The organism is Pedobacter sp. MC2016-14 (genome assembly GCF_020991475.1).
Classification (GTDB): domain Bacteria; phylum Bacteroidota; class Bacteroidia; order Sphingobacteriales; family Sphingobacteriaceae; genus Pedobacter.
In genome coordinates this window covers 865,070-922,740 of sequence record NZ_JAJMPA010000001.1, presented here as the reverse complement: position 1 = coordinate 922,740, position 57,671 = coordinate 865,070, and the positions used below count along the sequence as shown (strand labels likewise).

Genomic DNA, 57,671 nt, shown 5'->3' with positions numbered 1-57,671 from the left:
GGTGATATTTTGCAGATGATCTGTTTTGAGAATCCGCTGACCAGATTCATCATACGTAAATGAAACACGCAGTTGCGTTTTGTTTACATCAGAATATATTCCAGTTATTTTACCATTTATGTTATAATTTAAATAATAGCCAGCACCATTTACTCTGGATTGACCGGTCATTTGACCTAAATCATCATATATATAATCTGCATAGTTATCTACAGACGTCAACTTATTTGTTCCTGTTTGATAATGATAGTTATCCCCTGTAAACTGACTTTTTATGTTCCCGGCTTGGTCTGTGCGGCTCAAACTCTTAATATTTCCGTTGGCATCGTAAGTCAAATTAAACTCCCGGTTTGCATTTGCTGTTTCAGTAAAACTGTTATTTGTATAGTTAGGCGACCCAAATTTGTTATTATTAAACTGATATTCGTTGTCGTACTCGTAAGTGAACATTTTGGGATTACTTACCGTTGTGCCATAAGTATTAATGATACTTTGAGGTTTTTTGCTTCGCCAGCTTTGCGCACTAATGTTGCCGTTATAATATGATTTTGTAGTGCCCGTTATCAAACTATTTATTCCTGTGTTATCTCTAATATAATCTCCGTTAAAGTATTCCAATGTCATTCCAAACGCATCAGGAGCAAATCCATTCGAAAGTCCATCATTTCCTGGATCCTTTCCTGTATCCGGGTGATTAATTGCTTTTAACCATCCTTGTGGTGTATAGGTATAGTCAATCCCCTGTAGATTTCCCGCAAGTTCAATTCTTTTTAAAGGCCCATGTAAATAATAAAAATATTTGGCCTGCTCTGTCCGCGTTAAGGCAGGATTAGTCGAAGTATATGCAACATGAAGACGGCCATCTGCATCATATTCATATTCGTAAATAAAACGTTCTGAAGCATCATTTTTCTGATAATCTACTTTAATCGTATTTCCACGCGCATCATAACTGTAGTTAATAGTTTTTACACCTAAACCAACTATAGATTTAAGTAACCAGACTATACGGCCCTGACCATCGTAATTATACCAGGTCTTGCTATTCTCATTTTCTGTCCAACTTACCTCGGCTTTTAAAAAGGCCTCGTCTTGATTGTAATTCCCCAATCCATGCGAATTATCTGGATAATCATAATGAGTTTTTACAAAGTTATACCTTGTCCCTCCGGTTAATCCTCCCGACAAACTTGTATCTTCCAGAAGTACCTCATTCGTTTTTGCAGATGAGAAGCTAATATCCCCAGGTAGATATTCTCCGGATTCAAATGATCTCCCCCAGCGATCATAATTAGTGTAAGAAAATCTACCAGTTTTGGCCTGCTCTGCATTTTGAGAAAATCGAACATTTCCGTCGTTCCGGTAGACAAATTCTGTGCGCCCCGCATCAGCACTTCTTTTGGCAATAAGCCTGCCCTGAAGATCATATTCATTTGTACTTAGAAAAGGAACATCGGCAAGATTATTATAAGCATCTAATCCATTTGAAAGTAATTGCTTTACTCCTTCAGGAGCAATAGTCGCTATAATTTGCCCCAATTGATTGTAGAAATTATAACTAATATTTGAGTATGAATTTGTATACGTTAAAGTGGTAGCCGCATCTGTAGTAACCAATTTATAATATCCCGCAGGTAATATCCCTGTTGCAGAGATTTGTTGCTCCGTAAGCATGTCATACAATTGATAATTTGTACCCGTTATTGTAACAGCAGAAGGTTGCAAAAGACTAAAATAATGAAAAGGCTTTTTAGGTTCTGCAATTCTGGATGGACAGTTCTCGCACTGGTAACCGTCAGATATGGTAAATGGAAAGTTCGACTCTACAACATAGACATTAGAGTGAAGACTAACTACATTGGCGGAAAAATCTTTACCGATGCCATTATATACTTGCTCCCCATTCAAATATATGCTAACTATTTCTTTTGAATCTACCGAAAATCCCTGGGAATACATTACAATGCCCCCAGCATTAGGATTATCTCCTCCACCCATAATTAAATCTGCGCCAACCAAAACAGAATACGAGTATTTCCTGGGAGGATTATCCAACTGAACACTATTACTTACAGTAAGCCATCCCGGATTTGTACTACTACTCATTAAAGTCTCTTTGCCGCTTAGGTCAGATATTGTCACTTGGCCCACACCGTTCTGATCAACATAAAAATTTTGTGTAGCTTTATTACTCAAACTTGCCGAGGAACCCACCACAGCTTCACTAAAAAACTTATCTCTTACTTGTTTATAATGACTTAGCTCATTCACTACAGAAAAACTATTTGCTGTAGCAGTGTGGCCGGAATTAACCATTAGTTGTTCGCCAATATCTCCCGTTCGTTTTATAGAATTTGTTCCATCTTCATTGTATTGACTGCGACTGTATGGATAGGCAGTTGTGGCTACTCTTGATTCCAGAGTATTATTATTGCTATAATACCACCCTAGCGTTCCTGGTTTAGTATTACCAATAGGATCTGGATTATTTGTTTTATTAATTGACTGACTTAACTTGTCGAAATTTTTGTATGAATAAGGAACGTTAGAAGTAGTAGCTATAAAATTAGACTTGTAATTGAACTCCGAATTTGAAATAGGAGCGACTAATGTATTTAAGACGGGTCGCTGTTGAACATCATAAATTACCTGCGATGCTAAAACTTGGGCTTCAGTCCGGTTTTTCACCTGCATTTGCGTAGCATGTCCATTATTATCAAAAAAGGCCTTAGCTTCTGCAATAAGGTTACCATCCTCATCATAAGACTTACTCATAACCCAGTTCTTATCCCAATTATCCGATCCAATATTTGGTTGTTGAGTTGTTTCAACTGTAATATTTAATACAGTTGTCCCTGTACCGCTACTGTTGCCAGCGGAGATGGTATAATCTATTGGGGGAGAATCTTCAGATGGCGTACCACTAATCTCACCTGTATTTTCATTAAATACTAATCCAGCCGGCAAAGCAGGTGTAATCGTATAAGGTTTTACAATCACTATTTTACGGATCAGATTTGGTGCATTCTCTATTACATACATAACCCCATCCGCACCCCTTGCTATACCAAAAGGCGAATTCATCCGTACCACTGATCCCGTTCCGTTTACTGTACCAGCAACCGTATTGCCTGCAAAAGCACTCACCTCTCCTCCAGGAGTGATTTTACGGATAATGTTATTGGACTGGTCTGCAACGTAAAAATTACCTTCATTGTCCCTTACCAGATTATTGGGCGGGGCAAACATTGCTGTTGGTCCAGGGCCATTCGCATAACCCCTGGTTCCACTCCCAGCCAGAGTAGTCACATTGCCAGAAGTACTGATCTTGCGGATCATATTGTTTGACCGATCTGCCACAAATAAATTGCCTTCCGGATCAAAAACAAGCCCCATTGGCTGGCTAAAACTGGAGGTCAGCAAGGTCGAATTCGTAGCGCCCGCAACACCTGTTCCAGCAAAGGTTGTCACCACACCCGAAGGCGTGATTTTTCTGAGCTTATTGTTCCAGCCATCAGATACAATTAAGTTTCCCGAAGCATCGAAGGCCAAACCCATCGGGTAATAAAAACTAGCGCCAGTGCCCGTGCCATTCGCCGAGCCTGCCGTACCGCTACCTGCAAAGGTACTTACCACTCCAGCAGGGGTAATTTTCCTGATCCTGTTGTTGTGCTGGTCCGCCACAAACAAATTTCCCGAAGCATCTAAAGCTAAAGCAGAAGGATGTTGAAAACGGGCAGAGGTACCTGCGCCATCCATATACCCACCATATCCGGCACCAGCAAAAGTAGTGACCACACCAGCAGGTGTAATTTTCCGGATCGAATGGTTACCCGCATCCGCGACATAAACATTTCCCGAAGGATCCACGGCTGCGTTCAGCGGATTGTAAAAACTAGCCCCCACACCAGTGCCGTTGGTAAAACCACCAGCAGCATTTCCTGCAAAAGTTGAAGTCGTCTGACCGCCCAAACTGACCGCTCCACCAGTATTGGTAGGGCTCATCGCAGTAATTGCGGTTCCTGTAATAAAGCTCAAAGGTCCTGTGGCAGCATAAGTAATTACCGGTGGCGGAGCGGCCATCACCACATTTATAGAAGAAGTGATGTTACCCGTACCAGCACCATATCCTTCCGACACCATATAATAGGTACCGGCAGTTAAAGTAATGCTTATGTAAGCTTGTAGCCCCGGACAGGGAGAAACATTGCTATCATCATTAGGAATAATTAAATTACCCGAAGCATCCAGCAGGTGCATATAGGTATCAAATCCACTACCGCAATGCGATAAGGCCACATCGGCCGTTCCATTAAGCACAAACTTATAATAAATATCATTGCTGCTTTGCCCGTAGTCATTACCCAGGCAAGGGTCTGCATTGCTTTTAGTATCCGTAAAACTACCCGATGCACTAAAAGTCCCGGCGTTGATCGCCGTAGCCATATTTGTACCAGACGTAGGTGTAGAACTGCTCACATGAATGTTGGTTACAATATTCCCCATGTTGTAACCCGAACCTTCTGAAACTACATAATACGTACCCGCCGGGAGCGACATCTGGATAAAAGCTTCCGCACCAAGACAAGGAGAAAGTAACGAACCTTCATCATTGGAAGCAATTAGATTCCCCGAGGCATCTAGCAGGTGCATATACGTATCAAAACCACTCCCGCAATGAGAAAGCGTCACTGTTGAAGCACTGCTTAGCGTAAACTGATAATAAATGTCATTGTTGGGCTGCCCATATTCATCACCCATGCCCGTTACCCCGTTGCTCCTGGAATCAGAAAAACTACCCCCGCAAGAACCCATAGTTCCTGCAACAATCGGATTGGCCATCGTGGCCCCGTCCGGTGGCGCAACCGGCGAAACCGAATTGATTAGAAACTGCACATAACCCGTATTGGAACCGTAGTAATTCCCCTCTACTACCACATAATAGTTTCCAGGCGCAAAGCTTTGTATGATTTCACCCTGAGCACCACACATTGGAGAATAATCACCATATGCGATTTCATTCATATACTCATCATACACATGGATCACAGTATTAAAATAACTTCCGCAGGTGGTCAACTGCAGGTCTGAATAAGCGGCAACATTAAAGCTGTACCACATATCCGGCCCATAGTTACCTACAGAATTGTAATAGTAATAATTGTCCAAATAGCGGGAATCATAAAAATTTGAACCACCATAGATCCCCATAGTACCTGCAGGAATGGCATCGTAAAGATAGGTGCCCATCTGCGCTTTAACAGGGTTTAGCCCCGTACAAAAAAGCAAAAAAGAAAGTAGAAACCCTGTACAGCTAAATTTCAAAGCAACAGGTAAGCGGGATAATTTAAACATGACCGAGCTTTAGATGAATGCGTTGATTAATTGGTTTTTGCAGGAACGGCCTGCTCGCGTTCCGTTGTCGGAATCATCTTAGCCTGCTGCGCGGGACTCAGCAGCAAACGCAGCTGCTGATTTTTGGCATCCATCAGGGCTTTAATCCGGGCACGTTTTGCAGCATCATTTAAACTGGTATCAGCTATCGCCTGGTTCATCCCAGCTTTGTAGCTGGCCTGAATTTGGCCTACTTTATCTGCCTTTGCAGAATCCACTTGTAGGGAGCTTCGATAAAACTCAGATTGTTTAATTTTCAAACTTTTACTCAATTTATCTTGAGAATAGCCATAGCTATACGACAAGATTAAAAAGACAATACATTTAATTTGTTTTTTCATGTTACAATTACCCATTTCAAAATAATTTAAAGACACCAACAGACTAAAACTCTATAGTTATTTTTTATTAAAAATCACATCACAAAGGACTATGGTATAATTCTATAGCCAAATCCAGGCATTAGAAAAACTTCCTGAATTGTCCAATAAAAACTATCTCCTTCCCGATAGGTCCAGGTACCTAAACTGCCATCGAGTGTAGAAACGAACATATTATAATAAAATTCATTTGCAGCAGATATGCCGTTGTTAGTGTAATTCGTTGATGTTAATTTGTAATTAACCTTTACTGTGTAACCTGCGGGCTTTTCAACATTATTATAAGGATCATCAAAGATCTTTACGTGATAGGCTCTATCAGCTTGTGTATCATCAGTTATTAATTTCACAAAAACCGTAGCAGCACATTCTGATGAAGTGGAAGTAATTTCCCATTTTTGTTGATTATAAGTCGGACTACTAACGTTGAAATCCTTTTTTTCCACTTCTAATTTTCCGGAAGTTACCATTTCTCCACCATATTCAAACTGGTGACATCTTGTTTTGCCAGTCGGAAACCAATAGGCGTCTACAGATTCTGAAACACATGTGGCTACTCCAGGCACAACGACCCATCTAACCTGATTAAACGTTGTACTGACATTACTCCTATCCATTTGTTGAGCTTCAATTAAACCCGTAAAAATCGTAATACCATTATTCATTTTACTCTGACAACGAGTTTGCCCAGTGTTAACCCATTTTGGCCCTTTACCGTAATTATAGATTGTTTCTTTAACAAGGGGTACCTGAGATTTTCCAAGTATTTCTTTAAATGTTTTAATTAATCTTCCTCCTTGGTCGTATTGATAATGAATATACAAATTATTATTATCAAGCATATATGTGAGTTCTCCTGAATGCGAATCGTAAACATAAGCAACTGTAGATGAATTTAGTGGCTGAAACCTGAAATCGTCAAAATATAAAACACCGCTTCCTACATTTTTGCAGCCAACAAGTAAATTACCGCCATTCAAAGCCGCAGCAGGAACTTTCATTTGAATTAGATACCATCCCGCGGCGGTCTTTGTATATGCCGGGGTAATGTCAATCTCCGCACCATCAATAGAGTAATATAATTTAGCATCAGAAATATTATTTGAAGTGGGCTTAACCCAAACAGCCACCAAATAATCCCTTCTGATAGGGTCAAGGCTATTTAATGAGACAGAATACCTAAATCCATTATTTATCCCTGCTACCTTAAGGGATTTTTCGCCTGTGTGAGCTATCTCCTTTGTAATAACTCCAGAGCCTGAAGAAACTGTTCCCAATTTATCAGAGGATAGAACCCCATCTTCAGTGCCAGAATATGCGATCTCATAGTATCTCGCATTTCCACTCATTATTACTTTGCTATTCGCATAGCCCATTTTACTTGCTGCATAATTGCCATTTATATCCGTAGCCTCTAAAGGAGCAGAAAAAACATTGTACTTAATAACCTCGCTAGATTTCTTCCATGCAGGATTATTTTGTGCAGCAGCAAAAAAATCAACAAAACTATTTGCCGAGGTTAGTCCATTTAATGAAATACCGGTAGGCGACCACACATACTTTGCTTTCTCTCTCCAGATATTGTTTTGATTGTAGCTTGTTGGGTTCCCTTCTGGATCAAGAACAGGGATATCGTTACCCCAAGTTTGTACCCTTGCAGAAACAATACCTAAAGGTGCATTAAAACCATCTACCGCATATATGTAAGTTGAGGCTGTCTGTGTAAGCATGTGTTTAGGCCCATTTGAAGGATTAAACACATAATCCAATTTTAGACCGAGTGCTGGATATTGCCTGTAAGCAGGAGTGATTTCCGTAATAAACCGGTTCCCATAAGAATCAAAATTTAGTGACTTTGTTACTGCCCCACTATAAAAATCAAAGGATAGATTTTTTTGTTCTACACGAATACCATTTTTATAATCAATCGATGTTGAACCCGTAAGAATAGCCGGATAGACATCGCGTCCTGACATTACGCGTTTATCAATTGGGTTATTATCTACCTTTACCATTCTAGCATCAGAGTACCTTTCCTGTATCGTACCCTGATAATTAAAAAGACTCAGGAGATTAGCATAATGCTGACTTTGATAATCAAAAGACTTATCAGACATCTGGTCATGTAGATAATGATTTATCTGTTCGGTTAGTTTATTCCCTTTGTCATCATAAGTAATCATTCTTTTTACATTCCCTATTCTAGAAGTGAAATCTTTAATAGACAAATTCTTTCTTTCCCGATTTGCAGATTTTGCATATTGATACTGTTTAATGCCCAACATATTTTTATTAAAAACTTCATATTGATATTGTATACTACCAGTATTTTTAATAGGCTCTGATACCTCAGGTAATATATCAAAGTCTTGAATCGAAACATATTCATACATAACTCCTGGTGATGGCGCCTCCCGAGCTATCGAGAGAAGATAATCCATATCTTTGTACAATGCTCTATTGTAAGCTTTTTTTGCTTCATCATCTAAAGTCGGAAGACTCTCTTCTAATGAAATCGGCTCGTATGAAGTCACTCCCGATGAGCCACCATCATCATTGGCAGAGAGCCCAGGCCTTGAATAATTATATCTTGTTTGCTTCTTTACACCATTAAGATTATCAACGGTAATACTAGCAACTCTAATCCCTCCTCCATAGAATCTGCTGACCCCGGATACCTTTAAATTTCCAGTAATAATGTCTGCTGTCGCGCTCACAATTGAATGAACGTGTGTCTTAGTACGAGTTTCTGTAACAGCAGCTTTCATCTCATCGCTCAAACTAAATTTCATCTCATCGCCTACAATCTCCAAAATTCTCGAAGGCTTTAAATGCTTTGAAGATTCTATTACGTTGTACTCATTATCAATTTTAGGAAAGGGAGGCTGGTGATAGTCAAACTTCGCCAACGCAACTAGATCAATTTTATCTCCTACCTTGAAGATTTTGTTTAGCGGCTGCTCATTTCCAGAAATATTGACCCTTGCCTGATAACCGCTAGAAGCTGTACCTCCCAGATAATTGAAATTATTCACTGTCAGCGATCTATTTTTATTTAAAACCGATTGACTGTAAGTATCTCCCTCATAATCAATATTTATTTCGTTCCCTATGCTTGACTTAATCCGTCTCAATGACCAAACATCAGTAGATCTGTTTGAAATATCTGTGGTAATTCTTGTAATGTTATCGTTATTGGAAGTGCCTTGGTAATCGGATTTATATAAATGCCATATATCGTAAAAATCTTTGTTATAAGGAGGGTTCTTTGTCTTAACCGCAGGAATGAATACCGTTATAGTTGGGGGTTTATCCTTTAAATACAATACTTCAAAAATCTTATCCCCTTTATCTAAAATGAGCGTGCAGTAATATAACGTACCGTTAATGGTAAACTTTATTATATCTCCAACAATTAGTTTATTACTTGACTGTACTTCAATATCTCCTTTTCTATTGGATGTAGATGTTGAAATAACCTTTACATTCTCTTGGTTAGAAATGTCATCAGGGTGCAAATCGTACTCAAATTCGATTGGGGGTGTTACTGGAATCCCTGATTTACCCTGAAAATCTACGCTTAATAATGTTAGCTTACCGGTTTTTTCGTTAGTTTGAGCCCCATAACTCTCTAGAAATGAACCCACATAACTATTGGGCACACCCGAAGATAGCGAATAATCGTAGTTAAACTGAATTTTTCGAATACATTTAGAAACCACATCCTCTTCTATACTTTTAAAATCGTCTACATCAATTACGTTAAACCCGTGATTATTTATTTTCATTAACGCTTGATATGGGTAGTTTAGCTTTGAACTAGCCTTACGGATATCATCAACTTCGGTTGTTAAATCATGATTCTGTACCAAAAGAATATGATCTAGTTTTAAAGCAGCGCAAACTCCATAGGAAGCATCTGATTTCCCATCGTTTCTAAGGTCTTTGACAAAAAATGCGGTATGCGTTCGTGTCTTAACATAATCTAAATAATAAACTTCCTTTTTTCCTCTTGAGTAACTGTTGAATGTATTATCAATATCCTTGTGGAAGCCTTCAGCTGGATTTCTCCAGGCATAGTCGTCATTCCATTTCCCATAATTAAATTCAACCCAATAACCCCAATCAGCTTCGTCAACCTGATTATTTTCATTTCTATCGACATAATCCGGTCCGGTTATAGCCGTTAAATACCAAGTGTAAGCATATGGAGTTGGTTTCGATAAAGAATTATAACTCGTTACACCGCCAATTTTTCTCGTTTCAGTGTATTCATCAAAGCTATATGCCGGTAAAGCATAGTGATAGGTTACACCACTTGCATTAGTAATAACGAAACTACCTATTTGGCTTTGCAGATCAGAACGCCGAACAAACCCTTTACTATTTGTTTCAATTGCCCCTGATATAGAATTTGACATCTGTCCATTGTAATAATAGTTTATGTGCTTTGAACCTGCCAATCGATTATATGATGGGTTATAACCATAGTTATCATCATCATTTCCATAGATCGAAGTATCATAAACAAAATCTTCTGAAAAATTTGAAGGATTTTGGGTGTAGCGATTGGAGAAATCATTTATAAATCTATACTGCAATTTACGCCCACTACTTCTGTTTGAATTTATGCTGATTGCAGTAATGTCATTGCTATGATCTTGATTATTTATTCTATTTTGTGTATAAAGGGTATTCTGAAAGTCATAGGGCCTTATGCTGCCACTTAATCCCTGGGCAGTAACTGAGTAGTCGTCATAATTTGGATAAGTGCCGCCTACTAATTTATCTGGATCAGGATTATCTATAATATTTTCATTTATTGGGTCTAAAAGACGGTATGTATCATTGGCACTATAGTTTAACGTAATAGGATAAGCAGGGCTTAAGACTCCGTATGTACTCGTATTCGATGATTCGTCCGACCAATACCGCCTGTAATTATAACTAATCCCGAGACTTATAATTGGCATAGGTATCGAAATTGACCAACCTGATGATTCAGAACTAATCCTACCGGCATTTGCATTATTTACAGACATCCCACCCCCGCCGGCAGTTAAAGATACTTTTCCTTCTGTTGAACTGATGGAAGCTCCTAGTAAAGATACGTTAGATCCCCTTGCTCCCCCCGTAGCATAGCTAACACCTGCATTTGCACCAACATTTACATCTTGAAAGTTTGTCATCACCGAAACACCAGTACTTCCTGTGAACCCTCCTCCAACTGCTTTCGCCGTTGAAATACCAATGTTAGCTCCTACATATGGATCACCATATGGACTTACACCCAAAGTAACACCTCCGGTAACACCTTGTTGATTCCATAGCCCAAAATTGACACCCATTGAACCACCAACACCAAAACCTTTATAAGTATCCTGCGAGAAATCTAGTCCGAAACTCACAGAAGCAGCCTGGAGTCCCAGGCTGACATTTACACCAATTGATTTTGTTGATCCACCTCCCCAGTATGAACGAGCAGTACTCTGGACACCTACAAAATCATCTGGATAGCCATTTACATTTCTACTGATTGCACCTGGATTTATTCCCCATCCCAAACCTGCCCAACTCGCTTCCTCATTTGGCTGAATCCCTGCATGGTAAGATAAAGACAGTGGATAGCCACCTTCAGGGCCTGGAATTTCAAGTAAAGGCAGATTATAAGTGAAGTCTCCGGTTAGTGGATTTATCATTTCTGTTGTATCAATAGGCTCAAAGCTAGTAGCCTCAGGAACTGTGGGTCCTGACGTAAGGGCCAAGGCAATAGTTGGTAGCATTACTTGGTTAAAAAGATTAATCAACAGAAATATTGCAATTCCCTTTTTAATGATTGATCTATATTTTTTTAAAATCATATCTATAAAAGTTGAGCATAGTTTAAAGTGGAATAATAATCTAGATCATTGAAGTTAAAATCAAAATTTTGATTACCTATATTTAACCCAAATTCACTAATAGTGATCTTTAACCTTTTACATTCTGCAAAAGATTTCTTATCAAATACGAGCAAAATGTTGTTACTATTTGCCATCCCATAGGTAGGCTGAAACAAACATTCTAATGGTTCAACAGGTTTAAGGTTGTCTGGTTGTGCAGATATATATTTAGACATACGAAAGGACATTACCTGTACAATTTCACTATATGAATTAAAGCTTAGATTTCTAAGCGCTTCCCTGCCTTGATTTGAAAGGCTCAAAATGAAGAAATATTTACTAGAAAAATCTTTCAATGAAACCGGATTTCCTGTACTAGTTTTTTTTTTCAGTCTATTTCTCGCAATTAACTGCCATGGCTGGTTCGTTACACCGATTTGCATAGAATGTAAGCTGACAGACTTCGTAAACCCATTTTCCGGATTATTGATATATCGAACCAAATCTGCTTTTGTTATAGACTTTTCTCTACATGAGAAAATTCCGAGACAGATTAAGAAAAAGAGCAACGCATAATTTACCGATATTTTAAGCATATTATTTGCCTTTTAGATATTCCTCATTTAATTGTTTTATAACCTCTTGCGTTATATCTAAACCATCTTGAGCATATGCAATCGTTCCACTTTGGTTAGCAATTAGTATTAGTTTGTAACTGTGAGCTTTCCCGTAATTGAGCAAAAAAGAGTTCACTTGAGCTACTACAGTCTGGGTGAGTTTTGAATTTTCTTCTTGCGCATTCTGCTGTATACCGCGTTGATAGTCTGCTAATTGTTTTTGTTGATTAGCAATCATTTGTTTAGTCAGATTTTGTTCCCTAACTGAAAGAGTCGCCAATTCTTGTTCATACTTCTTTATTGAATTTTGTATTCCAGCAGTCAGAGTATCAATGTTATTTTGCCAAATGGTTGCTTTCGACTCAAATGCCTTTTTTGCTTTCTCTGAACCCTTAAACTCAGCAAGGATTTTTGTAGAGTCTACATATGCCAGCCTATCATTTTTTAAATAAAAAATATTGATAAATAAAAACAGTATACCTGTTAGCATAATTAAATTAAAGATCTGTTGATATCTGTTCTTTGTGAATGGCACTGCGGCTTTCATGTTTAATTAAATTTGCGTTATTATAATTTATAAATTCCCACGGAGTAATGTAAGGCTTGCGAAATTTGACCTAGTTCATATAAATAAACATAACCCGAACTTCCAAAAACACTTCTAAAACATTCAAACTAAGATCTAAATAATTTCATTTTCATCAAGGATTATATGACAAGAACGAAACAAAAATGACAAATAATGAAATTATCAATGAAAAATGTCCGTTTATCATTTTTAACGATGACGAACAGCATAAATTCTTTTAACTTGAAAGTCAAAAGCAGCAGAAAGAAAAAACCGTGAGATCAATACATTCAGACCAAAACTTAGTTTTTTCTTATTTTTCCAATATCTTCTTTAGAAAAAAAAGATCTTCTATAAAATTTCCCGATTAAAATTTTAGTCTGTTCCTTATTTTTAAGATAGACATAATCGTCCTTTAATGAAAGGATTCTAAAATGGCTGATTATTCTGGATTTATGAACGCGGCTAAAAAATTCCGAAGGCAACATGTGTTCGGACGCTTTCATCGTAGCGGCAACAACTTTAAATTTCCCACTTATAGGATGAATCTTAATATAATTACCATAAGCTTCAATGAACAGTATATCTGTAAATTTGATTTTAAAATCCTGACCTCCTTTGCCCCCACCCTTGACTATAAAATATTCATCCAATGATACCTCCTGGGATGTGGCAACAACAATTCGACACAGATAAGCAAGGCAATCCAATAAACTTCGCTTAAATTCTTCAAAAGAAGCAGATTTCGAAAGGCAATCGTCAACAAGCCATCGAAATTCCACATAATCTGTGATATCTTCAGAAATTAAAATTAATCGGCTATTAGCTTTGATCTCCTTAATTTCAGCATAATGTTCCCGAACAAAACATATATCAACATAGACCAGAGATGGCTTCTGCGTATTCAAAAGCCTTAAACCTTCCCCAAATTCAGATGTACTTTCAGAAGCTGCTAAAGAAAAGTTTTTAAGAAAATCTGACAGCTTAACAACTGTAATGCTTTCAGCAATAATAAGAGACGTTACCATATTAAGAGCGCAAAAAATAAAAGAGTGCAAACCAATATTCAATCCTGATTGCCCAATAAGAATTGGACACTGCAATATAACTCTAAAAAATAAAGAAACAAGCTAAAAACAGGTTGCAATACCCAATAATATAAAGCCATAACAATCCCACTCCGTTGTGTATAGTTATCAATAGGAAAAGTGCCAAGAAGTATCCATGAAACATCTGTTTAACTGCTCATGCTATTTCCTAGCTGTTATAAATAAAATACAAGCCTACGCCATGCCTCAATACCAAAAGAAAACACGAATTGCATAAAAAATATAGTGCCCAATCCAATCCTTTTATATTTATAGTCAAAAGTCCAGAACAATATTACGGTAAATATAGCTCCAAAAGCTCCAACCAATGCTAAATACATCAAGGCAGAAAATTCTGGATGAATATCATAAAACAGTGGCTTCTGCGCTGTCGGATTTTCATCATAGTTTGGAGTACCGGATAAAAAAATCAAATTGGAGACAACAAACACAAATAGGTTGTTCAGAATTAATAAACCGATAAAGATAATTTTTTTCATGTGCTGAATTAGTCTATAAATGCTGAAATACCCAATTATAGGCCTGCCCCATTTTAGTATCTTCAGCCAAAATAGCAAGCGAATGTAGTATGGCAGCTTTCAGGAGAATTATCTTCGGTACAAATAACCAGTATCTATAGCATTTATCTTTATTAGCTCCTCTATACCCTTTTCTTCTGCAACATGCCCGCTACCTCCAACAAAAAAAGACAAGTATTCATAAGAATAAATATCTTCTGCCGTGGTAGCTAGAGCGCCTTTGCCATATTCTTTAACTTGTTTTGTTATATCTCGGTCTCCTCTGATAATCTTCGGATAAAAGCCTCCATCAAATGTTTTCCTGTCGATATATCCAATACCATATTTATTAATGACAAAATTACTCCCTTGACCCCTGGAAACAAGTAATCGAACTTCTCCAGAATATTCCCCCGGAATTACAACTTCATAAGTTGGCTTATATTCGCTGATATAAAAAACGGAGCAGAATAAAATAATAAATATAGACGCCCATGTCAGCGTTTGCCATTTCGAGTTTAGTATGTTCCTTGCTACATAACCCAGCATAAAAGAAATACAAATCATACATGGTAAAGACAACAAAAGCAAGAACCAAGACGGAAGTATCATTGTTGGCGTCTGCAAGAATTGTCTGATGCAAATGACCAACAAAATGACAGCAAGGACTATAATTATGGGCTGGATTCTAGATTTCATCTTTATCACTCATACAACTTCGAAGATAGCTGGTCAAACAGATCCCGCATTTGCAATTTGAAAAAATTTAACATTTGCATAATTATAAATGAGAAATGTTAAAACTACCGTTAGCACCATCAAAATGCCTTTTATTCGTTTGTTTGATTTGGAATCAGCTCTGCAAAACTCATCAAATTCTTTATAGCGCCCCCTGTACTTAAAGTAATTAACAACACATAATATGAAAACCAGGAACACGATTAATGAAGGAATGTATCGCTTAAACTCGACCAGCGAGTTACGCGCAAATATTATAAAATAGAATTCTATAATCGCCAAAATAAGGAATGTTTGAATTAAACTTATAAATACAAGCGCTCTACTGCCTCCATCAGATTTATAATTGATAAACAATTTATAAACCCTATAATAAAAATAATCAAAATAAAATCTCATGCTACTCCCTAAGTAAATATTTGAACACATTGAAAACCAATAACACAAAGCCTAAAAGAATAAGATAATTTGAATATTTTCGTGATGAGCTCCATCCGTCATTAACAGAAAATTTAGTCATAAAACCAAGAAATAAAATCAACATTGGAATAAGAAAATCTATTAGCAATTTAGAATTCATATATAAAAAATTAAATATTTAAAAATCTCAATAAATACACAATGCACATTATGCGTCTACCTGCCCTTTCCAATTTATTCAGTTTAAAGTTGTCATCATCGTAACGAAAATTCTTTCTGGAACCAAACCATTCATATCGGTTATTCCTGAGCGGCATATTGTAACAAATGAATCCTCTCTTCTTATTTTCTATAAACCACTTTCTATAAATTTCAAAAACCTCATTTAGCTTCCTCTGATCATTATTTATTTCCAGTCCTGTCTCTTTATCAAACAAAACCGGAAATGGACCATATGTTGGAGAATATGATGAAACGGTAAGAATAGTAAAGAGATACAAAGCATCCACTTGTATTGGGTATATACAGCAATAAAAGCAGTATACCGCTTAAAAAACCACACTGCCAACATACGTACTATTGGCAATGCTTTTACCATCAGCCGCACGGAAAGAAATATAAGTTTCGATCACCTTGCCCTTCCAGGAGATCGGAATGGCCAAATCTTCAGTTCCTTTTACCCGTTTGGCTCCACTCAGATCATACCTTGCGCTTTTTAATTCCGGAACATACGCCGCCACCATCACCATATCGGTCCAATCGGGCCAGGTACTTAAAATATCCCAGGTAAAAGTTAAATGCCCCTCATTCACTGTTACAGCTGGGTTATCTGCAGGTTTTGCAGTACCGCTGGTTAACCTTACTTTGCTGTAGTCGATCTCCACATTAGGATATTCGCCTTTAAGGGCGTTCTTCATTTGATAAGATTTAGCCAGGTTATTAGCCGTTTTAGTGGTTGGTGCCGCTTCCAGGTCAAATCCAAATCGTACAAATTCCGTTAATTGGCCTATAAAAACATTTACTACCGTTAAGTTCATCTGCCCCGCCAGCTGCAGTTCTGATCGTTTTTTATTACTCTTGTCCTTCCTACTTCTAATTATTCCAACACCTTTTCTGATATAGGTCTCCAAAGGTCCAATTGTACCTTCGGTTGGCCCTAAAATTCCTTTTTTAGCTCTAGCCATAATTTTTTAATTTTAAATTTCTTAAATATAGTTATTATAATGAATTAAACAAAATAGGTCTGAATATTAAAAATTAAATACATATCTTCGTTTCACAGAAAGCCAGTCCATCCAAAAAGATAATTAAGGCTTCCATCTAAGTCAATACGGCTCCGTATTCATAAATTAATTAACAAAGAGTTCAAGGAAAGTAAAGGTTGCGTTCGGGATGCGTTCGTATCTTCTCCGGCTATTCTCCGGGTATTGTCCGGCTATTGTCCGGCTATTCTTCGGATGCACCCGAATAATACGCGATCAATATCCAGCTAACATTTGTAAAATCTGCGGTATAAATCCGAACGCAGTCCGAACACACCCCGGGCACCCTATAGCGCCAACCTAAACTTTTGTAAGAAATAAATGTAAAAACCTACCATATGTGGTAAGGAATGCCAGAACTGGCTTTTAGAAAGCACTAAGTTAACTAAAATTTCTTGACAACCAAATCTATATCCTCATAGGGACTGACGATTGTCAACAAATAGTCAACAAAGCAAAGATTTAATACTTTTCTAATAATTAATCAATCGATTGATTAATTTTGCGTCATCAAATGAATAAGGAAAAGACAGATAAGCGAACTTCGATCCTTATAGCCGCAGAAAAATTATTTTCTGAACTGGGTTATGAAGGAACCTCAACAAGGCAAATTGCAAGGGAATCCAGTGCAAACATGGCCATGATCAATTACTATTTCGGATCAAAAGATGGTGTATTTCAAGAAATTATCAGCCAGCGTATGGTTGATTTCAATGCACAGCTTGTTACCATCAGCGAAGACAAAATAACCAGCTTTGAAAAATTGAAGCGTGTAGTAGAAGGATATGCCAACAGGATCCTCTCCAACATCTCCTTTCACAAAATGATGCAACGGGAATTGTCATTGGCACAGCGTCCCGAAGTATTTTGCAAAGTTAAAGATGTCATGTTCAGCAACCTGCAGCTGATTGAAAACATCGTAAACGAAGGCATTGCCAGTGGATCTTTCAGGAAAGTGGATGTTAGGATGCTGATTGCAACCATTATGGGCACCATCAGTAGTGTGGCCATCTCCCCTTCTAAAATTACTTCCGGCTCTAAACTGGACATTAATATTCCTGAAGACCGCGAAATTCTGACAACACGCTTGCTCCTTCATTTAGACGACCTTATAAAAACGTATTTAACACCCCAAAAATGATACACAAAACAATTAAATTAAGCTTGCTGGCTTTCCTGCTTCCAGCTCTGCTTTATGCCCAAACAACTAAAAAACTCAGCTTGCAAGAAGCCATCCAGCTAGGTATCGAGAACAGCAAGAACTTAAAGCTTTCTCAAAATAAAATTGACGAGTCTATTGCCAGGCTGGAAGTGGTAAAAAACAATGCCCTGCCTTCTGCAACCGCATCATTTTTATACAATCACGCAGAAATTCCTACCAACAAGCTGGTTATCGGTGGTGCAGATCCTATTAACCTGCCAAAAAGAGCAGATGCTTTTATCGGCACTGCAGCAGTAGAGCAACTGATTTACGGAGGTGGTAAATTGAGGTATGCAGAAGAATCAACCAAACTTTTAAGCGAAGTTGCCCGTCTGGATGCCGATAAAAACAAAGACGAAATTAGCTATGCCATCATCAACACCTACTATGCCTTGTATAAAGTGCTGCAAAGCGCAAAAGTAGTGAACCAGAACCTGGAATCCATTGCAAGTCAGCTAAAGCAGGCCCAGCGCTTTTTTGAACAAGGCATCGTTACTAAAAACGATGTGCTGAGGTTCCAGCTGCAACAGGCAAATGTAACCCTTACCCAAATGGAAATCGAGAACAACCGCAAAATCATCAATTACAACTTTGATGTTTTGCTCGGCCTTGATGAAAACACCAATCTTGACATTACCGATCCCGGAGCAGATACCAAACAAATTGAGCCTTTAAACAACTACCTGGACATGGCCCTAACCAGCCGTCAGGAATTGAGACAACTCGATTTACAAAACCAGGTGGCAGAAGTAAACGTAAAATCCATAAAAGCAAATACCTTACCTTCAGTTGGTGTAGGGGCTAATTTATATTACATTAATCCAAGCGGAAAGTTTATTCCACCATCAGAGCAGTACATTATGCCCGTTACAGTTGCCGCATCCGTATCCTGGAACATTGGTAACTTATGGACCAATAAAAATAAAATCAGCGAAGCCCGCGTGCAGCAAAAAAGTGTAGGTATTCAAAAAGATATATTCTCAGATAACATAAAAACCGAAATCAACAGGAATTACCAATCTTATCTGCTGGCTACCAATAAAATTCAAATCCTTGAAACCTCTATCGCCCAGGCCACAGAAAATGACAAACTATTTGAATCCAAATACAAGAACAATGTAGCTTCTGCCATTGACAGAATTGATGCAGAAACGCTTTTATACCAGGCAAAAATAAACCTTGAAATTGCCCGTGCAGACGCAGGTTTAGCCTACTATACCCTATTAAAATCAACAGGAAAAATTTCTCTATAAATCCCTAACAAACACAATAATGACAACGGAAACAAAAAAGAAAAGCAAAATTATACCTATTATATTAGGTGTATTGATCATCATAGGTGCAATATTTGGTACCAAAGCCTACATTTATTACAGCAAGCACGTAGATACAGACGATGCCCAGATTGATGGAGACATCAGCCCTGTAGTATCCCGCGTTGGTGGCTACGTAAACGAAATCCTTTTTGAAGAAAACACCAAAGTTCAGGAAGGACAGGTATTGGTGAAATTAGATAACCGCGACTACCTTGTAAAATTAGAGCAGGCAGAAGCCGGACAAAAAGGCGCAAGTGCCGGCGTTGGTGTTTCGCAGGCACAAATCATTGCTTCATCTGCCAATACCGGTAGTGCAAAAGCCAATGTAGATGCAGCAAGGATTAAATTGAACTTAGCGCAAAAAGATTTTGCCCGCTACCAGAACCTGGTAAAAGACGGATCAATTACCCAACAGCAATTTGACCAGTACAAAGCCCAAAAAGAAACCGCAGAAGCCGCATATACCGCAGCAAAAGATCAGTATAACGCAGTAGTTAAACAAGTGGGTGCAACACAATCACAACTTGCAGTAAGCAATAATGGCGTATCACAACGCCAAAGTGATGTAGATTTTGCAAAACTTCAATTGAGCTATACCGACATCAAATCTCCGGCTACAGGTATTGTTTCTAAAAAGAATGTACAAAAAGGACAACTGGTACAGGCCGGACAGTCTTTGTTTTCTGTAGTGAATGCCAACAGCTTATACATTACCGCAAACTTCAAAGAAACCCAGCTGGAAAACATGACACCGGGGCTTAAAGTTAAAATTGAGGTAGATGCCTATCCAAATGAAGACATTGAAGGCGAAGTGTACAATTTTTCGCCGATAACCGGTGCAAAAGGCTCTTTATTGCCTCCAGATAACGCCACTGGTAACTTTGTTAAAGTGGTACAACGTATCCCGGTAAAAATTAAAATTACCAAAGTATCTAACACCCTGCTTGAAAAATTACGTCCAGGTATGAGTGTTAAAGTTTCCGTTTCTATAAAAGACTAAAAAAAATGGCCGAAGTAGGTTTAAAAAAGTGGATCATTACATTTACGGTCATCACAGCTTCTCTATTAGAGCTGATTGATACCACCATTGTAAATGTTGCGATACCACAAATACAAGGTAACCTGGGCGCAACTCTTGAAGATGTGGCCTGGTTATCTACCGGGTATGCCGTTGCCAACGTGATTATTTTACCTATGTCTGGCTGGTTGGGCAGCCGTTTTGGAAGAAAGAACTATTTCCTTTTTTCCATTATCCTGTTTACCATCGCCTCCTTTTTGTGCGGAAATGCCACAAACCTGGAAGAGCTTATTGCTTTCAGGATTTTACAGGGGCTGGCAGGTGGAGGGTTGATTTCGACAGCACAAGCCATATTAATTGAGACCTGGCCGCGGGAAGATGTAGGTATTGCCACGGCCTTATTTGGCCTGGGTGCCGTAGTTGGGCCAACTGTTGGCCCTACCATTGGTGGTTACCTGCTGGAAATCAGCTCATGGCCGATGATCTTTTACGTAAACATTCCCGTCGGGATTATAGCTGCCTACTGTACCTATATGTTTGTGCGGGAAACCCCTAAAGACGGAAAAGGTATGCCGGTAGACTGGTGGGGAATTGCGTTATTGGCCATTGCCGTTGGAAGTTTACAGACCGTTCTTGAAAAAGGAGAAAGTGAAGACTGGTTTGCCACACCATACATTACTGCCCTGGCTATTGCCTCTGTAGTAGGCTTACTGCTCTTCATCTGGCGCGAGACCACTACCGATCACCCGATTGTGAATTTTAAGATCATGCGCCACCGGAGTTTTTCTGTAGGGATGTTTACCTCTTTTATCCTTGGTTTTGGTTTGTATGGTTCCGTCTTCGTATTCCCTATATTTTGTCAGAATTTGTTGGGCTTCTCACCTTTACAAACCGGAGAATTATTATTTCCCGGAGGGATGTGTACCATCCTGATGATGCCTTTTATCGGGATCATGCTTAAAAAAGCAGTACCTGCACAATTTATGGCTACCATAGGTATGTTCCTGTTCTTCGTTTTCTGTAATATGCTCAGCAAATCTACCCTGGCTTCGGGCGAAAATGATTTCTTTTTGCCTTTGATGATCAGGGGAGCAGGTATGGCTTTACTATTTGTACCGCTAACCACACTGGCCATACAGGATTTAAAAGGGGCTGAAATTGGACAAGGCTCGGGGTTAAACAACATGATGCGTCAGCTGGGCGGTTCATTCGGTATTGCCGCTTTAACCACCCTGATCCATGTGCGCCAGGGTTACCACCGCAGCAATCTGCTGGTAAACGTGAATGAAAACAATCCTGCATTTACAGAAAGGTTTACCGCCATGATCCATAACTTTATGGCTAAAGGCGCTTCTTATCTGGATGCAAAGATGATGGTCATTAAGGCGATGGAAGGCACGGTAATTAAACAAACCATGTTGCTAACGTATAATGACGCTTATTGGGTTGCGGGCATGATTATGCTTTGCTCTATCCCACTATTGTACCTGCAAAAATTTAAAAAGAACGTCAACATCCCAACAGACGTTCATTAATATAAAAAAAGAGAGCTCCTGTCGCCTCCTCAAAACTTAGGCCCTGAAAAAGGGCGAAGTTTTACATGTCGGCTCGTAGGAACTCTCTTTTTTTTTAGCGCTCAGTAAACAGCGAGCCGTTTAGCCAGCCTGCCTCCATGCCTGCATTGTATTTGCTATAAAAGTTTAAAGCAGGCGCATTCCAGTCCAGCACCTGCCAGGTCATGCCATTAAAGCCAAGTTCTTTTGTTTTTTCGATAACTTTTTCAAAGAGGATTTTACCAATTCCTTTACCGCGGTAACTTTCTGTTACGTAGAAATCTTCGAGGTAAATCCTGCGGCCTTTCCAGGTAGAATAGCGGGTATAAAAAAGAGCGAAGCCTACGATGTATTCATCATCTGTTGCCACAAAAGCTTCCCAAACAGGCTTGGTTCCAAATCCTGCATCTATAAATTCATCGAGTGTAACGGTCACCTCCTCGGGGGCGCGTTCATACACCGCCAGTTCATTGACCAGTTCTAAAACCCTGGCACAATCTTGCGCATGCGCAGTTCTAATTGTTAAGTTCATTCCTATAATTTTTTCCGGGCAGCCGGGCAATTGAAGCTGCAAATATCTTGCAAAAAACGCAAGATTTAGGCTAGATTATTAAAAATACGACTACAATTGTGGTTTTTTCCTTAATTATTGGTAGCTTGACCGCAAAATTACAACCCTAATCATGACGCAAAAACAGCGAGCCACAGGTCAGAGAGAATCTATTTTTAACAATGAAGTCGTATCCCGGTTTGAGTTATATAACAGTTTGTTTTTAACCCTTCCGTTTTATAGAATCAAAGACACCGGGACTTTACTCCCGCTCTTTATTAAACATTGTGAAGATGGTGTAAAGCAACATCAAACCCCTGCTGAAATTGTCAATTCATTTTTTAAAAAATATACCCAAACCAATACCAATAAGGATATTATTGACCTCCTGTTTAGGTTTATTCAATATATTGAGCGGCAGGTGGTGTTGTTTGATGCCGTAGAAGATGCGTCTTTCAACAAATTAAATACCCATGATGAGCAAAGTTCCTTACATTCTTACCTTTCCAAAGGGATTGACAACAAAGAACTGGGCGCTAAAATTGAAAAGCTGGTAGACGAATTTTCACTAAGGCTGGTGCTCACCGCACACCCTACCCAATTTTATCCGGGCAGTGTATTGTCTATCATTACAGATTTAACATCTGCCATTAAGATCAATGACATCTCTACCATCAACGAGTTGTTGCAGCAACTGGGAAAAACCCCTTTCTTTAATAAGAAGTCGCCAACGCCCGTAGATGAGGCACTAAGCCTTGCCTGGTACCTGGAGAATGTCTTTTATTTTGCCGCAGCCAATATCCAGTCAGAAATTGACCATAGCCTGGAAGAATTTAACCTGGCTTCTAAAAAAGTTATTGAACTCGGTTTCTGGCCGGGTGGCGACAGGGACGGCAATCCTAACGTACATGCCGATTCTACCATACAAGTTGCTAAAATGCTAAGGCAAATCTTGTTCCGCTGTTATTACAGGGATTTCAGGTACCTGAAACGACGCATTACCTTTAGGGGTGTAGAAGACACCATTGTTGTAGTACACGATGAGTTGTATAAAAATGCTTTTGATCCTAACATTGAAACAGAGAACATATCGGCAGTACTGATTGAGAACCTTTATAAGATTAAAACAACTTTACTAAACGACCACGATGGCCTCTTTGTAGAGCAGGTAGATAACCTGATCCGTAAGGTAAACCTATTTGGTAATCATTTTGCCTCACTGGATATTCGTCAGGATAGCCGGGTATTGCGGGACGTTCATGCCTACTGCAGGGAGAGCAAACCCATTGTTTCCTTGTTTCCCGCCAATTATGATGAACTGAGCGAAGCCGAAAAAATAGCGCAGCTTTCTTTTAAAAGCGCAAAGTTGAACTATCCAGGCACAGATGACGGCCTGATTCAGGATACGCTACAAACCATTGCGGAGATTAAAATAATCCAGCAAAGTAATGGCGAACTGGCCTGCCACCGTTTCATTATCAGTAACTGTCAGCAGGCAAGTGATATCTTGCAACTGATAGAACTGTTTTTATGGAACGGATGGGAAGAACATGAACTCAATATCGATTTTGTTCCCTTGTTTGAAACGGTAAACGACCTTGCTGTGGCAGCCGAAGTGATGGAAACTCTATATTCACATCCTTTTTATAAGAAACACCTGGAGCAGCGCGGAAACAAGCAGGACATTATGCTTGGGTTTTCTGACAGCACCAAAGATGGTGGTTATTTAATGGCCAACTGGTCTATCTTTAATGCCAAAGTAACTTTAACAGATGTTTCTAACAAACACAACATTAAACTGGCATTTTTTGACGGGCGTGGCGGGCCTCCTGCACGTGGCGGAGGTAAAACACATCGTTTTTACGCCTCTATGGGTAAAGAGATTGCCAATAAAAATATTCAGCTTACCATTCAGGGGCAAACCATCAGCTCTCAGTATGGATCAATAGACAGCGCTGGTTTTCAAATAGAACAGCTCATTAACGCGGGTATTTCGGCAGGCATCAGGGAAAAACACAATGTGCTACTTGATCCGGTAAACAAAGAGATCCTGGATGTAATGGCAAAAGACAGTTACGATGCTTATGTGGCCTTAAGGAAGCACCCCTTGTTTTTAACTTACCTGGAAAGATTTTCACCATTATCACTGCTGTCTAAAATTACCATCAGCAGCAGGCCTGTAAAAAGAAGTTCCGGAGCGGCATTAAAGCTGGAAGATTTAAGGGCAATTGGCTTTGTAACGGCCTGGAGCCAGCTTAAGCAAAATATTCCTGGATTTTACGGCATCGGTACTGCATTGAAAAAACAACTGGATGCAGGAAACTGGGAAATTATCTCTAAAGCCTACGAAGATTCCGGCTACTTTAAAACCATCATAGATAACTGTATGATGAGCATGAGCAAAGCTGATTTCTCCATCACGGCGCATTTTGCCAATGATAAAGAGTACGGCGCTTTCTGGAAACAATTACATGAAGAATTTGAACTGTCTAAAACGTTATTGTTAAGACTAGCCGGACACGAAACCTTAATGGAAAACTATCCTGTAGAAAAACGTTCTATTGCCGTAAGGGAAAAGATTGTGTTGCCTTTGGTACTGATCCAACATTACGCCCTGGAGCAACTACAACTTGAGCCAACAGAACAGGAGCGGCAGTCTTATGAAAAACTGGCCATAAGAACCGTATACGGCATTGTAAACGCAGGAAGAAACCTGGCATAAGGTACTTTGTTACGCAGCATCAGAATGCAAATTTTATGCTGTCCATAAATAGTTTTTGGTTAAATCTACTATATTTACCAAGTAGATTTAACCAATATTAACCTGATGTACAAATTAAGGGTAGCAGATCGCATCCCATCATATGATGAGAAATTGCTTTTAAGCAAAATCTCAAAAGGTGATGAAGTTGCCTTTCGTATGGTATTTGATTACCATAGAAAGCGGGTCTACAGCTACGCTTTAAAAGTTGTAAAATCAGAAAGCCAGGCAGAGGAAATACTGCATGATGTATTTATGAAAATCTGGCAGCACGAAAGTGCCGAGGAGATAGAAAGCCTTGAGTTTTATTTACGGACCCTTACCAAACACATTACCTTTAAACTGCTTCGGCGGATGAAACTTGAGGTAAGGGTAAATGAAGAGCTCTCCCATTCCTGGACAGAGAACCACAATGAAACGGAAGACAGAATTATCTCTAACGATACCGAACGTATCCTTACCGAAGCCATAAACCTATTGCCACCACAGCAAAAAATGGTGTATACCCTCTGTAAGGACGAAGGTTTGCAATATGCCCAGGTGGCAGAAAAGCTCTCCATTTCTCCGCTTACCGTAAAAACACACATGCAACATGCGCTCAGGTTTTTACGCAACTATGTCATCAACAATACCGATGTTTCCATGTTCATCATCTTGATGCAAATCATCAGCGAAAAAAAATAATTACATTTTTTTTCATCCCGACTACTCCGAACCTTTTTCCCGGGGGTCTATATTAAAAAAGGGGAACAGCATTTTAGCCGCAGCCTTTATTTAACCAGTATAAACCATGAAAACGTCAAGACTGATCTTCTTATATCAGCAATACATTGATAACCTCAGTTCTGAAGAAGAATTAAGGGAGTTAGAAGTATTATTGAGTGATCCCGAAAATGAAGCTATTTTTATCAGCTTACTGGACGGCACATGGAAAGCACAGCCGCTACAACACCTCAAAGACCTTTCTGAAAATAAAGCAGATCAAATTTACAACCGCATCATCAGCCAATACATCCGCCGCAAGCCCAAGTTAAAAAACTGGCTTCGTGCTGCTGCAGCAATTTTCATTACGCTAGCTGCCGGACTGGCAATTTACCAGGCAAACCGACCAAAACCAGTTCAGCCAGGCACCACTTCTGCTGTACATCAAACAAAAACCAGCGACATATTACCTGGCAGCAATAAAGCCATCTTAACCCTGGCAGATGGAAAAAGTGTAGTTTTAGACGATGCAAAAAGTGGCGAAATATCAAACCAGCAAGGCGTTGTCATCAGCAAGCTGAAAAACGGTCAGCTTATTTATGCTGGTACCGCAACAACAAAGCAGGCAGCAAAGAACCAAGTAAATACCATTGCTATTCCTAAAGGCGGTCAATACCACCTCACCTTGCCAGACGGCACCCATATTTACCTCAATTCTGCTTCTTCATTAAGCTACCCTACTGCCTTTACAGGGAACGAAAGAAAGGTGTTTTTGGAAGGTGAAGCGTATTTTGAGGTTGCTAAGGTTCAAATAAAAGACGGTAAAGAAAAAGGAAAACGCTTACCATTCATTGTAGTGACCAAAAAAGAACAGGTTGAAGTATTGGGTACACACTTTAACATCAATTCTTATGCAGATGAGGCAGAAAGTAAAACCACTTTACTGGAAGGATCAGTTCGTATTGCAGCCCTTGCAATGCAAGGAAAAGGTAAAAAGACAGAGACTGCACCATTGGTTAAACAAACTTTAATACCCGGTCAGCAGGCGGTATTAAAATCAAATACCGTAAAAGTAAATCCGGTAGACCTGGATGAAGTAATGGCCTGGAAAAACGGTTTGTTTGTGTTTAACAACGAAAACATTACGGCTGTAATGAGAAAAATTTCCAGATGGTACGATGTAGAGGTCATCTTTAAAGGAAACATGGAAGGCATTAACTTTCTGGGGAACTACTCCAGATCAAAAAGCCTGGACAACTTACTTAAAAATATAGAATTGATGGAAAAAGTAGATTTCCAGGTTGAAGGAAGGAGGATCACTGTAAGCAGAAAGTAGCACACAGGAGATCCAAAAAAAACCGGGAGTGCTTGAGACCACCCCCGGCAATAAAGGCCTGTAGGCCTTATGGATCAAAAAACCAATTGACACAATTAATAATTTTTAATCTAACCAAATGTATAAAATTTTTACTGCACTTAAGTGCGGAATTCCTGGAACATCCCGTGGTACCGCACCAAAATTCATTCTCATAATGAAACTCACTATGCTGCTATTGATGCTTAACCTTTTACAGGTACATGCTTCCAGTTATGGGCAGCAGGTAAGCATTAATGTTAAAAACGCACCTGTTAAAGAAGTACTCAACCAGATTACCAAACAAACGGGCTACAACTTTATCTGCGATGCAGACGTCATTAAAACAAACAGCACCATTACCTTAAAAGTTAATAAGATGGCTTTAGGTAAAGTATTGGAGCAATGTTTTACCAACCAGCCTATAGAAATATTGTTTGGCAGCGACAATACCGTACTCATTAAGCAAAAAACACGCCTGGTAACTGTTGCGCCCGCGCCACAGGCCATTAACATTACAGGAAAGGTATTGGATGCCAAAGGTCAGCCCATTCCAGGAGTAAGCGTTAAGGTAAAGGGCAGTACTGCAGGTGCAATGTCTGATACTAATGGTGCTTTTACGCTGAGGGTTCCGGATGAAAGCGCTGTACTGGTATTTACCTTTGTGGGCTACGTAACACAGGAAGTTACCGTGGGCAGCAAAACCAACATTACCGTTACACTTGCAGAACAAAGTCAAACTTTGAGCGATTTGGTGGTAGTTGGTTACGGCCGCCAATCAAGGGCTACGGTTACCGCAGCCATTACCCGTGTAGAAGGAAAAAACATTGCCAACCAGCCCGTAAGTACTGCGGGCGAAGCCCTTGCGGGTTTAGCTGCCGGTGTGCAGGTACAATCTGATCAGGGTGCAAAACCAGGTGCTGCGCCTACCATCAGGGTCCGCGGGGTTAGCTCATTGAGCTCTTCCAATGATCCGTTATATGTAGTAGATGGTTATCCACTTCAAGCAGCCGCTAACTTTACCTTAATTAACCCGAATGATATAGAGTCCATCGAAGTACTAAAAGATGCCGCATCTGCCGCCATTTATGGCTCCAGGGCAGCCAATGGGGTTGTATTGGTAACCACAAAGAGAGGCAAGTCCGGGAAAACCGGTTTTTCTGTGTCTGCCTATACAGGGATCCAGGAAGTGAACCGTTTTTATGATGTCCTCAAAAAAGACGATTTTATTACGCTGGTAAAAGACATCAGCCGCATCCGGAACCTGGTTTATCCTTCTATATTGGATGGGAACACTTCTGCATTACCTGATGTAAACTGGCAGCAGGAAATTTTTAGAACTGCGCCATTGCATAACTTTGAAATCAATGCTTCTGGTGGTAGCGAAAAAATAAGGTTCAATACCTCTGCAGGCATATTCAAACAACAAGGTGTGGTCATTGGTACAGATTACAGCCGTTATACTGCAAGAGTAAACCTTGATGCAGACCTGGCCAAGAACCTGAAATTAGGTTTCTCTATTTCGCCTTCCTTTTCAGAACAACACAGACAACCTTCATCTGGACAGGCAAGTGGTGCAGGAGCCAATGCAGCAGATTTAATTACAGGTGTACCCGGTTTAATTGCAGATCTTTCTTTACCAAGCCCTTTAAACCAGACCCTTACTTTTCAGCCAATTGTTCCGGTATATCGTGAAAATGGTGATTTTGCACAACCTTATGACAGGGCCTTAGGATTTAACCTGTCACCAACCTCGGTATTCTTTGCCACTAACTTTTTTAACCCTGTTGGAATTGTAAGTCAGTCAATAAACCGCTCAAGGGCATTCCGTACATTAAGCAATGCGTTTTTGGAATATACTGTTATTCCAAACCTGAAATTGAAAACGTACATCGGTGCTACACTTGAAAACGAGCAGGTCCATGGTTTTATCCCGGCTACAATGGCCGCTAGCCAGGCGCCTACGGCATCTTATTCAAACCCTCAGCTGGCCGCAATATTTGCATCAGACAATGTTAGAAATAGCTTTGACTGGGTTTGGGAAAATACAGCTACTTATGATAAAATGGTAGGTAAACACCACTTTAACTTATTGGGTTTATTCTCTGCACAAAAGTACGATTCGCAAATCAACTATACTGCGGGTATCCCGGGAACATTCATCACTACAGCAATTCAAAGTCCGCTGGCCTCACCAAATACGGTAGGGACAGAATTGTTTGATGCCAATACCTTTGTAAGTTACGCAGGCCGCTTAACGTATGACTACGACAAAAAATACCTGTTTACCGCTGCCGTACGTCAGGATGCTTCATCACGGTTTGGACCAAATAACCGTACCGCAATATTTCCTTCCTTTTCTATGGGATGGCGTTTAACGGAAGAGGAGTTTATTAAGCCCTTATTGGAAAAGGTAAAAATAAATGAGTTTAAACTACGAGGTGGATATGGCAGGACGGGTAATGCAAATATTGGAAGCTTTACCTATTTAAACTCCATCAACCTCAATAAAAACTATGCTTCAGGAAGCACAAGGATTTTCGGTTCTCAACAAACCGGTTTTGCAAACCCAGATTTAACCTGGGAAAAAAATGACCAGATCAGCGTGGGGACTGATCTGGGATTTTTTAACAATGCACTGGTTTTAACGGCCGATTATTTTGCCCGTACCTCTAAAGGAATGTTACTGAATAAAGCACTTCCGCTTGTGGTAGGTTATGCCACTACCTATCAGGCCAACCTGGGTACTTTGCAAAATAAAGGTTTTGAATTTACCGCTACCACCACTTTTAATGTTGGTGAGGTACGCTGGACCATGAATGCCAACCTTTCTACCTACAAAACCAAAGTAACGGATTTGGGTGGCCCATCTTCTTTACCTGCTGTTGCCGCCATTAACGGATGGAACAACGTTTATCAGGTTAAAGTTGGCGACCCGCTGGGCTTAATGTACGGATACACGGTAGATGGTGTATTTAAAAACGCCGCAGACTTAGCTTCAAATCCACAAACAACCGCTGGAAATAAAGTGGGCGACTGGAAGGTAAAAGATCAAAATGGTGATGGTAAAATAGACATCAATGATATTACTGTAATTGGAAAAGGACTACCTGATTTTACTTATGGATTGACCAACTCTTTACAGTATAAAAACTTTGATCTGAATGTGTTGATGCAGGGTGTTCAGGGTGTAAATATCATTAATGGTAATTACAGACAGCTCATTTCCGGAAACAATAACCAAAATACCATTTATAAGTATTTCAATAATTACTTTGATCCTGCACAGCCTAACCGTGATGTAGATTATCCAATTCCAAATTCAGGAAGCAGCGTTAACCCTGGTAATGCTTTGGTGCAGAAAGATGTTGAAAATGGTTCGTATTTGAGGGTAAGAAACATTACCCTTGGGTATCGTTTAAATGATGATGTGCTTAAAAAGATTGCTATAAAATCTGCAAGGGTGTATTTAACTGCACAAAATCCTTTCTTAATTACAAAATATAGCGGCTATAACCCGGAAGCGAACGTAAGTGGCAGCAACCCCATTACTCCGGGCGTAGACCAGGGCTCATACCCTGCAGCACGCACAATTATAGTAGGTGTAAATTTTGGATTTTAACAGCTTTAATATAACGAAGATGAATATTAAAAAATTAATCATAAACGGCCTAACTGTAGCTGCCGTTGCACTGGTACTACCAGCATGCAAAAAATCATTCACAGATTTAACCCCAAAAGGAATTGTTCCGGTAACCAGTTATTACAACACTGAAATTGACATCAGAACAGCGTTAAACGGAACCTACAGTAGCTTAAGGCCAACCTACAATGAGTTTTACGGCTTTGGTGAAGTCCCTTCAGACAATACACAATCTTTTAGCGAGAGTGAGGTGAACTATGGAGAGATGGACAAACTAAACTGGAATTCGACATCAACGAAGATACAGGATGCATGGAGCAGGTATTATGCCACTATAGCCTATGCCAATATTGTTTTGGGACATGTAAATACACCGCCTATGACACAAGCTGCCCGCAACAGTTATACTGGACAGGCTAAGTTTTTGCGCGCCTTGTCTTATTTTAATCTGGTGCGGATGTTTGGTGGTGTACCGCTTATACTTACTGAATTGACTTCTGAAGAGCAAGCCTATACCTACCTTAGAACGCCTGCTGCCGATGTATATGCACAAATAGAAAAAGACCTTACAGAAGCCGCTTTGGTTTTACCTCCATCTTACACCGGAAACGATATTGGGCGGGCAACCAGCATTGCCGCCAATGCACTATTGGGCAAAGTGTACATGTATGAAAATAAACTTGGCCTGGCCGAAAGCACACTGGCAGCGGTAGCTTCTACAGCTGGTACCCTATTGCCTTACGACCAAGCCTTTGGACAAGGAAAAGACAATAACCGTGAAATAATCTTTTCTGTACAGTACTTAGGGGGTGGTTTTGGTGAAGGAAATACTTTTGCCAGTGGTTTTGTACCGCAAACTTCGGGCACAACAATCATCAATGTAAGCGGTGGCAGTAACAACATTGGCACACCAGATTTATATAATGCTTTTGAAGCAGGAGATTTGCGCTTAAATACTGCCATTGGCGTATTTACCTCTGGTACGTTTACTTATTACTACGCTAAAAAGTTTACCTATGCTACTGTTGCGGCAGGCAATGAAGGAGATAACGACTGGCCGGTACTGCGTTATGGAGATGTACTGTTGATGTATGCAGAGGTATTGAACGAAAATGGCAAAACGACTGAGGCACTTACGCAGTTGAATTTAGTGCGTGCGCGTGCTGGTTTACTTCCTAGACTTGGGCTGCTACAAGGGCCTGCCCGTACCGCAATCCGAAACGAAAGACGTGTTGAACTCTGCTTTGAAGGCGAGAGATGGTTTGATTTGATAAGATGGGGTACTTTTGTGCAGGTAATGACGGCCTATAGAAATACGTATACGCCACCAAGCGGCAGTATTGCCAATGTAGTTTCTACAATGGCCTTGTATCCAATTCCAAGAAGGGAGCTGACCTTAAATACTAGATTAACACCAAATCCAGGATATTAATTACGATTTAACCTATCCTGTTACATTACAAATTAACAGGATAGGTTTTTATATTTCTTACACCCCAATTTGGTGACCAAATAATCTATTTTGCATGAAACTTAATTTTAAATATTTGTTGGTCATCCTGCTTGCATTGGGCTATGAGACGCTGTATGGTCAACAATATGATTGGGAAAACCCGGCGGTTACACAAATTAATACCCAAGCTCCGCACAGCACACTATTGCCATTTAGCTCTGCAGAAACAGCACTGTCTTTTAATAAAAATGCCTCTCAACTGTTTCAGTCCTTAAATGGAACCTGGAAATTTAAATGGTGTAAAACACCGCTTTTGGTTCCTGCAGGCTTTTCTGACAACAATTTTAACACAAAGGACTGGGATCATATTTATGTTCCGGGAAACTGGCAGATGGATGGACGTTATGACCGGCCAATTTTCACCAATATCCAATATCCTTTTCCTGCAACGCCTCCCCTGGTGCCAAAAATAGACACCAATGCCACTGGTTTATACAAAACAACATTCCATATTGCCGAAGGCTGGAAAGGTAAGCAGGTCTTTCTGCATTTTGCCGCTGCGCAATCTGCCTTGTATGTATGGATAAACGGCAAAAAATTAGGCTACCATGAAGATGGAATGACGCCTGCCGAATTTAACATTACGCCGTATTTGCAAAAGGGAGAAAACACACTCGCTGCCGAAGTAATTAACTGGAGCGACGGAAGTTACCTTGAAGATCAGGATTTCTGGCGCCTTAGTGGAATATTCCGCGATGTATATTTGTTTGCTACGCCCAATGTACACATCAGGGATTACCATATAAAATCTGATTTAGACGCAGTTTACAAAGATGCTGCGCTTGACCTGAACATAAACCTGCACAACTATGGACGTAAAACAAGTGGTCCCTTTAAGCTGAAGGTAAGCCTGCAGGATGCAGACAAGAAAATCATTTACTCAAAAACACAAAATACCGCTTCAATTTCCCCTACCGGAGAGCTAAAAATAAATTTCAGGGAAAAAATCTTTGATCCGGCCAAATGGACAGCAGAAACCCCAAATCTCTATACTATAGTTCTGGAGCTATTGAGTTCTGAAGGGGAAGTAATGGAAGCCATTGCGGCTAAAATAGGCTTCCGGAAAGTGGAAATTACGAATGGCTTGTTACTCGTAAACGGCAAAGCCATAAAGATTAAAGGGGTAAACCGGCACGAATTCGACATGTACACTGGCAGGCACATTAGCAGGGCATCCATGATTAGGGATATTGAGCTGATGAAACAGCATAACATTAACGCGGTGCGCACCTGTCATTACCCAAATGCCACAGAATGGTATGAGTTGTGCGACCAATATGGTCTATATGTAATGGATGAGGCCAATGTAGAAAGTCATGGCTTGTGGACACGGGCCAAAATTTACCTGGCAGAAAAGCCGGAATGGCAAAAAGCATTTGTTGAGCGTGGAACGGCAATGGTGCAAAGGGATAAGAACCACCCCTGCATCATCTTTTGGTCTATGGGGAACGAATCTGGCTGGGGGCCTAATTTTGACAGCATGTATGCCGCAATTAAACAAATTGACAACACCCGCCCTATACATTATGAAAGCAGAACGCCAAATGTGAGGATGCTGAACCGTTACGATATCATTTCGATGATGTATCCGGATACCACCGAAATTATAAAATTTATGCGGCAGGATACCACCAGACCGGTGATTATTTGTGAATATGCACATTCCATGGGTAACGGATTAGGCGATTTTAGGCACTATTGGGATTTGTTTTACAAACACCCTCGCCTTCAAGGTGGATTTACCTGGGATTGGGCGGATCAAGCCATAAGGAGTAAAGACAAAAATGGCCGGGAATACTGGAATATTATCAACCATATAGACAGTGCTAACGTAAATGATGGACTGGTAAACCCAGACCGCAGGCCTCAACCTGAAATTAATGAAGCCAAAAAGGTGTTTCAGGAAATAAACGTGAAAGCGGTGGACTTTGGCCGCGGCACAGTTAGCATCAACAACGGTTTTTACTTTAGAAACTTGAGTGATGTAACTTTATACTGGTCGCTTTTGGAAGACGGGCTGCCGATACAAAATGGCCAGATAGATCAATTGAACATCAATCCTCAGGAATCTGCTGAGCTGATTATACCCTATAACCTTGCATTGACAAAAAGCGGCAAAGAATACCATTTAAGATTCTGCTTCCGCCTTAAGGAAGCAACATTATGGGCAGCGAAGAACTTTGAAATTGCATCTGAGCAACTGAACCTGCCCATCGCGGTAAAAATAACTCCAAATACAGCAACTAACCCGGCTGTAACTTTACAAGAGAATGCAGCTTCCATCTCCATCCTTGGGAAGGATTTTAGTGTGGGCTTCGACAAAACAGCAGGCACATTAACCTCATTCAAACATGAGGACCAGGAATTGCTTGCGGGTAAGTTAAGCCCTGAATTTTGGCGTGTCCCTACGGATAATGACGAGGGGGGAAAGCATAAAAGCTATGCACAACGCTGGCGCAATGCTGGTTTAGATTCCATAATGGTAATCCCAGGTGAAATAAAAACACAACGCATTAGCAAGGATGCTATAGCGGTACATATCAAAAGTTCTATACCGCTAAAACAGGGCCATATTGATTACAAAGTTACCTACACCATTTATGGCAATGGGGAAGTAAAAGTGGACAATCAATTTAACATTAATGCACAAACACCTCCGCTGGCAAGGGCAGGCGTACAATTTGCAGTACCTTCTTCTTATACCAACCTTAAATGGTTTGGTAATGGCCCATTTGAAAGTTATGCCGACCGTAAAGAGTCTGCTTTTCCGGGTGTGTATGAGGGCCTGGTGGCCGATCAACATTTTCCTTTTGTGATGCCACAAGAAACCGGAAATAAAACGGATGTACGCTGGATGAAGATCTCCAACAACAATGGGATGGAACTAGTGGTAACAGGCCTGCCGCTGCTAAATATAAATGTGCAGGACTATGCACAGCAAGCCTTAAATAGGGCTAAAACTTCACATTTTTTATACCGGGGAGATAAAACCTATATCCACATAGACGCCATGCAAATGGGACTTGGAGGAGACGACAGCTGGACGCCACGTGTGCATAAGGAATATGTGTTAAATGCTTCACAATACAATTTCTCGTTCATGTTGAAGGCTGTTGCGCAAACTGCATTGCCAACAACAAAGCAGGACGAACCTGGAACCAAATAATAATCACAATTGAACAATAAACTATATAAGGATGAAAAACAGCTTACATAAACGCTTCATGCTGGCTTTATTTTCTGCTGCTACCCAAAGGATTTTCCTGTTTTTTTTGATTTGTTTAACAAGCCCGGTATTTGTACCGGGTCTTGTTTCTTTAAAGGCGCAGGATGTAGTGGGCTATGTACAGCCACTGGCAGGTACTGCTGCAAGCACAACGGCCGCCTCTCTAAAACATGGTGACGGAACGGAGCTAAACGCCAACACCATTCCTGCTGTGGGCTTACCTTTTGGGATGACACAGTTTACACCACAAACCCGGCAGTCGGAAACGAAATGCCAGCCCCCCTATTTTTATAAGGATAATGTGCTTACTGGCTTTAGGGCCACGCATTGGTTAAGTGGCTCCTGTACGCAGGATTATGGAAGTTTTACCATTATGCCTATGATGGGCAAATTGAAAACTACACCTGCGGGCTACGGCACTCCGTTTTCGCATCAGCAGGAAACCACTGCGCCCAATTATTACAAGGTTACACTGCCGGCTTATGAGCTGGATGCAGAATTTACCGCCACGCTACGCTCCGGAATGATGCAGTTTACAGCACAGCGCAGTGACAGTTTGTATGTGCTGATTATGCCCAACAGCGACCAGAATAAAGGGTATATACAGGTGGATACAAAAACCGGAGAAGTATGGGGATATAACCCTGCGCACCGCATCTATCAGGGCTGGGGTAAACCTGCAGGCTTTAGTGGTTATTTTTACCTCAAGTTTGAACAGCAGGCGGCTACAGGCGGCACCTTTAGCGAAGACAAGGTTTTTGGGGCAAGCCTGATTGAAAACAGAAAAGACATTGGTGCTTACCTTGGCTTTAAGCTAAACAAAGGGGCTGTGGTCTGCATTAGGATTGGCACCTCGTTTAGTAGCCTTGAAGGCGCCAAAAGGAACCTGGAAGCTGAAATAAAGGACTGGGATTTTGCTGCATTAACCGCCAGGAACAAACAGGTATGGCAAAAAGCATTGAGCCAGGTAAAAGTAGAAACCGACGTTGTAAAAGACAAACGGATTTTTTACACGGCCCTGTACCATACTATGCAGCATCCGCGCTTATTTAATGATGCGGATGGCACCTATCCCCGGTTTTCAGGAAATTATCAGCTGAAAAAGCTGGCCAAAGGCAATTATTACGATGATTTTTCCATGTGGGACATTTACAGGGCACAACTCCCTTTATTTGAGCTCTTGCGTCCTGGTTTAATCAGCGATGCGGTGCAATCTATGGTCATTAAAGGAGAACAAGGAGGATGGCTGCCAATTTTTCCCTGCTGGAACAGCTATACTGCTGCTATGGTGGGCGATCACGGCACCTCGTTTATTGCCTCGGCCTATACCAAGGGTATCCGTGGTTACGACATCAATTCGGCCTATCAGCTGATGCGCCAAAATGCCTTTGATATGCCGGGCAAAGAAGATTATGTTAACGGGAAGGGAAGAAGGGCGCTGGACAGCTATTTAAAATATGGCTACATCCCCATGGAAGACAGCGTTCCTGAAGCCTTCCATAAAAAAGAGCAGGTAAGCAGAACACTTGAATATGCGTATAACGACTACGCCCTTGCCGTGGTTGCCAAAGGGCTTGGCAAGACCGCTGATTATGAAACTTTATGGAAACGGGGCCAGAATTACAGAAATGTATTTGACCCTGCCGTAAACATGATGCGCGGACGTTATATAGATAAAACCTGGTATGCGCCATTTAGAGGCCATACAAAGGAGCCTTACATCACGGAAGGCACTCCACAGCAATACACCTTTTACGTGCCACAGGACGTGCAGGGACTGGCTAATTTAATGGGTGGAAGAAAGGCATTGGAAGCTGCCCTGGATACCTTGTTTAATGGCGGAGAATACTGGCACGGAAATGAACCCGGCCACCAAATTCCATTTATGTACAATTATACCGCAGCAGCCTGGAAAACCCAGCTTAGGGTAAAAGAGATCCTGGCCGATGAGTATAGCGACGGCCCCGGTGGTTTAAGCGGTAATGACGATGCAGGGCAAATGTCGGCCTGGTATGTATTTGCCGCGATGGGTTTTTATCCGCTGGATCCGGTATCTAACAATTATATCCTTACCGCACCCTTATTTAAAAGCACCACCATTGCTTTACCGGGAGCCAAAACATTGAAGCTGCTAACCCGTAAAAAAAGTAAAAGCTCAGGTTATATTTATGCTGTAAAATGGAATGGTAAAGTATACGAGAAAAACTACCTTACTTACGAAAAACTGATGAAGGGCGGCAGGATAGAAATCTTTTTACAAGATGAGCCAAACCTGAATTGGGGCGCAAGACCTGATGATCAGCCGGAAGAAATAAAGCCTTAAACAGAGAAAGGCCGCATCATTTTTATTTGATACGGCCTTTTCTACTTTTAAAGAATAAAGTTATTTGTCAATTGAACCCATTACCTTTTGTGCAAACGCATTCAGGGCATCTTTTTCTAATGCACCGGCATTTACATTGGCATGAACTTCAAGTGCGCCGCAGATGTTAGTGATCAATTCTCCTACTACATCCACCTCTTCTTCATGTACTCCCCTGAACTCGCAAAACGCTTCTAAAACGCCCAACGTTGTTTCCAGGTCTTCTGGAGTATTGTTTTGAAACAGCTGTCTGATAACCGGGATCTTCATTATTTTATTTTATCAAATAATTCACTTAACACTTCTGCCTTATTGGTTTGAACCTGGTCTACCAGTGCGCCGCCTTCAAAGGCAGCAAAGGTTGGCAGGTTATCTACATTTGCCAGTTTTCGCGAATCCGGAAGTTTCTCAGCATCCACGATTACGAAAACAACATCTTCATTTTCTGCAGCCAGTTTCTTAAACTTTGGCTTCATAATTCTACAGTTTCCACACCATGAAGCGGCGTATTGAACCATTACTTTGTTGTGATCAGCAACGTATTGATGAAGATTATCTTCTGTTAATTCTAAAAACATAACGTAAGTTTAAATTAGTTTGAACTTAGGTATTCAGCAACACCAGTTCTGTTGGCGTTCATTGCTTCTTTACCTTCTTCCCAGTTTGCAGGGCATACTTCACCATGAGTTTGAACATGTGTGTAAGCATCAATAAGGCGTAAATATTCTTTTACATTTCTACCCAATGGCATATCGTTTACACTTTCGTGGAACACTTTTCCGGTTTCGTCAACCAAATAAGTAGCCCTGAAAGAAACATTTGAACCAGAGAATGACTCGTTTCCTTCTTCATCATATTCAACTTCCTGATCAAGAATACCCAAAAGGCCAGATAAATGTCTGTGTGTATCTGCCAGAATTGGATAGGTTACGCCTTCAATACCACCATTGTCTTTTGGCGTGTTTAACCATGCAAAATGAACTTCGTTGGTATCGCAAGATGCACCGATAACAATGGTATTTCTTTTTTCAAATTCAGGTAACGCTGCCTGGAAAGCATGTAATTCCGTAGGGCAAACAAAAGTGAAATCTTTAGGGTACCAGAATAACAATACTTTGCTGTTTTTGTTAACTGCCTCTTCAAAAATGTTAATTTTCAAATCATCACCCATTTCAGACATCGCATCGATGTTAACGCTAGGAAACTTTCTACCTACTATAGCCATAATTATATGTTTTTAAATTTTTTCTAAGGCAAAGATACGGCTATAAGAAATGATTACCAACGTCCGAAAGCGTAATCTGAATACTTAATATTGATGCCCTTATAGACAAATACTATATACTCATGGGTCTCATGTAGATTTTAACTATCCTATACGAACAGAGGTCATGGTTAAAGAACCGCCTACCGCTTTGTCACTGAAGATACTAACCTCTTCCTTCGCATTTTGTAAGCCTAAGGTATACAACAAAGGTAAATAATGTTCTGGCGTTGGAATGGCCAGCGCGGCGGCTTTACCCAGGCCTTCCCATCCAATTAAAGCCTGGTGCTGGTGGTTTAGGATAGAATTTTTAAACTGCTCATTGATGTCCAGCGCCCAATCATAGCCCCCACCATTAATCATCTCCCAGTTTAGCATCCTCAGGTTATGCACCATATTTCCACTGCCTAAAATCAACACCCCTTTTTTACGCAGGGCATACAGTTCTTTGGCCAGCTCATAATGTGCCTGGGACGATTTGGTGTAGTCCATGCTGAGCTGTAAAACCGGAACATTTGCATCAGGGAACATGTGTTTTAACACCGTCCATGCACCATGGTCAAGGCCCCAGTCGTGATCTAAAGCCACTGCTGCGCTCTTGATCAGTTCAGCGGTTTCCGTAGCCAGTTCCGGATTACCCGGAGCGGGATATTGCGCATCAAATAAAGCCTGTGGGAAGCCTCCGAAATCATGAATAGTGGGTGGAAAATCCATTGCCGTAACCCTGGTGCCCCTGGTAAACCAGTGGGCAGAAACCACAATTACAGCTTTTGGAACAGGTACAGTACGACCAATTTCGGCCCAATTGCGGCTAAATTCATTGTCTTCTATACCATTCATAGGCGAGCCGTGACCAATAAAAAACACCGGCATCAATACGCCCTCATCAGAAAGGGTTGCCGTTAAATTTTTAATCTCCGATAAGTTTGCCATCATCTGTATTATTAAAAAAGGGTTGCACAAGCTTTAAACACTCATACAACCCCTTAATGCTGTTTAAAACCCTGTTCTTATTTAGCCTGGGTAAATTCCAGGTTTAAGGTAATTTTAACTTCTTTTGCAACACCCATTCCAGTTGGATCGTATTTGATGTTATAATCTAACCTATTGATGGTTGTTGTGGCATTAAAACCTGCTTTTGTATTAGACTGTTGGTCTTTAGCTGTTCCACCAAATACAACTGCAAATTTTACATCTTTAGTTACATCACGAATGGTCAGTTTCCCAGACAGCTCATAAGTGTTTCCTTTCAGTTTTTTGAAAGAAGAACCTACAAAAGTCATTGTTGGATATTTTTCTGCATTGAAAAAATCATCAGACTTCAAGTGATTGTTACGCATATCCACATCAGTGTTGATGCTGTTTACATCTACCGTAAAGTTAATTTTAGCGTCTGTTAAATCTGTTTTAGCCGCATCAATGGTACCTTCAAATTTCTTGAACGATCCATTTACGAATGAAATGCCCATGTGTTTAACTTCAAAGTTAACGAATGAATGCATTGGATCTACAGACCACTTTGTTTGTGCGAATGATGCTGCGCTGATAGACAAGGCAACAAAAAATAAAAATATCTTTTTCATCTTCATATGTTTTATACAGCAAATTTACTGATGAATAAATTCCCCCATCTTGATCTATGATAGGAAATTCTTATTTCCCGGCTATTGTGCTTTTAACGGTACCACAATCGTACATCATGCTGCCATAATATGGGTTCTGAATGTCTTTAACCTCATTTAACCAGCTAAATTTGCCCATTGGACAATATTGAAGATAAGCAACATTAAGGTTTAAAGCGAGTTGCTGCGTTACCTTGATAAACGACTGGCTTATGCCCTCAAAGCTTTTACGCTGACTTTTCAAATCGCTGCTCTTTGCCAAATCTGCTGATTGCGCAAGAATAACCGCCGATTCTTCCATCCAAAGCTGGTGTTGCGCATCATCTTTAAAGCCTTTATGAGGCACCTCTTTAACCGCTTGCTGAAGCGCTATTGCAGCTTGCTGTGCAAGCTCTGCCTTATCTGTTGCCAGCGCATTCTTTAATACATAATATTTTTTAAGGCTATTGTTAAACGCTACAGAAACCTTATCCTGAGCGGTGGCTTTTTGAAAAAAAAGACCTAAAAATAATAGGGAACATACAATAAGCTTATTCATGATTGTAAATTATAAAATGTTAAAAAAGTTAAATTCTGCACGGATCAGGTACATGTTTTTGTTGTACCTGCCCGGCATATTTCCTGCCAGCTGAAAGCGATAACCCAAATCAATCCGGGTCCGGCTGTTGATGATTACCTGTGCTGCCGGGGCCAAGTCTACATACGACCGCCCATTTTCTGGATTTGTTTTACCCAACACCTCGAAATAAAGGTTAAGGTTTGGCTGATTGTAGTTCTTGTATACAAAAGGCAATAACAAATACCCGGAAGACAGACCGTAGCCCAGCATTTGATCTGGTTGCGGCATGCCGGGCATATCAATAGCCTTTACATCAAAGGCCTTGGTATAACTTAACGTTCCGGAAAGGGCCAGTTTATGCAGAAGCTGGGTAACAACGATGCCCGCCTGAGCGCCACTGTTGTCGCCCTCCAGGTTAATATCTTCGGTATGCACGGTCCTTTTACTGGTACTTGCCCTGGCAAAAGCAGCGGCCCTAAGGTGTTTATGGTTCCCGTCTTTGGAATAGAAACGATACTTGCCATATAAACTTCCGCCTTCCAGTCTGTACGTATCGTCCATATTGGAAAAGAAGCCCTGTGCATGAAGCATCAGGTTTTTATTGAAGCCTACCATAACTTCAGGAATGGTCCTGTTCATGCCGTTAGGATTGAAAATGCCTTCATTGGTCATGCGTATCCCAACTGACTTGGCCGGCATATTACTGGCAGGTTCTGAAAACACATAAAGTTCTTGCGCCACAAGCTGTCCTGCCCCTAAAAAAAGGAGCAGGATTAATAAGCTGATCTTCTTCATGCTTAAATGCTCAGTTGATAAACATTCATGTTTTTGGCATTCACCAGCGTAGCTTTAACCGGGCCGTCCAGGACCTTACTTTTACCATTGGTAAACTGGTATGTAAAACCACTAACGGTGGCCTTTCCTTCTGCATCCAGTGTAGTTTGTTTAAAGTTAAGGACGGCAGAAAGTGTACCTACAGAAAAACCGGCATCCTCTACTTTTTTCTTAAGCAGCTCCGGGTTAACATCTCCCTTTTTAAACTTCAGAATGAACAGGTTTTTATTGAGATCAGGTGTTACATCTTCAACAAAATCCAGTGAACGCAAGGCTGTTTCGGTGGCGCGGGAGCACATAGAACAAGTTAAGCCATCAACCTGCAGTTCAGCAGTAGAAATTTGCTGTGCAGAAGCACTAGCACTAAAAAATAATAGGGTAATAAACAGAATGTTTTTAATCGTTTTCATGATTGAAATTTTAGGTGGATAAATTTTAAATACAGTAAACCCTCAGGACTGAAGCCCTGACGGTAGCAAATAAAACATTCCTGGTTTAATTTCTGAAAACGCAGTTGTATAAGTGAAGGGAAATCCGGGCAGACAAGGGCGGGGCCTTATTTTCCATCCTGCCAAAGAAATGGGGCAACATTTTCTGGGCAACCTCTGCCAGAATAGGGCTTAAAAACAATTTAACACTGAAATCTTTTGGCAAATTTACCTTGAAGCCAGATTCGTGGCTATCTGTAACTTTTGCACTCACATCCGTGTTTTTGCAGCAGCCGCTGTTTTTGCCCATTTTAGTATCCGTTTTACAAATTTTGCACTTGGCTGTTTCTGTAAAATGGATGGACGCTAATTTTCCTCCGCAAAAGTGCAGGCTTAATGCAACGCCAATTACGCTTACCAGGTAAAAGGCGCACAATCCAAGTGCTATTTTTTGACGAAGTTTCATTGATACAAATGTAGTTATAAAATTTTATTAAATCCAAACATGCGCCTAAGGGGTGGCATGATGGGCGATTTTGTATTTTTTTACAAATAGAATTCAGCTAACTTAGCGCAAAAAAAGCAATGAAAATCATCTCTTACAATGTAAACGGCATCCGCTCTGCATCAACCAAAAACCTCTTCGGCTGGCTGCAAAGTACCGACCCAGACATGGTATGTATGCAGGAAGTAAAAGCGCTTCCTTCGCAAATTCCCGATGTACTTAACCTGATTGAACAGCTGGGATATCACCATTATTGGTTCCCGGCCGAAAAAAAGGGATATAGCGGTGTAGCTATATTAACCAAATTAAAGCCCAATCATGTGGAATATGGGTGTGGAGAAGAATGGATAGACAAAGAAGGAAGGATTTTAAGGGCTGATTTTGACAATTTCTCACTGATGAGTGTATATCTTCCATCTGGATCGTCAGGAGAGGAAAGACAGGCTAAAAAGTATGAATTTATGTGTTTTTTTGAAGGCTATATCCAGGAACTCCGCAAGGAAATACCAAACCTGATCATTTCTGGCGATTATAATATTTGCCATACTGCCATTGACATTCATAATCCAAAATCCAACGCCAACTCATCTGGCTTCCTGCCAGAAGAACGTGAATGGATGCAATTGTTCTTGAACAGCGGATTTATAGATACCTTCAGGCATTTTAACAAAGACCCGCACCATTATACCTGGTGGAGCTTTAGAGCGGGATCAAGAGGTAAAAACCTGGGTTGGCGCATCGATTACCACTTGGCTACCTTGCCGATGCTTGACAAATTGAAAAACGTAACCATTTTACCCGATGCCATTCATTCAGATCATTGTCCGGTATTGTTGGAACTGAATGCATAAATCTTTTGTGGCGTAATACACAGATCTAGCCTTACATCGTATTCATCTACATTGCTGATCTGATTTTGCGCCTCAAAAAAATTTAAACCTACCTTTTTTGCGTCCAATCCCTGTAAAAAGCGGTCGTAAAACCCTTTACCATAACCTACTCTGTATCCATGGAGATCAAATGCGAGCATAGGAACCAACACCATGTCGATTTTACCAATATGAACATCGACCGGAAAGGGCTCTGGAATACCATATTCGTTCTTTTTTAAATCTTCTTTTGAAGTAAAAGCATGATGGGTCATCAGTGAGTTGCCAAAATTGGCTCGCGGAATAATAATTTTTATGTGAGGATGGTTTTCTTTGAGCCAATCTACGATTAAAAAGGTATCCGGTTCATTTTTTTCCAGGATTGGAAGAAATAGGTGAATAACGTTAACCGCAGAAAAATCAAGCGTTGCAAACTGGTTTCGAATTTGGATGCTCAAGGTCTCTACCTGCTCTGGGGTAAGTTTTTTACGCTCCAGAATAGCTGCTTTTCTGATTTCTGCTTTATTCATCAAAACAAAGATAAAAAAAGATGGCTTCGGGAACCACTCCGAAGCCACAATCAACCTAAACCTAAAACTAAACTATGAAATTTTTATTTTATTCTTTCTACATAGTCGCCTGTACGTGTATCAACCTTAACCCTATCGCCCTGGTTGATAAACATAGGGACTTTAATTTCTACTCCGGTCTCTAAAGTTGCATATTTCAATGCATTTGTAGAGGTGTCGCCTTTAACAGCAGGCTCAGAGTACGTAATTTCTAATTCGACATGAGAAGGTGTTTGGGCCATAATCGGCTCGTCACTTTCAAATGCTATAATTACATTCATTCCTTCTTTTAAGAACCTTAAACTTTTACCAAACAATAGTTTTGGTATGTTAAATTGCTCAAATGAAGCATTATCCATCACTACCAGCGCATCTCCATCTTCATAAAGATATTGGTAATCATTTGTTTCAACACGGCAAATCTCTACCTCTTCATCTACACGAAATCTGTATTCTACCAATTTACCGGTTTTTACATTTCGCATTCTGGCCTGGTAAAAAGCCCTCAAATTTCCAGGGGTGCGGTGCAGGAACTCTTCTACCTGTACCAGTTCTCCGTTAAACCGGAGCACGTTACCACTTTTTATATCTGATGCCTTTGCCATTTTATTTAAAATTTGGGTGGAATGTTTTACCCTCTTTTCGTGCCGCAAAGGTAAAAACATTTTACATACTACGCAATAGATATTTTAAAAAATTTTTACACAGGGCCTCAAGGGGCATTTTAAGGCGATTTTGGCCAAAATTTAACAAATATTTAACTTATTTGTAATCCAGAATGTTAACAATTTCGTTGCAAAAAGCGTACTCGGCTTCCTGATTTGAGCCTACAATTACAATTTTGTTTGCCGTAAAATTTTGAATTAACTCATGATACCAGGCCATTCCCTGTACATCCAGATTGGAAGCGGGTTCATCCAAAAGCAGGATCTGGCTGTCGGTACAACAGGCAAGCGCCAGTTTAACACGCTGTTTCATCCCGGACGAGAAATACTTTAAGGCTTTGTCTTGCGACTTTGCCAGTCCGAGTAATGCGGGAAGACTTTTTTCGTCTATCCCCTTGTGGTAGTTTTTAAATTTAAAATGAAAGCTGATGATTTCCTGAAGGGTAAAATCTTCAATCAAATCGAGATAAGGAGCAGCAAAACTGATGCTTTTATAAATCTGTTCTGCAGCGATTTGCTGCTCCTTATTTATGTTATGGTAGGTAACTTTACCTTCGGATGGGGATAAATTGCCAAGAATCAAACTCAGCAAAGTAGATTTCCCCGAACCATTAGGACCTAAAATGGCATATTTTTGTCCGGAAAGAAACTGATAGCTTAAATTGCGGAATATCCATTCCTGGTTAAACCGCCTTCCTGCACCATCTAAGTCAATCCGCATATTTGTTTAGCTTCCAGAACCGAAGCCCTTCATCACACCACGGTTAGAATTTCTGATAAAGTCAACAATCTCATCACGGATTTCCGTTGGGGCAAATTCTGCTTCAATCATATCCAATGCTTTGGTTACGTTATTGTGCTTCACAAACAACACCCTGTAGATTTCCTGAATTTCGTTGATTTTCTCGGATGTAAAGCCTCTTCTGCGCAAACCTACAGAATTGATGCCCGCGTAAGAAAGCGGCTCTCTGGCGGCCTTTACGTAAGGCGGAACGTCTTTCCGTACGAGTGAACCACCAGTTACAAAAGCATGAGAACCTACTTTGACAAATTGGTGAATAGCCACAAGCCCCGCAAGCACCACATAATTACCAATGGTGATGTGGCCCGCAAGTGTAGTGCTGTTAGAAAAAATACAGTAATCGCCTACTTCACAATCGTGTGCAATGTGAGAATAAGCCTGAATTAGACAATTGCTTCCAATTACTGTTTTCCATTTATCTTTTGTACCTCTGTTGATGGTTACGCACTCCCTGATGGTGGTGTTATCACCAATTTCGGCGGTAGTTACCTCTCCGGCAAACTTTAAGTCTTGCGGAATACCAGAAATAACAGAACCTGGGAAAACCCTGCAGTTCTTTCCAATTCTTGCACCATCCATGATCACAACATTGGAGCCGATCCAGGTACCTTCACCTATTTCAACATCTTTATGTATCACCGCAAAAGGCTCAATAACAACATTATCGGCTATCTTTGCCTGAGGATGTATATATGCTAGAGGTTGTATCATACTGTGGTTTCGTTTTCTTTTACTTTACTAATCTGAGCCATCATTTCGGCTTCAACAACAATTTTCTCTCCCACCATGCCTACACCTTTCATTTGTGCGATGCCTCTGCGGATTGGCTCCATCAAATCGCATCTGAACACAATGGTATCACCAGGCAATACCTGCGCCCTGAACCGCACTTTATCTATTTTAAGAAAGTAAGTGAGGTAATTTCTTGGGTCAGGAACAGTGCTTAGCACCAAAATGCCGCCCGTTTGTGCCATGGCCTCAATTTGAATTACGCCAGGAAGGACTGGTGCGCCAGGAAAATGTCCTTTAAAAAATTCTTCGTTCATCGTTACGTTCTTTACGCCCACAACATGGGTTTTAGAAAGTTCAAGAATTTTATCGATGAATAAAAATGGCTGTCTGTGGGGCAAAATGTCCATAATCTGGACAATATCGTACAGCGGCTTAGCTGCTGGATCATATACTGGCTGCACTTTCTTATTCTTTTCTTTTTTAATTGCTGCTTTAATCTTCTTCGCAAAAGCAACGTTTGCTGCATGTCCAGGTCTGGCGGCCATGATATGCCCTTTTAGGTGCATCCCAACCAAGGCCAAATCACCAATCATATCCAGCAATTTATGCCTTGCCGGTTCATTTTGGTACCTGAGCTCCATATTGTTTAGGATCCCCTGAGGAGCAACGTCAATGGCATTTCTTTTAAAGATCTTAGCCAGGTGGTCCAGTTCCTCTCTCGTTACCTCTTTATCTACAATAACAATGGCATTGTTTAAATCACCTCCTTTAATCAGGTTATTTTGCAATTGATACTCCAGTTCATGAAGGAAACAGAAGGTACGGCAAGATGCAATCTCTTTTTTAAATTCAGCAATACTGGAAATTCCGGCATGCTGACTTCCTAAAACAGGAGAATTATAGTCAATCATACAGGTAAACCTGTAGTCATCTAAAGGCATGGCTACAATTTCTACTTTTCTGTCTGACTCGGTATAGGTAATGTTATGTGGAATCTGAAAATATTCCCTGTCTATAGATTGTTGTACAACACCAACGCCCTCCAGCGCTTCCAGAAATTGAATAGCACTTCCATCCATAATCGGCGTTTCAGGGCCATCCAGTTTTAGCAACACGTTATCCAGGTCCATCCCAACCAAAGAAGCCATCACATGCTCTACAGTACTTACACTAGCCCCATTTTGAGTAATGGTGGTTCCTCTGGCAGTATCTGTTACATTGTCGCAATCTGCTTCAACAATCGGCTGTCCGGGTAAATCTGTTCTTTGAAACTTAAAGCCATGATTTTCTGGTGCGGGGCAAAAGGTTAAGGTAACGTTTGCACCGGTATGTAAGCCTACACCCTGCACTGAAACCTCAGATTTTATGGTCTTTTGTTTAACGTTCATTCTTGTTTAAAATAGAGATATTATTATTTTCAATTATTTCGGACAGCTTTGAAATCGTTGCTTCAAGTTTAGCAATCCTCTTTTCTACGCCGGGTAACTGTTTAAAGATCACATTTGCACGCATCCAGTCCCTCAATGGCTGAGCCGGCGTTCCATGCCACTGCTTATTCTCGTCTGTGGTATTAAAATTAATTCCTGCCTGGGCACCAATTTGTGTACCCTTAGCCAAAGAAAGGTGACCCGCAATACCAACCTGGCCACCAATTACCGAGTTTCCACCAAGTTTGGTACTTCCGGAAATTCCTGTTTGAGCTGCCACAACAGTATGCTCACCCACCTCAACATTATGTGCAATTTGAATTAAATTGTCAAGCTTAACACCTTTACGGATAAAGGTAGAGCCCATCGTTGCCCTGTCTATAGAGGCATTAGATCCAATTTCAACGTCATCTTCAATGACTACATTACCAATCTGTGCGATCTTTGAATACGTACCATCTTTTTGCGGGGCGAAACCAAAACCATCACTACCAATTACGGTATTAGAATGGATAATGATTCTATCTCCTAAAATTGTCCGGGATTGTATTTTAACGCCTGGATAGAGCAAACAATTCTTTCCAATTACTGCATTTTTGCCTACATATACTTGCGGGTGGATCTTGCTGCCGTCACCTATAACTGCATTTTCAGCAATGTAACTGAAAGCCCCTATAAATACGTTTTTACCAACTTTGGCAGAAGGATGAACAAAGCTGCCCGGGTCTATTCCCGTTTGCCCATTTTCCTGGTTCAATACCTCGTTGTATTTTTCCAGCAGTACAGAAAAGGCGCTGTAAGGATCTGCAACCTTAATTAAGGTACAGGTATATGGTTGTGTAGGTTTAAAATCAGCGCCTACGATTACTACTGATGCCTGTGTAGAGTACAGGAAATTTTCGTATTTCGGATTAGACAAAAAACATAACGAACCAGATTTCCCATCTTCTATTTTAGAGAGCTCTGCTACCTGAACGTTTTCGTCACCTTCTATCGTGCCGCTTAAAAGTTCGCCTATCTGCTTGGCAGTAAATTGCATCTTACAAAGTTATATGTTAAATTGATATGAACAAATAAACCCTGACAGGTTATTTATTTCATACCTTCCATTTTCAAACCCTAAAACAAAGGATAATTCATTAATAGTTTTGTTAAATAATGCTAAATAATCCTTGGATAGCATAAAATGTGCTTCTTCACTGTTTTATCCAAAGATTCTAAATTGGATAAATCAGACGCTTTTACAATATCTATTAACGTGTTATTTTTCAATAAAATATTAATGTTGCTGTTGCCAGCATTATATGCCCTGTTTCTAATTACATCAGTAAACACAAAATATCTCGATTCCGCTACAGTAATGTTTAATGTTGCCGCGATATTTTCTTTTAACAGCTGCACCCTGGCCTCATCCTGCGCATCATTTGTGATCTCTATTTTATAGAGGATTCTTTTGGTGAGCATCTCGCACAGTTTAGATAAAATTTGATCGGGATGGTCAACCCATACCTTTACAGAGGCAAAAATATCCTGATCATCCAGCTTAAGGAACTTTTCCAAATGAAGATCAGCGCTAAAAAACGCTTCTTCACGAACATCGTTCTGCAAAAAATGCTGTAAAGCAGGTGTTGCGAAAAGCGTTTCTCCCCGGGCCGATAACTCTTTTGCCCGCTCTAAAATTTTAACCAGCAGTTGCTCGCCGGAAATCACGGTTTTATGCAAATAAACCTGCCAATACATCAGCCGGCGGGCAATTAGAAAGTTTTCAATGGAATAAACCCCTTTCTCTTCTATTACCAGGTCATCATCCACCACATTAAACATCTTTATGATCCTGTCAAAACTAATTACCCCCTCACTAACGCCCGTAAAAAAACTATCCCGGTTTAGGTAATCCATTCTGTCAAGATCAAGCTGACCGGAAATGAGCTGATGTAAAAACCTCTTTTTACAATTTCCTTTAAATATTTCAATTGCCGGCGAAAGTCTGCCACCAAAGGCCGCATTCAGCTTTTCCATAATCAGCATAGAAATATCCTCATGTTTAATCCCGTTAACCAGCGAGTGTTCCAGCGCATGCGAAAAAGGACCATGACCAATATCATGTAGTAAAATGGCGATGGTTGCTGCCTCCTCTTCTTCCTTTGAAATGTCATGCCCTTTTCCTTTCAGTACCTCAATGGCCAGGCTCATTAAATGCATAGCGCCAAGGGCATGATGGAACCTGGTATGCAAAGCACCAGGATAGACTAAATGCGTCATTCCCAATTGCTTAATATACCTTAAGCGCTGAAAATAAGGATGAGATATAAGGTCAAAGACTAGTGCGGAGGGTATATTGATGAACCCATAAACAGGGTCGTTAATGATTTTCTTTTTGTTCAAACTATGTTAAAATATGTTATACGGTACAAAAATTGCTAATTTAATTCATACTTTAGAAAGAGATGTTTCTTTTTAAACTTTTAATTTTTACTATACACACTCCGTAATGCAGGAAACCAAAATTCTATGGGCAGATGATGAGATCAACTTATTAAAACCACATATACTTTTATTAAACGAGAAAGGTTACCACGTAACTACATTTACAAACGGCAACGATGCACTTGAAGCTTTTGGAAAAGAGCACTTTGACCTTGTTTTTCTGGATGAAAACATGCCGGGCATGAGCGGCATTGAAACGCTCTCTGCTATAAAAAACCTTAAGAATGACATCCCTGTGGTATTGATTACCAAGAGCGAAGAGGAAAACCTGATGGAAGATGCCATTGGTTCAAAAATAGATGACTACCTTATTAAACCGGTAAACCCAAAGCAGGTTTTGCTAACCATTAAAAAATTGATTGACAATAAGCGTTTGGTGAGTGAAAAAACGTCAATGGCTTATCAGCAGGATTTTAGAAAATTGGGCATGACGCTAAACGATAAGCTAAGCCATCAGGAATGGATTGATGTGTACAAAAAGCTGATCTTTTGGGAACTGGAGCTGGAGAAACTTGACGACCCGCAGATGCACGAAATCCTGACGATGCAAAAATCTGAGGCAAATACCCAATTTTCCCGGTTTATTGAAGACAATTACCTGAGTTGGGTAAACGGAAAGGGAAAAGCCCCTTTGCTTTCTAATGAGCTGTTAAAGAAGAAAGTATTGCCGCTGATTAACGACACCACCCCTGTTTTCTTTATTTTGATTGATAACCTTCGTTACGACCAGTGGAAAATCATAGACCCTTTAATAAGGGAGCACTTCCGTTTGGATGACGAAGATATTTACACCAGCATTTTGCCTACCGCTACACAATATGCCCGAAACTCGATATTTTCTGGTTTAATGCCGCTTGAAATGGAGAAACGTTTTCCAACCATGTGGCAGAATGACGATGACGAGGGTGGAAAAAACATGTACGAGGAAGCTTTTCTGGCCGATCAGATCAAAAGAAGCCTGCGTAAAGACTGTAAATTCAGTTATCATAAAATATTAACTTATGACGATGGAAAAGCGCTAACTGAACAGGTAAATAACCTGATGCAGAATGAGCTGAACGCGATTGTTTACAATTTTGTAGACATGCTCTCGCATGCCCGTACCGACATGGCGATGATTCGTGAATTGGCAAATGATGATGCGGCATACAGATCATTAACCTTATCCTGGTTTGAGCATTCTCCGCTGCTGGAACTGCTTAAAAAGCTTTCGCAAAAGCAGGTGAAAGTAGTGATTACTACTGATCATGGTACGATAAGGGTAAAACATGCCAGCAAAGTGATTGGGGACAGAAATACAAATACGAACCTACGTTACAAGCAGGGCCGTAATTTAAATTACAATGCGAAAGAGGTTTTTCTGATCAAGAACCCACATGAAGCACAATTGCCAAAAATTAACATCAGTTCAAATTACATTTTTGCGAAGGAAGACCGCTATTTTGTATACCAGAATAACTACAACCAGTTTGTAAACTATTACAATGAAACTTTTCAGCATGGAGGAATATCTCTGGAGGAGATGATTATACCCATAGCAACTTATAGTTCAAGATAGTTTTTCTGATATTTGCAGCATGGAATTTGAAGTCAACCAGCTTTCTGATTTAAAAGCAGCAGCAAACGCATTGATTACACTTGCAGGAAAAAATAAGGAAAAGCTCTTTATTTTTGAGGGCGAAATGGGTGCAGGAAAAACCACCTTTATCAAAGAGATTTGTGCTGCCCTTGGTGTTACAGAAACCGTTTCCAGTCCTACTTTTTCTATTGTAAACGAGTATGAAGGAGACGGTGAGGTCATTTATCATTTTGATTTTTACAGGATCAAAAACCTGCAGGAAGCATATGATATTGGCTATGAAGATTACTTTGATTCTGGGAACATCTGCCTGATTGAGTGGCCGGAAAAAATTGCAGCACTCCTTTTGCAGGAAAATTATATTAAAATTCAAATTAGTATATTAGGGCCGGAAAAAAGAAAACTGCTTTTCACAACAATAAACCACTAGAACAATGTCAACAGGATTACGTGAAGGAATGGCTTCTATTGCACATCAGGGATTGATACAGCCTAAAGAGACCATGTGCGAAAGTGGAAACAAAAGCAATAGCTTGTACATCGGGATCCCGAAGGAAGTCTCTTTTCAGGAAAACAGAATAGCACTGACACCGCTTTCAGTGGCCTTGCTGGTTAGTAACGGACATAAAGTGATGATTGAAAGTGGTGCTGGGGTTGGCGCCAATTTTTCTGACCGTGATTATAGTGAACAGGGCGCAATCATTTGTTTTGATAAAAAGGAGGTCTTTAACGCCGATATTATTGTCAAAATTGCGCCGCCAATGTTGGATGAAATTGCACTGATGCATAAAGGTCAGACGCTTATTTCGGCCCTGCAAATGGGCTCCCTCAAAGAAACCTTCATTAAGGCCCTCCTGGACAAAAAAATAAATGCCCTGTGTTTTGAACATATCCGTGATGAAGGGAATGTATTGAGTGTAGTGCGGGCAATGAGCGAAATTGTAGGCGCAACCTCTATTTTCATTGCTTCAGAATACCTTAACAATGTAAACGGCGGAAAAGGCCTTATGCTGGGTGGTTTTACAGGCGTACCGCCAACAGAAATTGTAATTTTAGGCGCAGGCACAGTGGGCGAATATGCAGCGAGGACCGCCTTATCGCTTGGTGCAGAAGTAAAAGTGTTTGACAGCTCCATTTATAGGCTAAGAAGGCTGCAAAACAATCTTGGAAGTCGTGTTTTTACCTCTGTAATGCAGCCTATTGTGCTGGGTAAGGCCATTACCACCTGTGATGTAGTCATTGGTGCCATTCGTGCTTCACATGGCCGCAGTCCTTGTTTGGTTATGGAAGAAACGGTGAGCCGTATGAAGCCTGATTCTGTAGTGATTGATGTTAGCATTGATCAGGGTGGTTGTTTTGAAACTTCGGAGGTAACTAATCATAAAGATCCTGTTTTTAGAAAATACGATGTCATTCATTACTGTGTACCTAATATCGCATCCAGGGTTCCACGTACGGCTTCTTATGCACTGACAAATATCTTTACCCCAATTCTGGTTGATATAGGCGATATGGGTGGGCTGATGAACGTAGTATGGAACAAACCGGGCATCCGAAATGCCCTATATACCTATCAGGGACACCTGACAAGTAAAGACCTGGCCAACATGTTTAATCTTCCTTTTAAAGACATTGAGCTATTGGTTGCCGCCAACCAGTAAATTTAAATATTCCTGCAAATTATTAAGTGTAAAACACTTCAATTATGTTCAGAAAATTACTCTTTAGCTCCCTGATTTTCTTCTCGGCATGTGCCGTCACTGCACAAAACACAGATTCTTTAGCGCTGGTAAAAGCCAAATGGAACAAGCAAAAAATTGCGCCAAAAATTAAACTGATCCGCTTCCACTTTAAGGAGAAAGAACTTTTTAAGGCAAATGAAAACATCAGTTACCTGGAGATAAAAAACAAGGGCAAATCATCCCGGTTGATCATTGGAGCGGAAGATACGCTCTTAAAGCCTGTAAGTATTTTCGGCGATAAAGCTAATGCGCTAGCTGCAGTAAATGGCTCATTTTTCGACGTTAAAAATGGTGGTGCTGTAGATTTTATCAAGAAGGACGGCCGGGTACTGGCCAACAACCGACTTCTAAAAGACAGTGTACGGGCCATACATCAACGTGCCGCAATTGCGATTACAAATGGAAGATTGCAGATTGAAAAGTGGGACGGCAGCGACAACTGGGAGCAAAAAATAACCGCTGAAAATGTTATGGTAAGCGGGCCGCTCCTGATCTACAACGGAATGGATGAATTGATTAGCCTTACCGATTCTTTTAACACAGTAAGACATCCCAGAACTTGCATCGGCATTAAAAATAATGGCAAGCTAATTATACTTACCGTAGATGGAAGAAATAGTAACGCTGAGGGAATGAGTTTGCCGGAGCTGACTAAAATAATGCGCTGGCTGGGTTGCAAGGCAGCTATAAACCTTGATGGAGGTGGCTCTACAACTTTATGGGTAAAAGACTTTCCAAATAATGGTGTAATCAATTACCCTTCTGACAATAAAAAATGGGACCATGAAGGCGAAAGAAATGTAGCCAACGTTATTCTATTACAAAAATAAGGCTGATATATTTGCGGGAGATTGTAAAAAACATGGGAAAAGTAAATCGTTTGCTGATCATATTGCTAACGGGAATCAGCCTTGGGGGCTGTAACAATGCACCTAAAAAAAATGGTGATAGCACTGAATTGAAGAAGCTGGATTTTACAGCAATAAAAGGGATTAGGTACACGGAAGTAAAACGCAGGTTTAGTAATGGCCTTTCCTTTGATACGCTGGGCTTTCAGCAAGAACCAAGCTGGATTGTGGAGTTTTATTCCAACGACACCATTATGGCCTACAGTCCGCAGAAAAAAATCATGCAGCCCTTTCATCTTCTTTACGATCATGGAGATGTATATAATTTTGCAAAAGAGTACTTTCGTTTTAAAAAGATCAGTAAAGACAGTCTTGTTTTTCAACGCCTTCAGGTCAACAATAAAGAGATCGCAAAAGACATCCGTTCTGATGTAAACATTACATACTATGCAGATGCCTACATCAAAGATGTACTTCACACTACGGCAGAAGAACTTCAGCGCCCTACGGCTGCTGATACGGCATTTATAAAAGAGCGGTCGGAAGTATCAAATCGCAATCCGGGAGATATAGACAGTGCATTCGCGGCCAGGCAACCGGTAGAGCTGATACCACTTAGTAAAGCAGTTTCGATAGAAAAACTGAGCTCGGTAGATGTATTGAATGGGAAAACACAGGCATACGATTATTTGTATCCCCGCTACAAGATTAAAATACAAAATGCATACAAAGATTTTGCATATGAATTTACGGTAATTGTAGATGCCCAAGGCCGGATGTATCTAGGTAAATTCTGGGGAGAAATCCCTGAATACCATGAAGTACGAAAAAAAGTACTCCAGGGAATTATAAAAGTTTATCTGGAAAATTTATTTAAAATTAAACCCGGCACCACCTTAAATATGCCTCATTCCAGTGAAATCACTGTTTTAGTAACAGGAAAGAAAGGCGTTTAAACACCCATCAAAATTTATATTTACCAAAAAATGAAGCATTTGCATTTTATAAAAAAATAATTACTACCTTGCACACTTAATTTTTATAATAACTAATACAATGCAAGAAGGAACAGTAAAATTTTTTAATGTAACTAAAGGTTTCGGATTTATTATCCCTGCAAATGGCGATAGCGAAATTTTTGTACATTCAACAGGCCTAATCGATGAAATCCGTGAAAATGACAAAGTAGAATACGATGTTGAAAGCGGTAAAAAAGGTCTGAATGCGATCAATGTTAAAGTAATCTAGAATTATTATAACCACTAACGCGTACAAGCTTCCTAACTTAGTTGGGAAGCTTTTTTTTGTGCCTATGCTTTTGTACTTTTATGATTATGGAAGATAACTATGCCCTTCTAGTTTCCAGGATCAATGAGTTTACCCGCAAGTTTTACCTCAATAAACTTCTGCGTGGGCTTATTTATACCATTTCATTACTCGGCGCCCTCTACCTCATCGCCTTTACCGCAACCTGGTCCATTCAACCTTCTGTTGCGACCAAAACCGTCTTCTTTTTCTCTTTATTAGCCATATTGGCATTTGGCCTTACATTCTGGATCTTAAAACCAGCAGCAGCACTGTTTAAATTAAGCAAAAACATCAGTATTGAAGAGGCCGCACAGTTGATTGGCGCTCATTTTTTTACAGTTAAAGATAAATTGGTCAATACATTACAGCTTAAAGCGCTTGCAGACCAGTCGCCAGGAAATAATTTGCTCATTCTTGCCGGGATAGATCAAAAAATAGCTGAACTGAAACCAATCCCGTTTACGAGGGCAATCCAGCTTCAGGACAACAAAAAATACATCAGATACATCTTTATCCCATTGTCCATTATCTTGCTCATTGCTTTGCTGGCACCTGCAGTTTTGAGAGATGGAACCCATAGCTTTGTACAATATAACAGGGAAATACTTCCTGCGGCGCCCTTTGATTTTGTGCTAAAAAATGAAAATACGCCGGTAGTTCAGGGTGATGACCTTAATCTAAACCTTGAGCTGAAGGGAAATGAATTGCCACAGGAGGTATATGTTACCGAAGGCTTAAACACTTACAAACTTGAAAAAGAAAATATTAGCCATTTTCACTATACTTTTAAGAACATTCAAAAAGATAAAGTATTCCGCTTTTCTGCAGGAGGCTTCAATTCTAAATCTTATGAAATTCAAGTAAAAGCCCGTCCGGCAATTACAAATGTTAGTGCAGAATTCAGGTATCCCGCCTATCTTCAAAAAAAGAATGAAATCCGGCAAAACGTAAGTGACCTTCTGATCCCGGAAGGAACGGTTGTAACCTGGAAAGTACATACCGCAAACAGTAATGAATTGCTTTTTATTCTGGACCAGAAAGCAAATATGTTAAAAGTGAATGGCGATGAATCTACTTTTAGCGCCAGGGTGAGAAAAAATTCTTCCTATCAAATCTCACCCAAAAACAACATTTTGGTGCAATCAGACTCCCTGGTTCATCAAATTAACGTGGTTGCAGATCAATACCCTACCATTTCTATTGGCCAAAGCGCGGATTCTTTAAGTAGTAAAGCGCTATATTTTAATGGAGCAATTGCAGATGACCATGGGTTTAGCAGCTTAAAATTTTGTTATACCCTACAGCAGGATGGCGGCCCTGCTGTTACCTATACCAAAACCATTGCCTATGGCAAGAACCAGCTAC

The 57,671-nt window shown here is 40.3% G+C and carries 45 protein-coding genes (2 of these 45 running past the window's edge); 19 read left to right on the top strand and 26 right to left on the bottom strand.

The features are described from left to right. From LPB86_RS03840 to LPB86_RS03800, 9 genes are all read right to left on the bottom strand, one after another. Positions 1 to 5,355, bottom strand: the 5' portion of a protein-coding gene (locus LPB86_RS03840) for an RHS repeat-associated core domain-containing protein (RefSeq protein WP_230641221.1). It extends 1,083 nt beyond the left edge of the window; only the first 5,355 of its 6,438 coding nucleotides appear in the window; it begins with the start codon at positions 5,353 to 5,355; its stop codon lies off the left edge, out of view. 26 nt (positions 5,356 to 5,381) lie between these two features. Next, positions 5,382 to 5,735: a hypothetical protein gene (locus LPB86_RS03835; protein ID WP_230641220.1), complete on the bottom strand. Its 354-nt coding sequence runs from the start codon at positions 5,733 to 5,735 to the stop codon at positions 5,382 to 5,384. 89 nt (positions 5,736 to 5,824) lie between these two features. Continuing rightward, entirely contained in the window at positions 5,825 to 11,635 is a 5,811-nt protein-coding gene (locus tag LPB86_RS03830) for a hypothetical protein (protein WP_230641219.1), read from the bottom strand. A 2-nt stretch (positions 11,636 to 11,637) separates the two neighbouring features. Further along, complete coding sequence (locus LPB86_RS03825; protein ID WP_230641218.1) at positions 11,638 to 12,252, bottom strand: hypothetical protein; 615 nt, start codon at positions 12,250 to 12,252, stop codon at positions 11,638 to 11,640. A 1-nt stretch (position 12,253) separates the two neighbouring features. After that, on the bottom strand, positions 12,254 to 12,820 hold the full coding sequence (locus tag LPB86_RS03820; RefSeq protein ID WP_230641217.1) for an OmpH family outer membrane protein: 567 nt from the start codon (positions 12,818 to 12,820) through the stop codon (positions 12,254 to 12,256). 323 nt (positions 12,821 to 13,143) lie between these two features. Beyond that, positions 13,144 to 13,944: a LytTR family DNA-binding domain-containing protein gene (locus LPB86_RS03815; protein ID WP_230641216.1), complete on the bottom strand. Its 801-nt coding sequence runs from the start codon at positions 13,942 to 13,944 to the stop codon at positions 13,144 to 13,146. A 161-nt stretch (positions 13,945 to 14,105) separates the two neighbouring features. Further along, positions 14,106 to 14,429, bottom strand: coding sequence for a hypothetical protein (locus LPB86_RS03810; RefSeq protein WP_230641215.1), 324 nt, complete (start codon positions 14,427 to 14,429; stop codon positions 14,106 to 14,108). Between the two features lie 108 nt (positions 14,430 to 14,537). Next, positions 14,538 to 15,146: a hypothetical protein gene (locus LPB86_RS03805; RefSeq protein ID WP_230641214.1), complete on the bottom strand. Its 609-nt coding sequence runs from the start codon at positions 15,144 to 15,146 to the stop codon at positions 14,538 to 14,540. A 1,007-nt stretch (positions 15,147 to 16,153) separates the two neighbouring features. Further along, complete coding sequence (locus LPB86_RS03800) at positions 16,154 to 16,789, bottom strand: DUF6266 family protein (RefSeq protein WP_230641213.1); 636 nt, start codon at positions 16,787 to 16,789, stop codon at positions 16,154 to 16,156. Between the two features lie 592 nt (positions 16,790 to 17,381). On the opposite strand from LPB86_RS03800, the gene LPB86_RS03795 reads away from it, so the two are divergent. From LPB86_RS03795 to LPB86_RS03780, 4 genes are read left to right on the top strand one after another with little or no spacing between them, the layout of a single operon-like run. Further along, complete coding sequence (locus tag LPB86_RS03795) at positions 17,382 to 18,008, top strand: TetR/AcrR family transcriptional regulator (RefSeq protein WP_230641212.1); 627 nt, start codon at positions 17,382 to 17,384, stop codon at positions 18,006 to 18,008. Next, complete coding sequence (locus LPB86_RS03790; protein ID WP_230641211.1) at positions 18,005 to 19,321, top strand: TolC family protein; 1,317 nt, start codon at positions 18,005 to 18,007, stop codon at positions 19,319 to 19,321. Before LPB86_RS03795 ends, LPB86_RS03790 begins: the two co-directional genes overlap by 4 nt. Before the next feature lie 19 nt (positions 19,322 to 19,340). Continuing rightward, on the top strand, positions 19,341 to 20,384 hold the full coding sequence (locus LPB86_RS03785; RefSeq protein ID WP_230641210.1) for an HlyD family secretion protein: 1,044 nt from the start codon (positions 19,341 to 19,343) through the stop codon (positions 20,382 to 20,384). Between the two features lie 5 nt (positions 20,385 to 20,389). After that, positions 20,390 to 21,937 carry a DHA2 family efflux MFS transporter permease subunit gene (locus LPB86_RS03780; RefSeq protein WP_230641209.1) on the top strand — a complete coding sequence of 516 codons (1,548 nt, stop codon included), beginning with the start codon at positions 20,390 to 20,392 and terminating at the stop codon, positions 21,935 to 21,937. 94 nt (positions 21,938 to 22,031) lie between these two features. Here the strand turns inward: LPB86_RS03780 and LPB86_RS03775 are convergent, their stop codons facing one another. After that, positions 22,032 to 22,487, bottom strand: a complete 456-nt coding sequence (locus LPB86_RS03775; protein ID WP_230641208.1) for a GNAT family N-acetyltransferase — start codon at positions 22,485 to 22,487, stop codon at positions 22,032 to 22,034. 151 nt (positions 22,488 to 22,638) lie between these two features. Here LPB86_RS03775 and LPB86_RS03770 point away from each other — a divergent pair, with 151 nt between their 5' ends. The 7 genes from LPB86_RS03770 to LPB86_RS03740 all read left to right on the top strand — a co-directional run bounded on the left by LPB86_RS03770 (position 22,639) and on the right by LPB86_RS03740 (position 38,027). Further along, positions 22,639 to 25,227 (top strand): phosphoenolpyruvate carboxylase, encoded by a 2,589-nt coding sequence (locus tag LPB86_RS03770; protein WP_230641207.1) that lies wholly within the window; start codon positions 22,639 to 22,641, stop codon positions 25,225 to 25,227. Between the two features lie 105 nt (positions 25,228 to 25,332). Then, a complete protein-coding gene (locus LPB86_RS03765) occupies positions 25,333 to 25,950 on the top strand; it encodes an RNA polymerase sigma factor (RefSeq protein ID WP_230641206.1) in 618 nt (205 codons plus the stop codon). Positions 25,951 to 26,056: 106 nt separating this feature from the next. Continuing rightward, entirely contained in the window at positions 26,057 to 27,304 is a 1,248-nt protein-coding gene (locus tag LPB86_RS03760; RefSeq protein ID WP_230641205.1) for a FecR family protein, read from the top strand. Positions 27,305 to 27,422: 118 nt separating this feature from the next. Continuing rightward, entirely contained in the window at positions 27,423 to 30,944 is a 3,522-nt protein-coding gene (locus LPB86_RS03755; RefSeq protein ID WP_230641204.1) for a TonB-dependent receptor, read from the top strand. A 19-nt stretch (positions 30,945 to 30,963) separates the two neighbouring features. Further along, entirely contained in the window at positions 30,964 to 32,397 is a 1,434-nt protein-coding gene (locus LPB86_RS03750; protein WP_230641203.1) for a RagB/SusD family nutrient uptake outer membrane protein, read from the top strand. Positions 32,398 to 32,491: 94 nt separating this feature from the next. Continuing rightward, on the top strand, positions 32,492 to 35,644 hold the full coding sequence (locus tag LPB86_RS03745; RefSeq protein WP_230641202.1) for a glycoside hydrolase family 2 TIM barrel-domain containing protein: 3,153 nt from the start codon (positions 32,492 to 32,494) through the stop codon (positions 35,642 to 35,644). A gap of 31 nt (positions 35,645 to 35,675) precedes the next feature. After that, positions 35,676 to 38,027 carry a GH92 family glycosyl hydrolase gene (locus LPB86_RS03740; protein ID WP_230641201.1) on the top strand — a complete coding sequence of 784 codons (2,352 nt, stop codon included), beginning with the start codon at positions 35,676 to 35,678 and terminating at the stop codon, positions 38,025 to 38,027. A 60-nt stretch (positions 38,028 to 38,087) separates the two neighbouring features. Here the strand turns inward: LPB86_RS03740 and LPB86_RS03735 are convergent, their stop codons facing one another. From LPB86_RS03735 to LPB86_RS03695, 9 genes are all read right to left on the bottom strand, one after another. Beyond that, on the bottom strand, positions 38,088 to 38,336 hold the full coding sequence (locus LPB86_RS03735) for a hypothetical protein (RefSeq protein WP_230641200.1): 249 nt from the start codon (positions 38,334 to 38,336) through the stop codon (positions 38,088 to 38,090). Further along, positions 38,336 to 38,644 carry a co-chaperone YbbN gene (locus LPB86_RS03730; RefSeq protein WP_230641199.1) on the bottom strand — a complete coding sequence of 103 codons (309 nt, stop codon included), beginning with the start codon at positions 38,642 to 38,644 and terminating at the stop codon, positions 38,336 to 38,338. The genes LPB86_RS03735 and LPB86_RS03730 overlap by 1 nt, the downstream gene beginning before the upstream one ends. A 14-nt stretch (positions 38,645 to 38,658) precedes the next feature. After that, positions 38,659 to 39,291, bottom strand: a complete 633-nt coding sequence (locus tag LPB86_RS03725) for a peroxiredoxin (protein ID WP_230641198.1) — start codon at positions 39,289 to 39,291, stop codon at positions 38,659 to 38,661. Between the two features lie 144 nt (positions 39,292 to 39,435). Beyond that, on the bottom strand, positions 39,436 to 40,266 hold the full coding sequence (ygiD, locus tag LPB86_RS03720) for a 4,5-DOPA dioxygenase extradiol (protein ID WP_370632795.1): 831 nt from the start codon (positions 40,264 to 40,266) through the stop codon (positions 39,436 to 39,438). Between the two features lie 74 nt (positions 40,267 to 40,340). Beyond that, complete coding sequence (locus LPB86_RS03715; protein ID WP_230641197.1) at positions 40,341 to 40,913, bottom strand: YceI family protein; 573 nt, start codon at positions 40,911 to 40,913, stop codon at positions 40,341 to 40,343. A 70-nt stretch (positions 40,914 to 40,983) separates the two neighbouring features. Beyond that, positions 40,984 to 41,490 (bottom strand): DUF3347 domain-containing protein, encoded by a 507-nt coding sequence (locus LPB86_RS03710; protein WP_230641196.1) that lies wholly within the window; start codon positions 41,488 to 41,490, stop codon positions 40,984 to 40,986. A 9-nt stretch (positions 41,491 to 41,499) separates the two neighbouring features. Next, positions 41,500 to 42,306, bottom strand: a complete 807-nt coding sequence (locus LPB86_RS03705; RefSeq protein WP_230641195.1) for a hypothetical protein — start codon at positions 42,304 to 42,306, stop codon at positions 41,500 to 41,502. 2 nt (positions 42,307 to 42,308) lie between these two features. Further along, positions 42,309 to 42,755: a heavy-metal-associated domain-containing protein gene (locus LPB86_RS03700; protein WP_230641194.1), complete on the bottom strand. Its 447-nt coding sequence runs from the start codon at positions 42,753 to 42,755 to the stop codon at positions 42,309 to 42,311. Positions 42,756 to 42,840: 85 nt separating this feature from the next. After that, entirely contained in the window at positions 42,841 to 43,239 is a 399-nt protein-coding gene (locus LPB86_RS03695) for a hypothetical protein (RefSeq protein WP_230641193.1), read from the bottom strand. Positions 43,240 to 43,358: 119 nt separating this feature from the next. Between LPB86_RS03695 and LPB86_RS03690 the strand changes: the two genes are divergently transcribed. Further along, complete coding sequence (locus LPB86_RS03690) at positions 43,359 to 44,129, top strand: exodeoxyribonuclease III (RefSeq protein WP_230641192.1); 771 nt, start codon at positions 43,359 to 43,361, stop codon at positions 44,127 to 44,129. On the opposite strand, the gene LPB86_RS03685 is transcribed toward LPB86_RS03690, so the two are convergent. The 7 genes from LPB86_RS03685 to LPB86_RS03655 form a co-directional block, all read right to left on the bottom strand. After that, complete coding sequence (locus LPB86_RS03685; RefSeq protein WP_230641191.1) at positions 44,096 to 44,677, bottom strand: 5-formyltetrahydrofolate cyclo-ligase; 582 nt, start codon at positions 44,675 to 44,677, stop codon at positions 44,096 to 44,098. The two genes, LPB86_RS03690 and LPB86_RS03685, sit on opposite strands and share 34 nt — an antisense overlap. Positions 44,678 to 44,760: 83 nt before the next feature. Further along, a complete protein-coding gene (gene efp, locus LPB86_RS03680; protein ID WP_230641190.1) occupies positions 44,761 to 45,321 on the bottom strand; it encodes an elongation factor P in 561 nt (186 codons plus the stop codon). A gap of 157 nt (positions 45,322 to 45,478) precedes the next feature. Continuing rightward, the gene (locus LPB86_RS03675) at positions 45,479 to 46,102 is read right to left on the bottom strand and encodes an ATP-binding cassette domain-containing protein (protein WP_230641189.1); all 624 of its coding nucleotides are present in this window, start codon (positions 46,100 to 46,102) and stop codon (positions 45,479 to 45,481) included. 6 nt (positions 46,103 to 46,108) lie between these two features. Then, positions 46,109 to 46,894: an acyl-ACP--UDP-N-acetylglucosamine O-acyltransferase gene (lpxA, locus tag LPB86_RS03670; protein ID WP_230641188.1), complete on the bottom strand. Its 786-nt coding sequence runs from the start codon at positions 46,892 to 46,894 to the stop codon at positions 46,109 to 46,111. Next, positions 46,891 to 48,303 (bottom strand): bifunctional UDP-3-O-[3-hydroxymyristoyl] N-acetylglucosamine deacetylase/3-hydroxyacyl-ACP dehydratase, encoded by a 1,413-nt coding sequence (locus tag LPB86_RS03665; protein ID WP_230641187.1) that lies wholly within the window; start codon positions 48,301 to 48,303, stop codon positions 46,891 to 46,893. The genes lpxA and LPB86_RS03665 overlap by 4 nt, the downstream gene beginning before the upstream one ends. Continuing rightward, on the bottom strand, positions 48,293 to 49,381 hold the full coding sequence (lpxD, locus tag LPB86_RS03660) for a UDP-3-O-(3-hydroxymyristoyl)glucosamine N-acyltransferase (protein WP_230641186.1): 1,089 nt from the start codon (positions 49,379 to 49,381) through the stop codon (positions 48,293 to 48,295). The genes LPB86_RS03665 and lpxD overlap by 11 nt, the downstream gene beginning before the upstream one ends. 122 nt (positions 49,382 to 49,503) lie before the next feature. Beyond that, complete coding sequence (locus tag LPB86_RS03655) at positions 49,504 to 50,727, bottom strand: HD domain-containing protein (RefSeq protein WP_230641185.1); 1,224 nt, start codon at positions 50,725 to 50,727, stop codon at positions 49,504 to 49,506. Between the two features lie 106 nt (positions 50,728 to 50,833). On the opposite strand from LPB86_RS03655, the gene LPB86_RS03650 reads away from it, so the two are divergent. The 7 genes from LPB86_RS03650 to LPB86_RS03620 all read left to right on the top strand — a co-directional run. Further along, the gene (locus LPB86_RS03650; protein WP_230641184.1) at positions 50,834 to 52,387 is read left to right on the top strand and encodes a bifunctional response regulator/alkaline phosphatase family protein; all 1,554 of its coding nucleotides are present in this window, start codon (positions 50,834 to 50,836) and stop codon (positions 52,385 to 52,387) included. 19 nt (positions 52,388 to 52,406) lie between these two features. Then, positions 52,407 to 52,838: a tRNA (adenosine(37)-N6)-threonylcarbamoyltransferase complex ATPase subunit type 1 TsaE gene (gene tsaE, locus LPB86_RS03645; protein ID WP_230641183.1), complete on the top strand. Its 432-nt coding sequence runs from the start codon at positions 52,407 to 52,409 to the stop codon at positions 52,836 to 52,838. A gap of 4 nt (positions 52,839 to 52,842) precedes the next feature. Then, positions 52,843 to 54,069: an alanine dehydrogenase gene (locus LPB86_RS03640; protein ID WP_230641182.1), complete on the top strand. Its 1,227-nt coding sequence runs from the start codon at positions 52,843 to 52,845 to the stop codon at positions 54,067 to 54,069. Between the two features lie 44 nt (positions 54,070 to 54,113). Continuing rightward, complete coding sequence (locus tag LPB86_RS03635; RefSeq protein WP_230641181.1) at positions 54,114 to 54,980, top strand: phosphodiester glycosidase family protein; 867 nt, start codon at positions 54,114 to 54,116, stop codon at positions 54,978 to 54,980. A gap of 32 nt (positions 54,981 to 55,012) precedes the next feature. After that, a complete protein-coding gene (locus LPB86_RS03630) occupies positions 55,013 to 55,954 on the top strand; it encodes a hypothetical protein (RefSeq protein WP_230641180.1) in 942 nt (313 codons plus the stop codon). Positions 55,955 to 56,054: 100 nt separating this feature from the next. Continuing rightward, positions 56,055 to 56,246: a cold-shock protein gene (locus tag LPB86_RS03625; RefSeq protein ID WP_008241764.1), complete on the top strand. Its 192-nt coding sequence runs from the start codon at positions 56,055 to 56,057 to the stop codon at positions 56,244 to 56,246. An 86-nt stretch (positions 56,247 to 56,332) separates the two neighbouring features. Further along, positions 56,333 to 57,671 carry the 5' portion of a DUF4175 family protein gene (locus LPB86_RS03620; RefSeq protein WP_230641179.1) on the top strand. Its footprint extends 1,988 nt past the window's final position, so the window shows 1,339 of its 3,327 coding nt (coding positions 1–1,339); it begins with the start codon at positions 56,333 to 56,335; its stop codon lies off the right edge, out of view.

What these genes read in the sequence shown, in the direction of transcription:
- LPB86_RS03690 (WP_230641192.1), top strand. Translation starts at nt 43,359, where the DNA reads ATGAAAATCATCTCTTACAATGTAAACGGCATCCGCTCTGCATCAACC.
- LPB86_RS03810 (WP_230641215.1), bottom strand. Translation starts at nt 14,429, where the DNA reads ATGAAAAAAATTATCTTTATCGGTTTATTAATTCTGAACAACCTATTT.
- LPB86_RS03715 (WP_230641197.1), bottom strand. Translation starts at nt 40,913, where the DNA reads ATGAAAAAGATATTTTTATTTTTTGTTGCCTTGTCTATCAGCGCAGCA.
- LPB86_RS03790 (WP_230641211.1), top strand. Translation starts at nt 18,005, where the DNA reads ATGATACACAAAACAATTAAATTAAGCTTGCTGGCTTTCCTGCTTCCA.
- LPB86_RS03745 (WP_230641202.1), top strand. Translation starts at nt 32,492, where the DNA reads ATGAAACTTAATTTTAAATATTTGTTGGTCATCCTGCTTGCATTGGGC.
- LPB86_RS03635 (WP_230641181.1), top strand. Translation starts at nt 54,114, where the DNA reads ATGTTCAGAAAATTACTCTTTAGCTCCCTGATTTTCTTCTCGGCATGT.
- LPB86_RS03665 (WP_230641187.1), bottom strand. Translation starts at nt 48,303, where the DNA reads ATGAACGTTAAACAAAAGACCATAAAATCTGAGGTTTCAGTGCAGGGT.
- LPB86_RS03640 (WP_230641182.1), top strand. Translation starts at nt 52,843, where the DNA reads ATGTCAACAGGATTACGTGAAGGAATGGCTTCTATTGCACATCAGGGA.
- LPB86_RS03695 (WP_230641193.1), bottom strand. Translation starts at nt 43,239, where the DNA reads ATGAAACTTCGTCAAAAAATAGCACTTGGATTGTGCGCCTTTTACCTG.
- lpxD (WP_230641186.1), bottom strand. Translation starts at nt 49,381, where the DNA reads ATGCAATTTACTGCCAAGCAGATAGGCGAACTTTTAAGCGGCACGATA.
- LPB86_RS03785 (WP_230641210.1), top strand. Translation starts at nt 19,341, where the DNA reads ATGACAACGGAAACAAAAAAGAAAAGCAAAATTATACCTATTATATTA.
- LPB86_RS03765 (WP_230641206.1), top strand. Translation starts at nt 25,333, where the DNA reads ATGTACAAATTAAGGGTAGCAGATCGCATCCCATCATATGATGAGAAA.
- LPB86_RS03630 (WP_230641180.1), top strand. Translation starts at nt 55,013, where the DNA reads ATGGGAAAAGTAAATCGTTTGCTGATCATATTGCTAACGGGAATCAGC.
- LPB86_RS03830 (WP_230641219.1), bottom strand. Translation starts at nt 11,635, where the DNA reads ATGATTTTAAAAAAATATAGATCAATCATTAAAAAGGGAATTGCAATA.
- LPB86_RS03735 (WP_230641200.1), bottom strand. Translation starts at nt 38,336, where the DNA reads ATGAAGATCCCGGTTATCAGACAGCTGTTTCAAAACAATACTCCAGAA.
- LPB86_RS03625 (WP_008241764.1), top strand. Translation starts at nt 56,055, where the DNA reads ATGCAAGAAGGAACAGTAAAATTTTTTAATGTAACTAAAGGTTTCGGA.
- LPB86_RS03730 (WP_230641199.1), bottom strand. Translation starts at nt 38,644, where the DNA reads ATGTTTTTAGAATTAACAGAAGATAATCTTCATCAATACGTTGCTGAT.
- lpxA (WP_230641188.1), bottom strand. Translation starts at nt 46,894, where the DNA reads ATGATACAACCTCTAGCATATATACATCCTCAGGCAAAGATAGCCGAT.
- LPB86_RS03770 (WP_230641207.1), top strand. Translation starts at nt 22,639, where the DNA reads ATGACGCAAAAACAGCGAGCCACAGGTCAGAGAGAATCTATTTTTAAC.
- LPB86_RS03755 (WP_230641204.1), top strand. Translation starts at nt 27,423, where the DNA reads ATGTATAAAATTTTTACTGCACTTAAGTGCGGAATTCCTGGAACATCC.
- LPB86_RS03795 (WP_230641212.1), top strand. Translation starts at nt 17,382, where the DNA reads ATGAATAAGGAAAAGACAGATAAGCGAACTTCGATCCTTATAGCCGCA.
- efp (WP_230641190.1), bottom strand. Translation starts at nt 45,321, where the DNA reads ATGGCAAAGGCATCAGATATAAAAAGTGGTAACGTGCTCCGGTTTAAC.
- LPB86_RS03760 (WP_230641205.1), top strand. Translation starts at nt 26,057, where the DNA reads ATGAAAACGTCAAGACTGATCTTCTTATATCAGCAATACATTGATAAC.
- LPB86_RS03740 (WP_230641201.1), top strand. Translation starts at nt 35,676, where the DNA reads ATGAAAAACAGCTTACATAAACGCTTCATGCTGGCTTTATTTTCTGCT.
- ygiD (WP_370632795.1), bottom strand. Translation starts at nt 40,266, where the DNA reads ATGATGGCAAACTTATCGGAGATTAAAAATTTAACGGCAACCCTTTCT.
- LPB86_RS03650 (WP_230641184.1), top strand. Translation starts at nt 50,834, where the DNA reads ATGCAGGAAACCAAAATTCTATGGGCAGATGATGAGATCAACTTATTA.
- LPB86_RS03825 (WP_230641218.1), bottom strand. Translation starts at nt 12,252, where the DNA reads ATGCTTAAAATATCGGTAAATTATGCGTTGCTCTTTTTCTTAATCTGT.
- LPB86_RS03750 (WP_230641203.1), top strand. Translation starts at nt 30,964, where the DNA reads ATGAATATTAAAAAATTAATCATAAACGGCCTAACTGTAGCTGCCGTT.
- LPB86_RS03710 (WP_230641196.1), bottom strand. Translation starts at nt 41,490, where the DNA reads ATGAATAAGCTTATTGTATGTTCCCTATTATTTTTAGGTCTTTTTTTT.
- LPB86_RS03775 (WP_230641208.1), bottom strand. Translation starts at nt 22,487, where the DNA reads ATGAACTTAACAATTAGAACTGCGCATGCGCAAGATTGTGCCAGGGTT.
- LPB86_RS03705 (WP_230641195.1), bottom strand. Translation starts at nt 42,306, where the DNA reads ATGAAGAAGATCAGCTTATTAATCCTGCTCCTTTTTTTAGGGGCAGGA.
- LPB86_RS03800 (WP_230641213.1), bottom strand. Translation starts at nt 16,789, where the DNA reads ATGGCTAGAGCTAAAAAAGGAATTTTAGGGCCAACCGAAGGTACAATT.
- LPB86_RS03835 (WP_230641220.1), bottom strand. Translation starts at nt 5,735, where the DNA reads ATGAAAAAACAAATTAAATGTATTGTCTTTTTAATCTTGTCGTATAGC.
- LPB86_RS03685 (WP_230641191.1), bottom strand. Translation starts at nt 44,677, where the DNA reads ATGAATAAAGCAGAAATCAGAAAAGCAGCTATTCTGGAGCGTAAAAAA.
- LPB86_RS03805 (WP_230641214.1), bottom strand. Translation starts at nt 15,146, where the DNA reads ATGAAATCTAGAATCCAGCCCATAATTATAGTCCTTGCTGTCATTTTG.
- tsaE (WP_230641183.1), top strand. Translation starts at nt 52,407, where the DNA reads ATGGAATTTGAAGTCAACCAGCTTTCTGATTTAAAAGCAGCAGCAAAC.
- LPB86_RS03700 (WP_230641194.1), bottom strand. Translation starts at nt 42,755, where the DNA reads ATGAAAACGATTAAAAACATTCTGTTTATTACCCTATTATTTTTTAGT.
- LPB86_RS03820 (WP_230641217.1), bottom strand. Translation starts at nt 12,820, where the DNA reads ATGAAAGCCGCAGTGCCATTCACAAAGAACAGATATCAACAGATCTTT.
- LPB86_RS03675 (WP_230641189.1), bottom strand. Translation starts at nt 46,102, where the DNA reads ATGCGGATTGACTTAGATGGTGCAGGAAGGCGGTTTAACCAGGAATGG.
- LPB86_RS03780 (WP_230641209.1), top strand. Translation starts at nt 20,390, where the DNA reads ATGGCCGAAGTAGGTTTAAAAAAGTGGATCATTACATTTACGGTCATC.
- LPB86_RS03725 (WP_230641198.1), bottom strand. Translation starts at nt 39,291, where the DNA reads ATGGCTATAGTAGGTAGAAAGTTTCCTAGCGTTAACATCGATGCGATG.